Origin of the sequence: Chitinophaga sp. RCC_12, from assembly GCF_041360695.1 — a bacterium.
In the GTDB taxonomy this organism is placed as follows: Bacteria; Bacteroidota; Bacteroidia; order Chitinophagales; family Chitinophagaceae; genus Chitinophaga.
Map to the genome: position 1 here is coordinate 173,014 of NZ_JBFUPS010000005.1, position 57,671 is coordinate 230,684.

Consider the following 57,671-nt stretch of genomic DNA (forward strand, 5'->3'; position numbering starts at 1 on the left):
GCGCCGTTACGCCGAGGTCGAACGTGATAGACATAGGCATGCCGTCGAGTTTATCTGCCGAGTGCCATAATGTTCCGTTCCATAGGTTGGGGATAGGCAGGCCCCAGCCGTAGTCCACATCTCCCGGTAATTTCACTTCCCTGAAATTTGCTTTATCCAGTAGTTTTTCAAAGATGGGCGTCAGTTCCTGTATGAGGGTATCTGACTGGTTGCCCCATCTGTCTCTCACAAAAAATCCAAACTTTCTCTTTTCTGCAGCAAACCCCCTGATAGAATAGTTGCCGGTTTCCAGTTTGGTATAATGCACATCAGATGAGCTGAAGGCGCCTAAAGAATCGGTGGTGAGTACAACGATGGCAATATCTGCTTTGGCGTCGTTTTTAAAGCTGATGTTGATACCGCCGAAGTCTGCTTTTGCCTCCAGTGATTTGCGTACAATCAGCATGGGCGGCGACAACGGCTTGATGGTTGTTTTTACCGCATCGGAGGCCGTTTCGTTACGGCTTACCACGTACAGGGATATTTCGTGGGTGGCGGAGTCGCCAAAGCCATCTACCACGAGGAAGTTATTATAGTAAGATGATCTTATTTCGCGTTTCTCTCCCGGTCTGATATCATACACGGCCTTTACATACAGGATATCCTTGTTATCAGGCAGACTGTAAGTAATTTTTGCAGCGCCCGGCATATTGGTAACGCTGAGATTTGTAATGACGCCAGGTTTTTCCCCGGAGGTATTTACCGGCTCGTGTGTTTCTTTTTTACAGGCGGCTGCCAGCAGTAAGCAGGCAAGCGGCAGGATATATTTATTGATGTTCATGTTGTGCGTTTTTAGTAAATGAAAGATTACCATCCAAAGCCCTGCACCAGTTTTGGATTGTTGAGCAGGTCCCAGTTTTCCAGCGGCCACAGATAATTGCGGGTCTGGAATGTTTGCCGGTACAGGGTTCTTACGCGGTAGTAGAACACGGGATCCGATTGGTCCACGTCCCAGCCGGTAACCGGTTTGTTCAGTTCTTCCATACTTTTTTTCCAGCGGCGGAGATCCCAGAAGCGGGCGCCTTCCATGGCGAGTTCTATTAGTCTTTCCTGCTGCACGATCTGGCGGAAGCCTTCCCTGGTCTGGTATTTTCCGGGTTGCCTGGAGTAGGCCGTCCATGCGGCTTGTACGCCTGGTAATCCTGCGCGGGCCCGTACTTTATCGATGTAGGTAAAAGCGGCGGGTTGCGGGCCTTCTGCTTCATTCAATGCTTCTGCGTATAACAGGTACAGGTCGGCGAGCCGCATTTCCGGCCAGGGGTGGGTTTCTACAAAGAGGCCCTGTCCTTCGAGGATTTCATTTTTCCAGTTCACCAGTTTCTTTGCGAAGTAGCCGGTAGTGTTATTATCGTAAATATTTTTCCGTGTTTGCCACTGACCCGCTTTGGATTCTATATGGAACATTTTCTTTTGCATCATCCATATGGCTCCATCGAATGCGAGATCTGCGTAGAAGCGGGGCTCGCGGTTGAAGTGCATGGCCGCGGTAGTATATCCTTCCTGTATGAGTTCTCCTTCTGCTTTTACGGCTGTTCTGAGTTTCAGGCGACCGGCATAGTCGAAGGTTTTATCTTCGTTCATGGGCACGCCTTTGTCGGTATAAAATTGCTCTGCAATTTTCATGGTGGGCGCCAGGCTGCCGAGTACCGATTCGTTGCCTATGCGGGCAGGATCGAGGCGGGGCATGGCCTGTCGTTGTATTTCATAGGTGCTTACGCTGGGATTGGCCCAGATGATTTCCGGGTTCCATTGTTCGCAGGTGCTGTTGCGGATAGACATTTGCCGGGTGAGTGTATCCGACAACGTTACCCCCAGCTCGCTGAAGGTATAGAGCAGCATGCTGGTACGTTCACATGCGTCGATGGCTGCTTTACAAGCATCGGCGGCCACTTTCCATTTGTTGGCATCGAAGGCGGTATTGAACAGTGGTGCGCCGTCGGAATTTTTGAAAGCGGTGTAATCGATGTTGCCGTTGTACAGGGGACTGGCAGCGGTTACCAATATACGTGCTTTGATGGCGAGTGCAATCGGTTTGGTGATGCGTCCCAGTTCTGTAGACCTGTCGGCGATGATTTCCGGCAACCCGGCTGCGGCGGTGTCCAACAGGTGCGAGATGTAGCTGAATACAGTATCCACATGTTCGCGTGGCACTTTGGTTTCTTCAGCGGTGCTGGAGATGGGGAGGTTGTACCGGATCACGGGAACGGGGCCGTATTGGCGGACCAGCAGCCAGTGGTAATATGCTTTAAGGAACATCACTTCTGCGCTCCAGCGGTCTACTTCACTCTGGCGCATGTCTACCACTTTATGGATATTTTCCAGGAAGATGTTACAGTCGCGCAGCGCCTTGTAGTACCATCCCCATGTGGACATATACACGTTGTTGGCGCTCTGGAAGCCCTGTGCCACCTGCCAGGGAGTTTCACTGGTGCTGTAGGGGCGTACCATCCAGAATTCGTCGCCGGCCACGAGGGCAGGATTCGTGGAGAGGTCCGCACTGTTGGGAAGATAGGAGTAACAGGTGAAGAGGTATTTTTCTGCTTCTGCGCGCATGGTGAAAGCGTTGTCGATGGTAGCCACGTTGTCGGGTACTACATCGAGGAATTTTTTACAGGAAGCGGCAGAAAAAAGGAGTATGCATAATCCGCACCATTGCAGGTGCCGGCGTATATTGAGCGTATTGGTCTGTTTCATATTTGCACAGTTAAGCGGTGAATCAAAGTCCCAGGGTTATTCCCATATTAATAACCCTTTGTACCGGGTAGCCAAGCCCGTTGCCTCCCATTTCGGGATCCCAGGTTTTAAATTTGCTGATCGCAAAAAGATTGGAGGCGTTGGCGTAGATGCGTGCGTTGGTCATGTGTACGCGGTCCAGCAGGCGTTTGGAAAAAGTGTATCCCATTTCGAGCGACTTTAACCGGAGGAAGTCGCCGCTGCGCATCCACCAGGTAGACATTTGATTATTGTTGTTCACAAAGTAGTCGCTGAGGCGTGGCCACATGGCGTAGAGGTTGCGGTTACTTTCGCTCCAGTGATCATCCGCAATGGCTTGTAACAGGCCATGCTGGCCGCCTTCGTTCAGCACAAACGGTGAAATTTGGTAAGAGCTGATAAAGAAGGAAGAGCGGGCAGATCCCTGGAAGAAAAAGCTAAGGTCCAGTTGTTTGTAGCCAAAAGAAAACCCGAAGCCGTAAGTAATTTCCGGTGTGGTGGGTAACCCGATCGGCACCGCATCGGAGCTGTTGATTTGCCCGTCGCCGTTTACATCATGGTATTTGATATCTCCGCCCATTACTGCCTGTCCCCAGTTCTGGTAGGCCGAATTGGCTACTTCCTGTTCATCTACAAATAACCGTTCTGCGATATAGCCCCAGCTTTGGGAAAGGGGATGTCCTACCCGTGAGCGGTATTCTTCCGGGTAAATGGGTTCTTCATTTACGAGCAGCTTGCTGGTAGCGTAGGTGAAGTTACCGCGGAACTGTATAAAGGAGTTGTTGTTGAAACTTTTCGTATAGTCGACCGAGAGATCCACCCCTTTACCGGAGGCCTCGCCAACATTAGCCTGTGTGGCGGCATTGAGCCCCATGGTGCTTGGAATGGTGCTCCGTGTCATGAGGATATTTTTCCGGTTTTCCTGGTATACGTCCAGGGTGATGTTCATGGCGTTGAAGAGGCCGACCTCCATACCGAGGTTTGTTTTGTATGATTTTTCCCAGGTGATGTCGCGGTTTTCATAACGGTTCACGGATACGCCATTGCGGTAGTAGCTTCTTCTTTCTCCGAAGGAGGCGCCTTTGGAATTGTCGTTCATATTTACATCTGACAGGTAGAAGAAGCGGTCGTCTTCATTTCCGATCTGGTCGTTACCTACCAGTCCGTAGGTGGCGCGGAGTTTCAGTTTATCGATTGTTCTGGCGAATGGTTTAAAGAACGCTTCGTTTTGAAGGTTCCATGCGATACCGGCGGAGGGGAAGAATCCAAAGCGGTGGTTGCTGGCGAATCTTTCGGAGCCATTGTATCCAAAGTTAAATTCTGCAAGATAACGGCTGTCGTAGTCGTAGGTAAACCTGCCGGACACGCCCTGGTTGCGGTGTGGCAGGGATGTTTGCAGTGTACCGGCGTTGGCAGTGAGGTAGTTGCGTACCAGGCCGATGAGCATACCGGACACGTTATGTACTTTATTGAACTGCTGGTTGTAGTTAACCGCCGCTTCCATGTATGCGGTAGTGTTCAGCACTTTATTGCCGGGTTCATAGCCCAGGTATTCAGTACCATTGGTGTTGAGAGAAGTGAGCAGCGGTTCTTTTGTGAACTGATCATACCTCATGGTATAAAAGTAAGGGGTGTACCTGCGTGTTACATCGAAGTAGGAGTAACGCTCTGTATAACCCATCATGCGCGCGGTGAGGCCGGAGAGCAGGAATTTAAGGTCCTGTTTCAGTTCCAGTTGTACCAGCAGTGTAGAGGTGTTGTATTGCTGGTAGCCGGAAACGGAGTTGGCGTAAGGATTATTATAGAGGTTACTTCCGTTGCCGGGCAGGCTGGGGGAGCCTGGTTTGATGGCGTTACCAAACAATGGATGTTTTAATTCCGGTGCATAGCTGGCGGGATAAACGGCGGGGAACATAACGGGGTTGGCCCATATAGTTTGTGAAAAGAGCCCTGCGCCACCGCCTACTGGTCCGTTATAATCATCGAACTGGCCGTAGGTACGTACAATTGCCTGCGAAGTAGGGGTGAGGTTAATGTTTACATTGGAGCGGAGCGAATAGTTTTTTAGTTTGATGTTGCTGTTGAAGTTATTCCGCTGATCAACGTTTAGCACGCCATTGTCCACGTTATAAGTACCTGCAATGTAGAACTGGGCTACTTTTCCGCCGCCTTTCAGGTTGAAGTTGGTGCGCTGGTTGACGGTGTAGTCTTTGATCAGTTGTTCGATCCAGTTATTATTCGGATACAGCAGCGGATCATCGCCGGCGGCGGTATGGTCTATTTTAGATTGGGAGTATTGAACATCCTGCAGTGGAAACCTGGTGAGCACGGCTTCATTAGCCAGCTTCATGTAGGTGATGTTGTCTGCAAACTGGAAGTTGCGGGTATTGCTGGAAACCGAGTTTTCGAAGCGTACATTAAAAGATGTTTTTGCTTCCACGCCGGATTTGGTCGTTACCAATACCACGCCGTTAGCGCCCCTGGCGCCATAGAGGGAAGATGCGGTGGCATCTTTCAAAATAGAAAACCCGGCGATATCATCCGGCTGCAGGCGGGCGAGGTCATTGGTGCTGGATTCCATTCCATCGATGAGGATGAGCGGGTCCACTTTGCCGGTTCCAAAAGTAGTGATACCGCGGATAAAGAAGCTGGCATTGTCCCTGCCGGGCTCCCCGCTGCGCTGGTAGGATATTACACCCGACAGGCGGCCTGCGAGCATGGTAGTAAGATTGCTGGTAGGGCCTTTCAGTTCTTTTGGATTGATGCTGGTGACCGCGCTCACCATGCTGGTTTTTTTCTGGGTGCCATAGGCTACCACCACTACTTCACCAACATCCGATACTTTTTGCTGCATCGTTATTTTCAGGAGTTTATCGTTCTTCACCTGTACTGTTTGCGGCAGCATACCAATCATGGTAAAGAGGAGGCTGTCGCCCACATTGGCTTCTATGGTGAAGATGCCCAGTTCGTCGGTGAGTGCGTTGGTGTGGGATGTTTTATTAACAACGGATACGCCTACCATGGGGGTGCCGCTGTTTTCCGTTACCTGTCCTTTTATTTTTATGCGCACCGTGCCGGTGGGAACGGTGGAGGCGATGAGGGGTTTCTTTTTAAGGATAATTGTTTTTTTAACGATGGTCCAGGTGAGAGGCTGGTCCCGGAAGATGTCGTCCAGCAGGCGCTCCAGGGGTACGTTGTCCTGTGAGCAGTTAACCGGTTTGGCATTTTCCACCATTTGCAGGTCAAATACAAATACATACCCGGTTTGTTTCCTGATAGATTTAATCACTTCCGTGAGGGGAGCTGCTTTTACGTGCAGCGTAACGGGCTGCGCATAGCCGGTGGCGTGGGCCTGGAGAACGGCGGAGAGCAGCAGTAGAAAGGTTAGTTTCATAAAGCATAATAGTTTTTGGTTCGATGAAACATGCCACCAGTTATGGCGGACTTTCAGAGAAGTTTGCATCATTTTTTACTGCGATTTAGCATGTTATTAAGGTTGATAATGGAACAGGAACATAAGGGCATAGCTACGCCAGTGCGAGCAGGCCGCTGGTAATTATTCACTGCCGGTAAATAGCTTTAAATGTTAAGCTGTCGTTGATTTTGGCTGACTTATTTCTTTCTTCATAACTAAAAAAATGCGTGGCTTTAAGGACTTACTGTAATTGTTTTATCGTTGATGTTGAAATGAATACTGCCGGTTAATTCCAGTTGTTGCAAAATATCTTTCAGGCTGTCGTGACGGGAGAAGGTGCCGGCGAACGCTTTATTTGTCAGCTCGCCTTCATATATAAACTGCACATCGTACCAGCGGGCCAGTTCGCGCATAATACTTTTGATGTTGCCATTGAATTCGAAGCGGCCTTCTTTCCAGGCGATCGCTGCATCTACATCGGCGTTGCTGATACTGATACCATGATGATCGCGGTTTACGAGCGCCTGCTGCCCTGGTTTCATTTGCCGTACCGTGTTTCCGCTGATGATGTTTACGGCGCCTTCCAGCAGGGAGGTGCAGATGTTTTGTTCTTCTTCATATGCCATCACATTAAAGTGGGTACCGAGTACCGCTATCTTCATGTTGTTGGCTTTTACAATAAAAGGCTGACTGGCCAGTTGTGCTATTTCAAAATATACTTCTCCCTGGATGGTTACTTCGCGGGTGCTGTCGGTGAATGCGGTGGGGAAACGGATGGAAGAGGCGGCGTTGAGCCATGCTTTGGTGCCATCGGGTAATATTAACTGGTAGGTACCTCCTTTATTGGTATAGAGGGTATTGATGGTAGGCGTGATGGCGGTGCTGCTGTTGTAGGCAAGGGTGTTGCCTTTGCGGGCAACGGATACGCCGGTTTGTACATCTACTGCTTCCTCTTTATGTTGTTCCAGGTCGATTACCGCGCCATCGCCGCGTACCAGGCGGGCGTGTTCTTCTTTACGGGCAGGAGCGTGGTTGCTGGCAACAGCGGTATTAACGGCGGTGCTTTTTACATATAGTTTATAACCAGCCAGTGCCAGTACGCCAAGCACGCAGGCAGCTACCGCTGCGCGTTTCCATACCGGTATCCTGTGCACAGTGGCGGGTTGTGGCTCCGTGTTGCCGGTTTGCATGATCTGTTGCAGCATGTTGGCGGCGGTATCGTCCGGCATGGCGCTGCTGTCCTCATCTGCCTGCCGGAGTAGTTCATCGAGTAATTGTTTAAGTTCTTCGTCATGTGTTGACTGTTCCATCAGGAGCATAAACTCCTTTTTTTCTTCCGGGGTATATTGCCGGCTATAGTAACGATCAAACAGGTATCTGAATCGGGATACTGTCATGAATAGCGATTTGAATAAGGAGACTATAAAAAGAAGCACATGGGTTAGTGCTTTCAAAAAAAAATATTTAACTGTAAATCCAAACCAGGAGAAGGAAGGTGTTAAGGTCCATGCGGGTGAGGCAAAATGCACGGATAGACCGCATGGCATTGGCCAGGTGTACTTTAATGGTTTCGGGGCTTAGCTGGAGACGGTCGGCGATTTCATTTCTTTTCAGGCCTTCTTCCTTGCTGAGTTTATAGATTAATTCCTGCTGGGGCGGAAGCTGGGCAATGGCATGTTGCAGGATCTGTTCATATTCTTTATGGATGACATGAGCGTCTCTTACATCCGGTACCATGGCGGCCGACAGCTCGGATTCCATGAGCTGTTCACGGGCCAGCAGTTTCATGGACGTGAAAATATGATTGCGGGTAGTGGTAAAGAGATATGCTTTGAAGTGACTGATTTCATGGAGTTCATACCGCTTGAGCCACATCTTCAGAAAAACATCCTGTACAATATCCTCAGCTTGTGAGGTAGAATTGAGCAGGCGGAAGGCAATAGCGTATATGCGGTGACGGTAGTGATGGAATACACCCGCAAAGGCATGATCGTTGCCCTGAGCGAGGCTCAACAAAAGTTCCCTCTCATTGTAAGTATTTATTTCCATACGTGGTTACAAGTAACCTCAAATTACTTGATTTCCAGATAGCTTGTTAACCGTAAATTCGCCGCTATTAATATTATTTTAGCTTTTAATAAACGCAGCGGAGCTTTGTCCACCGCGTTTATTAAAAGATTTAAAAAGTTACATACCGCCGCCGGTACCTACCTTATAATTTTTGATCTTTTCTTTTATCATTTCCAGTCTTTCATAATCCGTGATCGTAATCGGGCCGGTATAAATATTACTTTGCAGTTTGCGGGGAGGATATTTTGCGTATGTTTTCATAAACTCCGTGATTTCGTCCTGTATGTTTGGAAGAAACCATGTTTTTTCGGTAAAGTTGTTCATGAAGAGGTCATACCTTTCCTGGGGGTCCTGCCACAGGTCAAAGATTTGTGAGGCGGTAGCCACATATTTTTCTTCGCCTTTCCATCCGAGGTTAGCGTCTACTGCGAGGCCGCCGGTAGCCTGACCGCCATCTCCCCTTAAATTAAATACTGCTTTAAACTGATCGATGCGTACCGCGCCGGGAGAAAGTTCATTTTCTGTGAAGTACATCCAGGTATGGCGTTTGGATTTGCCGGTACCTTTTAATACCATCGACATATCGTAGCTATCGAAGATGATGGGTTTTCCGCCACGGTCGTTTTGAGGAAGACTGATGCCTGCCAATGATGCGAAGGTGGCCATAAAGTCGAGTGAGCCGAGGATGTCGTGATTCTGGCTGCCGGCTTTGATGGTACCAGGCCACCACATGATAGTGGGAATGCGGTTACCGCCTTCCCTTACGGTGCCTTTGGTGCCACGGAACGGAGTGTAACCGCAATCAGGGTACACATCCTGCCAGGTGCCGTTATCAACGGTGTACACCACCAGTGTATTTTCTGCAATGCCGAGGCTACGGATCTTCTCCATGATCTGGCCCACGCGGGTATCCAGTTCCACCACGCAATCGGCATATTTATTTTTACCGGTGGATTTATTTACAAAGTCGGGGTGTGGCAGGTTGGGCTGGTGGTTTTTAGCGAAACAAATCTCCATAAAGAATGGTTTATCGCTTTTAGCAGCCTGTTCCAGCCATTTAATGGATTCATTTTCGGTGGTTTCGTCGAGATAAGGAATAACGGAGCCGTCGATTTTCTTCACTTCACGGAAACCTTTGCCGGCTTCGCCTTCCAGGGCGCCTTTGGTACCTTTGGCCCACCGGTCACGCAGGGAAGGTGGCATATCCGCGTTCCATTTCGGATCTGCATAAGTATATGCGTTGAGATGGTAGAGGGTTACATTTTTCATTACATCAAACCCATGGGCAATGGGCATGGCGTAATCTGCTTCGCCAAGGTGCCATTTGCCGGCGAAGAAGGTGGCGTATCCCGCTGTTTTCAGTACGGAGGCAAGGGTCCATTCTTCTTTTGGGAGCCCGCCGCCATCGCCGGGAAAGGCCACGGTGGTCATGCCGCTCCTGTTGGGAATGCGGCCTGTAATGGCTGCCGCCCTGCCGGGTGTGCAGCTGGGCTGACCGTAGAAGTCCCAGAACAGCATTCCTTCCCGGGCCATCTGGTCAAAATTGGGCGTGGGCGCTCCCCGGCCTTCACCGCCGCCATAGGGTCCAAGATCGCCCCAGCCGGTATCGTCGGACATGAGGATAATAATGTTTGGTTTTTTTTGTGCTGTGACGGATGACAGCCATCCGGTCAGGAGCATACATAACAGCATCAGCATTCTACTCTTCATACAAATGGAGTTTTGGGTGTGTTGAATTGGGAATGATGAAGATTGCTGATTGTGTTTACGCCAGGAAGGAAAATGGTCGTTAATAGGGAAACAACGTCAGGGACAGAAAAGTTCACATGCTTCCTGCTATTCCGAAATGATTTAAATTAGCGGTTTAATATTATATAAGGACGATTAAATGTGACCAGGATTTATGGAAATAGCAAACGACGCAACATACCAGGCCGCTGCAAAGGTGGCCGGAACGATAGAAGCACATTTTAAGAAACATCTTTGCGCTGCGAAGGAGAATGGAGAAGATGATCTCGCTACTGTGCCGGCAGCCTGGCAGGTGGAAAAGATTATCGACGTGGCCTTTTGGGCCAGCTTACGCAAGGAGGAAGGGAACGCCATCCGGATTTCCCTGGCGTTTTTGCCACCTTCACAGGCCGGCAAGCCCCTGCTTTTTGAGAAACCCCTGCTGCTCACGCCGCAGCTGCTCACCAAACTGGCGCCGGGCGTGGAACGCCCCGGCATTCATATCGGCGTATGGCCGGTGGGCGATGAGCTGCACGTATGGGGCACTACCATAAAACTACCCAACCTCTGTTTTGTATTGGACGTATCCGAGCCGGGATTGCTGGTGGTGAAACACCGCCGTGCCGCCGGATTGGGCAAGTTTACCAATGTGGCCATGCTCCGTGGCGACCAGGTGAAGGTGGTGAACGAAGACAGCGGGTTGCTGCCCGACAGTCCGCCGATCCTGAAATCCCTGCTGGGCTTAACGCCCTCCTGTTTATGGAACAACAGCGTGAATGTATTGATACAAATTGCCGTCTCCATGCGCGCGCACAAACGGGGTGGTATTTTGCTGGTAACGCCTTCCAACAGCGACGCCTGGCGTGAATCTATTATTCACCCGCTTCAATATCCTATCAGCCCTGCCTTTTCGGGAGTGGCCGATTTGCTGCGCTATGATGGAAAAAGCGTGACGGAGATTTTCTGGCAGAATGCGCTCCGCCGCGAAGTGGAGAATATCACCGGGCTTACCGCTGTAGACGGCGCCACTATTGTAAACGACCAGCAGGAGTTACTGGCTTTTGGGGCCAAGATCACCCGGGCCAAAGATGCGTGGCCGGTTGATAAAGTATTGCTGGCCGAGCCGATAGAAGGCGGCGTGCCTACGCTGATACATCCGTCAGCCATCGGGGGAACGAGGCATTTATCCGCTGCGCAGTTTGTACATGACCAGCACGATTCGCAGGCGCTGGTAGCTTCGCAGGATGGGTACTTTACGATCTTCTCGTGGTCGAACCAGCAGCAGCTGGTACAGGCGCACCGGATCGATATCCTGCTGATATAACTTACTTTGCAGCCTCTTATGCACAGATACTTCATTATTAACAAGCCTTTTGATATGGTGTCGCAGTTTGTCAGCTCTCATGATGTGAGGTTGCTGGGCGAGCTGCCGTTTGATTTCCCGGAGGGAACCCATGCCATTGGGCGGCTGGACAATCATTCCGAAGGGCTGCTGATATTGACCACCAATAAAAAGGTGACGCGGTTGTTGTTCCAGGGAAAAGTACCGCATGAAAGAACGTATCTCGTAAAGGTAAAAGGGGAGATGAGCGAGGACACGCTGCAGCGTTTGAAAGAAGGGGTGCCTATTTGCGTGGGAGAAGGCGAGGAGTACATTACCACGCCATGCCGCGTGGAAATAGTAGCGCGCCCGGAGGGATTGTTTGATCATCCACGGGAATTGCCCATTAAAGTACCGCATACCTGGCTGCTGATCACCTTAACCGAAGGGAAATTCCACCAGGTGCGTAAAATGGTGGCAGCCGTGCATCACCGCTGCCAGCGGCTGATCCGCGTGTCTATCGAAAACCTGTTGCTGGGAGACATGCAACCCGGCGAAGTAAGAGAATTGCGGGAAGAAGAGTTTTTTGAACTGCTGAAGATCACAGATTATAAGGATTAACATCTGTCAGAGATGAATATAGCTGCATGATAAGTGAAGATCCCATTAGTTTGTCGCCTTGTTTCTTATTAGGTTTGCCCTTTGGACATCATGCTTTAATGAGATTTTTTATGAAGAAGATTTTCTTGCTTGCAGGGGCTTTGTGTTTACTGATGCAGGCTACTTTCGCGCAATCTGAGCGCTATCCCTTAATTCCTTATCCGCAGCAGCTGGAGGCCAGGACCGGCTCATTTGTAATTACACCCGCCACCAAACTGGTGCTGCCGGCCAACCGGGCACAATTTGCTACCGAAGCGGCGCAGCTGCAATCGTTATTTACCCAGGCATTGGGCGCATCCCTGCGGACGACAATGAAACCCGTAAAGGGCGCCATTGTGATGCAGCAGAATGCTGCGCTTGCCGGCGAGGAAGATTATACGATGGACGTGAGTGAGCAACAGTTGCTGATCACCGCCCGCACACCGGCAGGATTTTTCCGTGCCATCCAAACCTTACGGCAGCTGATGCCGGCTTCCATTGAAGGAGCGCATGCGGCGGCGTTAAAAAGCATTGCTATCCCGGCCATGCTCGTGAAAGATCATCCGGCCTACGGCTGGCGTGGTATGCACCTGGATGTATCGCGTCATTTCTTCTCGGTTGATTATCTCAAAAAATACATCGACCTGCTGGCATTATATAAAATGAATAAGCTGCACCTGCACCTGACCGATGACCAGGGCTGGCGCATAGAAATAAAAAAATACCCGTTGCTCACCACACAGGGCGCCTGGAGAGAGTTTAATAACCAGGATTCTGTTTGTATGAAGATGGCCGCCACCAACCCGGACATGGCTATTGATACACAGCATATTATTCATAAAGATGGTAAAACGCTGTATGGCGGCTTTTATACGCAGGAGCAGATGCGCGGTATTATCCGCTATGCGGCCGACAGGCAGGTAGAAATTATTCCTGAAATTGATATGCCTGGTCATATGATGGCCGCTATCAGGGCGTATCCTTTTCTTACCTGTAGTGGTGAAATAGGCTGGGGTAAGAATTTTTCCACGCCTATTTGCCCGTGTAATGAATCTACTTTTGCTTTTGCAGAAGATGTGTTTACAGAAATCGCCGCGTTGTTTCCTTCAAAATATATTCACCTCGGCGCCGATGAAGTAGAGAAAACCAGCTGGGCTGCTTCTCCGCTATGTACCGAAGTGATGAAGGCCAACAACCTGAAAACGGTGGAAGAGCTGCAGAGCTATTTTGTGAAGCGCATGGAAAAGTTTTTCCACTCGAAAGGCAAGGTGCTGATTGGCTGGGATGAAATATTGGAAGGAGGTATCAGTCCTACGGCGGTGCTGATGTACTGGCGCTCCTGGGTGCCTGATGCCCCTGTAAAAGCCGCACGGCATGGCAACTCCGTGATCATGACACCGGGTAACCCGCTGTATTTCGACGCGGTGCCGGATCGTAATTCCATTTATAATGTATATCATTTTCAGCCGGTGCCAAAAGGCTTAACGGCCGAAGAGGCGACGCACATCATGGGTGCGCAGGCGAATATGTGGGCGGAATACATTCCTTCCGAGAAACGCGCCGACTATATGTTTATGCCGCGTATGACTGCGCTGGCGGAAGTATTGTGGACCAACCGGAATGAGTACGATCACTACCTGCAACGCCTCAACGAACAATACAAACGCCTGGATGTGCTGGGTGTGCATTACCGTTTACCTGACCTGGATGGTTTTACAGAAGATAATGTGTTTGTAGACCAGGTGACGCTGGAGGTGAAGAAACCACTAACGGACATGACTATCCGTTATACAACGGATGGTACTATTCCCGGTGAGCAGGCCGCCGTATTACCGGACAATTACGTGATCCGTGAGCCGCAAACGATCAGGCTGGCGGCTTTCAGTCCTGCGGGCAACCGGGGCGATATTTATACCCTTCGTTACCGCAAAGAAGCCTACCGCAAAGCTACCGTAGTGAAAGATGCGCGGCCGGGTTTGAAGCTGGATTATGTTGAAGGTTCCTATAAAAGCGCTGCAAAGATCAAGGAGCCGGCCGACAGCTCCATCCGTGTGAGCAATGCCATTATTCCCGAAGGAATGGGTAAGGGAGGCGGTCCGTTTGGTGCGCGGGTGTATGGTTATATTAATGTGCCGGCTACGGGGATCTATAGTTTTTATTTGACGGCAGATGATGGCGCCATCTTATATATCGATGAACAGGAAGTGGTGAACAACGACGGCTGGCATGCGCCGTTGCAGAAAAGCGGGCAGGTAGCGCTGGAGAAAGGATGGCACCTATTAAAGTAGCGTTTGTAGAAGGGGGAGGCGGATACACGCTGAAGCTGGAATACAGCGTGAATGGTAGTAAGCTGCAACCGGTACCAGACAGCTGGCTGGGAGCGGGGTTATAAAAAAGTGTTTTTAAGATAAAGGAAGCGGGTGGCTGTTCAGCTATCCGCTTCTTCTTTTTTGGAAAGTGAATTTTTTTATTATTTTTGATACTATCTATGCGTATCATAAAAATATTCCTGTTCCTGTTAACCTTCAGTCAGGCGGCATTTGCTACAGATGCTGCGTTGGCGAAGATCCTGGCCTCTCTTAGTTCTGAGCAAAGAACGTTATTGTATCAATATGGCACCTTGAATACCTGGGCGAGTCCTGCGGAGGCAGACAGTTTCTGGCGCGTGCATCAGCCGGCGTTGGGGGCTATTTCGCCTGAACAGGGTAAGTTGCTGGCAACGGAGTTGCTAACGAATACTGAATTGACCTATACCATTAAAAAGCCTTCCCGTTTGCAGGCGTTGAGGGGCGTGTTTACCGCTTCGAGGCTGTTGCTGGGGCTGGCGGCACTGGTAGGGGCTTTTGCAGCGGTGCAGCTGATTGGCCGGTACCTGCCGGGCGCCTGGCAATGGCTGGTGCGGCATCTGTATCCCTTTTACCGGCGGTTATTTTCGCCGCAGATGCTTAGCTGGGAGTTGCTGATAGTAGCGCTGGCGGGTATTTACTGGGGGCCGCTGATCCCGGAGCTGATTATCCGCACTATTGTGATTCACGTGGGGCTGGTGTTGTTTTGGACACAACTAACGGCCATCCTTACACGTCGTTATTTTGCAAAGCAGTATACGCATATCATCCTGCAGAGCTTTGATCATTATAATACGCCGTTGCAGGCTTTCTTATATGTATCGGTACCGGCGATCCTTACTTCGGGCGCGATATTGTGGGTAATGCAGGTATGCGCGGATGTGTGGTATCCGTATGAGGTGATTGTGCCGGCGATGATAGGGATATTTACGTTGCCGCCATTGCGAAGCATGGAAAAGGCGTTGAGCCGTTTGCTGTTTCCTTTTACCTACGAGCGGTTACGGCCAAAAGATCAGCGTGCGGCCACTTATGTGCTCATATCCCTGGTGGTATGGGGCGTGTTGTTAGTGATGCCGGTAGTGCTGAAAGAGGCATTGCTGATGCTGACCATTTTCCTCACGGGGGCGTTATTGTTTATTTCCATCGCAGACGTGATCCACAGCGGGGGCAAAAATTATATCTGGCTGCAGGTGGTTACGCTGGGCTTTCTTTTTGGGGTAGTGGTAACCGGATCGCAGCTAGGCATGCTGTTACTTACCTGGGTAGGCATGGGCGGATTGCTGGTGTATTTGCTGATCAAATACTGGGAGCTGCCGGTAGTGCTGGGTTGGAGCTGGAAGGATAAGAAGGCGTGGGGCGCGCTGGGTATGGCATTGCTGATATGGGGCATAGCCACATTGATCCGTTCGCGGCCGGAATGGTTTGCGTTATTCCCTAAGATTTAGCGAAGAATTTAATGTAAAAGTGTATTTTTGCGCTCCTTATACGCACGACATTTAATTAATTTAAGATACGCGCAGATCCGAAAACGTACTGACAAGGCTTCTCAGGGCCTCCAAGGCGGGAGTAGGGTTTGCGTTTTTTTTGTGTTTCCCCTTTTCTTTTTTTTTCTCCGGAGATATTTTTTTCGGCAGCTAGTACTAACCACGTTGATGGACGATATACCAGTAACGGGGACGTTTTTTTATGAACGGTTATGAATCCCCCGGAAAATGTAATACTTTTAATAATTGTACTTAATACGCTTAATCGATTTATCAAATCACGTTATGGTGAAAACACTCGCATTTTTGGCCCTGCTGGGCATCGGCGGCAGCGCTGTGGCACAACGAAAGGCTCCGTCTTATCCTTTGATTACGCATGATCCTTATTTCAGTATCTGGTCGGCTACTGACGAATTGAATGGCAGCACCACCAAACACTGGACTGGTGCGGCTCAATCGCTGACCGGGCTGGTAAAGGTAGACGGTGTTACCTACCGGGTGCTGGGACAAAACGAACAGAGCTACCAGCCAATAGCCGCTACCAGCGATGAAGCGCCTTACCAGGTGAAGTATACCGAAACCGCCCCTGCGGAAGGCTGGATGCAGCCCTCCTTTGACGACAAAGCCTGGAAATCAGGAAAAGCGCCATTCAGTGATAACGTTGCCTCCGGCGGTACCCGCTGGGAAAGCAAGGAGCTGTGGACCAGGAGAACCTTTGACGCGGGAGACTTGAGCGCCGCGGAGTTATTCCTGAAAATCTCTCACGATGATAATATTACCGTATACCTCAATGGCGAGGAAATTTACGGGCATAAAGGCTGGCTGAATCAGTACATCTACAAACCAATACCGGATGCCGTAAAAAGCAAGCTAAAGCCCAAAGGCAATGTACTGGCCATACATATCCTGAACACCGCCGGCGGCGCCTTCCTGGATGCCGGCATTGCGCGTTTGGTACCACCGCCGGGCAACAAAGGCATAGAGAAAGGAGTTCAAACGGCGGTGAACATCAACGCCACCCAAACCAGCTACCAGTTCACCTGCGGCAAAGCAGATGTAACCCTCACCTTTACCTCGCCCTTGCTCATGGACGACCTGATGCTGCTGTCGAGGCCCGTTTCTTACATCTCTTATAAAGTAACTTCCAACGACAACGCTGCCCACAAAGTACAGGTATACTTCGGCGCATCTACCAACATCAGCGTAAACGTGCCCGCACAGGCCGTAACTGCTACTAAATATACCAATGGCCAGCTCTCCATACTGAAAGCCGGCACCAAAGAACAACCAGTACTGAAAAAGAAAGGCGACGACCTGCGGATAGACTGGGGTTATATGTATGTAGCCACACCCACCGCTACCCGCCCGGTGCAATATATCAGCAATGCAGGGGATGCCATGGCCGCATTTGCCAACAGTACTACCGCCAGCACCAAAGAGGATAAGCAACTGGTGCTTAGCACCGCTGTGGACCTGGGCACGGTAAACGCCACGCCGAAAGAACAGGTGTTCCTGCTCGGCTACGATGATCTTTATGCTTTGCAGTATTTCAATACCAACCTGAAAGCATGGTGGAAAAATGATGCTACCCAAACCATCGATAAACAACTGAACGCCGCTTACACCGGTTACGCTTCCATCCTCGACAAATGCGCGAAATTCAATGCGCAGCTGTATAAAGATGCGGTAAGCGCCGGCGGGGAAACCTACGCCAAACTCTGCGAACTGGCCTACAGGCAAGCGATTTCCGCGCACAAACTGGCTAAGAGTCCGCAGGGTGATATCCTGTTCCTCTCCAAAGAGAACTTCAGCAACGGCTGTATCAACACGGTAGATGTTACCTATCCATCAGCCCCGCTGTTCCTGCTCTATAACCCGGACCTGCTGAAAGGCATGATGAACGGCATCTTCTATTTCTCTGAAAGCGGCAAGTACACACAACCTTACGCAGCGCACGACCTGGGCACCTATCCACTCGCCAACGGACAAGCCTACGGCGAAGGCATGCCGGTAGAAGAATCCGGTAACATGCTGGTGCTGGCAGGCGCCATTGCCCGCGCAGAAGGCAATGCGGACTACGCCAAGAAACACTGGAAAACGCTCACCACCTGGGCGGAATACCTGCTGAAAGAAGGCTTTGACCCCGCTAACCAGTTATGTACCGATGACTTTGCAGGCCACCTTGCCCGCAATACCAATCTTTCCCTGAAAGCGATTGCCGGTATCCGCTCCTACGCCATGCTGGCTAAACAGCAAGGGCTTACCGACGTAGCCGCCAAATACGAAAACGCTGCCAAAGAAATGGCCGCCAACTGGGTGAAGCTCGCTGATGATGGCGATCATTTCAGTCTTGCTTTCGAAAGCAAAAACACCTGGAGCCAGAAGTACAACATGGTATGGGACAAAGTGCTCAACTTTAACCTGTTCCCTGCGGCGGTATACAAAAAGGAAACAAGCTTTTACCTGACCAAACAACAGCAATTCGGTCTACCACTGGACAGCCGTAAAACCTACACCAAATCCGACTGGATTATGTGGACGGCTGTACTCACGGATAACGCTTCCGACTTTGACGCCCTGGTAGCGCCGTTATACACCTATGTAACGGGCACGACTACACGGGTACCACTGAGCGACTGGCATGAAACGACTGATGGGAAGATGGTGGGGTTTCAGGCGAGGAGTGTAGTAGGAGGGTATTTTATGAAGATGCTGGATGCGAAGTTTAATCCTTCGTCTGTTACTTCCAGGTAATTTGCTTTACGCCCTTTCTGCGTTGCGTAGAAAGGGCGTTTTATATATTCATTTCAATTGATGTGGATAAATTATTCAAAATGAGTTTGGAAGTAATTTAGAAATTCCTATCTTTGCACTCCGTTAAACAAAAAAGGAAGATTCCCTAGCTCAGTTGGTAGAGCAATACACTTTTAATGTATGGGTCTTGGGTTCGAGTCCCAAGGGGATCACTGGAATAAAGAAAGGCTTCAGAACGCATTCGTTTTGAAGCCTTTTTTGGTTCGATACCTTATCAGTGAGTATTGGATTATTTTCAACTTATTGATTTATAAAAGATCTCTGGTTCGAGTTCCATAAGGTTAATGTGATCTTAATTCTTAATTTAGATATCATTCTTCGGATTGATCGCTAGAGTTTAGTATTTGTTGAATGGTGATTTCTGCTAAGTAATTAATGTATTCAACAATTTAATCTGCTTCCTCCTCAGGTACAGATATCCCATTTTCTGCTAGTAGTGAAATCGCATCCGAGGCCATGAGTTTACTTTTTCTAAGTGATTTGAAATTCTCTTTATCATTTGATTGAGACTGGTGCATTGTAAGGTTAGTTTTAGGGTTAATTGTCCTTTTAAGGATTACATGAAAGTACGTTTCTTAATTTTGATGCAAATTGATTGTTGATGCTACTTAATGAAATTTTGCTGAATGTGTATAATTTTATTTTCTTTGCTAAGATTTTTAGTTTAAACTTGTCAGTATTTGACAATCAATGGCAACTGAATTCGGCATCAAAGTAAGACAACTCCGCGAAGAGGGAAATCTCCTGCAAAAGCAGGTCGCTGACCAGATACACGTAGACATCCCTATATTTAGGTTATGTAAAATAGAAAAAGGTCCCCGTAAGGCCCAAAAGGATCAAGTAGAATTATTCGCTAAAGCCTTGGAAGCTGACTCGGAAGAATTGTTAACCTTATGCTTGGTTGATCATTCATTTGATGTGGTGGCAGGCGAGCGTCTTGATTTTAAGGAAATCCCGTTGGTGAGTAAACATATCAAAAATCATATTGATAATAATTTAAAGTTTGCAAATGGCTTATAAAGTTACTCGCACAAAAGAAGATAGCCGCTTGCAATTGAAAAAACTAGTAGAAGCATTTGCTGCTCAGCATGCGGTTTATAGTAAAAATACCTATAATGAAGCCCAGTTACGTGTGGATTTTATAAGTCCATTGATAAAGACATTTGGATGGGATATTGATAATGAATCAGCCCAATCACAGTTTCTGAGAGATGTCATCCAAGAGGAAGCAATAGATGTGGCCGAAGAGGATAGTCTAAAGAAAAAGAATCCAGATTATACACTACGTATACAGGGTACACGAAAGGTTTTTGTGGAAGCCAAGAAAGTGGCAGTAGATATTGAACACTCAGCCAAGTCTGCTTTTCAGACGAGGCGTTATGGTTGGAGTGCAAACTTAGGAATCTCGATTCTGACCAACTTTGATAAATTGGTAGTTTACGACTGTCGTTATCAACCCAATAGCACAGATGAACCAACTGTGGCACGTTACCGGATATTACATTATACGGAGTTCTTGGAAAATTTTGACGAACTGTACGATTTACTGGCGTTTACTTCAGTTTCGGTAGGTTATCTGGATGAATATTTTTCATTAAATCGTCCTGATCTAACCACTTTTGACGATGTTTTCCTCAAGCAGATCGAAAAATGGCGCTTGCAACTAGCCACCAATATTATCACCAGCAATCCCAATATGGATGAGGATACGGTTAATATCTTAGTCCAGCGACTACTGAATCGGATTGTGTTCTTACGAATATGTGAAGATCGCGATATCGAAAGATACGAAACATTGAAGCAGGTCAAGGATTATGCGGGGCTTAAAGCTATCTTCATGAGCTCAGATAAGAAGTACAATTCTGGATTGTTTGATTTTGTCGAGGATACCCTTTCTCTGAAAATCAATCTGGATGCTAATGTATTGGTTGACATATTTAATGAACTTTATTACCCGGAAAGCCCATACGATTTTTCGATGGTTGATCCGGCGATTCTCGGTCAAATATATGAACGTTATCTGGGTAGTAGAATCTCGATTACCGGGGCAGGACAAATTGTACAGGTAGAGGAGCCAGAAGTGGCGGCCTCAAGTGGTGTTGTTACTACTCCTAAACTGATCGTTAGTCATATCGTAAAAGAGACGCTGGATCCACTGTTGGATGGCAAAACGTTGGAAGAGATCCAACAGCTAAGGATCGCCGATATCTGTTGCGGTTCAGGAACTTTTCTGATCGCAGTATACGATTATCTGGTGGAAATGATCACTCTAAAATTGATTGCAAGTGGCGTACCTGATCCCTCGATTTTGTGCTTAGACCATAGGGGGGCTTACAGCCTGACACTGAAAGGACGGCATGCAGTGCTACTCAACCAAATTTATGGGGTGGACATTAATCCTTATGCAGTAGAAGTGACAAAATTCAGTTTGTTTTTGAAATTATTGGAGAACGAGAATGCTGGCTCAGTTAACCAATTCTTGACTAACTCTGGCCAAAAGGTTTTGCCTTCAATAGATGATCATATCAAAACCGGGAATTCTCTGGTGGATGAAACTTATTTTACTTTTGATTCTACTGCTGTCGCCAATAATGAATTATTATACAAGGTTAAGCCTTTTAATTGGCATACTGAGTTCCCTTTCCTTAAGGATCAGGGAGGTTTTGACGCTATTGTCGGCAACCCACCCTACGTTCGCATCCAACATATGGCAAAGTACTTAGCTGAAGAGATTAAATTTTATAAGCATCCTACTGCTGGTTATACGGTGGCAAAGTCCAATACTTTTGACAAATATTATTTATTTATTGAGCGTGCAGTTAGGTTGCTAAAGCCTGAAGGACGTTTAGGGTATATTGTTCCAAATAAATTTTTCATAGTGAAGGGAGGAAGGGAATTACGCCATTTTATTACTGTAAATAGCGAACTTGCGAAGATTATCCACTTTGGTGTTACGCAGGTTTTCCCCAATCGTAGTACATATACAGCGATATTAATCTTAGGACCAACTGGAAATGATGAGTTTCAGTTTAAACGCATTCAAAACCTCACAAAGGAATTAATCTCTGGTAGTATCGGTTATAAGGATTACAAAAAAGCTGATTATAGTAAGGATCCATGGATCTTTTCATCTGATGGAGCACAGCAGGTTTTTAATAAACTATATACTGTAAACACAGTACAATTGAATACTGTGGCAGAAATCGCAGTCGGGCTACAAACCAGTGCGGATGAAATCTATATTTTCAAACCTTTAGCGATAACAGAAACTACATTTCGTTTTACAAAAAATGATGTGGAATATGAAGTTGAGAAGGCTATTTGTACACCTTGTCTCTATGACTTAAGTTTTGAGCTTTTCGATACAGTTGAAGCAAATGCGATGATGATATTTCCCTATATTATTACGGAAAAGGCAGAGGTGATGACTGAAGAATATTTGCAGAATAACTTTCCGCTGGCCTGGTCTTATTTATGTCTACATCGTACCAAATTGGAGAAAAGAAGTATCAATGGATCGAAAGATCCCAAATGGTATCAATACGGTCGATCACAAAGCTTGACCAAATTCCATGCAAAAGAAAAATTGATCTGGCCAGTATTATCTAAAGAAGCCAGTTATGTTTTTGATGAGGAGAACATAAAATTTACTGGTGGTGGAAATGGCCCCTATTATTCTTTGCTTAGCCACATGGAGTATTCTCCATTATATTTCCAGGCGATTCTAGCCCATCCTTTGTTCGAAGGCATAATTAAATCAGGTGCCAGCGAGTTTCGGGGGGCTTATTATTCGCATGGAAAACAATTTATGGAGAAATTACCGATCAGGGCAATAAACTTTACAGAACCTGCTGAGCGTAAACTCCACGATGATATTGTACAATTGGTTAAACAGATTATTGCTGCGAAAAGGACTTACCAATCTATGCAAAATCCAGATAGGAAAGCTGTTTTGAAGCGAAGCCTTGAGTACCTAAAAAATGGTCTATTGGAACAGGTTAATCAACTATACGGAATTACAACAGAGGATATAAGAATAGTATTAAGTGATCAATCTTTTATAACAAATTTTGAAGATTAGCGTGATGGAGTCCATTATAGAAATAGAAGCCCTAGATTCTAAGAAGTTGCGTGGGGGATACTATACCCCCCAACCGATAGCTGAATTTATTTGCAAATGGGCAATTACGGAGCAGAATGTCCGTGTCTTGGAACCCAGTTGTGGTGATGGTAACTTCATCGAAGCGGCTATCCAGAGGTTTTTAAGAATTGGGGTACCGAAAGATCAATTGTTGGGCCGAGTGAAAGGTGTTGAATTACTGGCCGTAGAAGCACAGAAGTCTAAGAAGCGTGCGGCGAATTATGGTCTCAATTCGAAGACAATTACAAATTCCGACTTTTTTAGTTTTTTGGCGTCAAATCCTAATGAACGATTTGATGTTGTAGTGGGTAATCCACCTTTTATTCGTTATCAAAACTTCCCTGAAGAACACCGTAAACTTGCTATCAGCATGATGCAGGAGATGGGCTTAAGTCCCAATAAGCTCACAAACATTTGGGTTCCATTTCTAGTCCTGTCTGCGGGGCGCTTAAATCCAGACGGTAAGTTGGGTATGGTTATCCCTGCTGAGCTTTTTCAGGTTAAATATGCCGCAGAGACCCGAGTTTTCTTATCTCAATTCTTTGCAAGGGTAACGATCGTAACTTTTAAGAAACTTGTGTTTGACAATATACAGCAAGAAGTTGTTTTATTGCTTTGTGAAAAACAAACTGTCGGTACAAGAGGAATACGTATGGTAGAGGTTGCCTCATTAGATGAGTTGGATACTCTTGATATAGGGGAAGTACAAAATGGGGAAATAAAAGTATTAGAGCATAATACGGAGAAATGGACGAAATACTTTTTGGATGCGAACGAAATCCGTTTGTTGCGAAAGGTCAAAACCGATCCACGTATTCAACTAGCAGGTAGCTTGATGACGACCAACGTTGGATTGGTTACAGGAATTAACGAATTTTTTATGGTCACACAGCAAACTGCTGAACAATGGGGTATTTTATCTTATACTAAAAAGGTGGTCAGTCGCTCGGCACATTTTCGTGGCATCAAATTTACGGATCAGGATTTATCTGAGAACGTGCAATCTGAAATGGAAAGTTTTTTATTTCTGCCACCAGATGAAGAATTTGATCTGTTGCCACCTGCTTGTCAGGCTTATATCCGTTATGGTGAATCCAAAGATTACCACAAAGGTTATAAATGCCGAATTAGGAAACGCTGGTATATTACGCCTTCGGTCTATGAACCTAGTGGCTTCGCGCTAAGGCAAGTAGGTGATTATCCAAAACTAATTGTTAACGAAACAAATGCATCTTCTACAGACACTATTCATCGTGTGCGTTTCCACCCAGAAGTTGATGCTAGAAAAGTCGCACTTTCTTTCTTAAACTCTTTAACATTTGCTTTCTCGGAAATTACCGGTCGAAGCTATGGTGGAGGAGTTCTCACTTTTGAGCCAACAGAAATTGGGGAAATTCCACTACCATTGTTAACGCAGGACAGCGTTAATTTTGATCAAATAGACAAACTGATCCGCGAACGAAATATCGAAGAGGCTATGGATTTAGTTGACCAGGAGTTATTGGTGAATCAACTAAAGTTTACAGCTAATGAGGTAAGACAATTCCGTAACATATGGAAAAAGCTTTCCGGCAGAAGATTGAATCGCAAATAGCCTAGCTTTTATTGTAAATTATTCTTTTAGCTTTTAATGAGTGGTTTATGTATATTAAATATTTGACAATAGCTTGATGTCATGAATAATAAGGTTCGAGTTTTGTACCATAAGGTTCACCATCAGGAGTAAAACTAGATACTCTAACGTAATTAAAACCTTGTAGAATCAGCTTCTACAAGGTTTTTTTGTTTTTAGTGGTAAAGTTGTGAAAAGATAAGTAATGGATCAAGTTGAAAACTTGGGGGATAGTCAAAAAAATAGTTGTTTTGCAGGCAAATAAGAATGATAGATTTTGGATAAGAATTTTAGCCTGCTGATCGAGGCCCTTCTACCAGAAGGGATTTTGTATTATTTCGAGATAACCGATGCTTCTCAAAATGCAACTGAGATAAGTATTTATTTAGAGGAAAAGAATATTGTTCCCGCTGAGCATCAACATAAAAAACTTCACGCCAAAGATTTTCTGCCTCCTGTTGCTGTTCAGGATTTTCCTATCCGCAGAAAGAAGGTTACTTTATATGTAAAGCGCCGCCGATGGGAGGTTGTAGCCACTGGTGAAACAGTAACAAGAGATTGGGAAATAGTAAAAAAAGGAACGCGAATGACATTGGAATTCGGTTATTTTTTAAAAGGATTACTTAGATAATCATCCAATCAGCCCCGTTCAGCTTGGTGATATTTACGGGGTTGATGGTAAACAACTCGGCCAGCAATACAACCATCATTTGAGCAATTTTCCTAGTTGGGATCAGAAAGAGCACGCTGCCCAGTGGATGCTGTTTGAGCAAAACATCGGCACCTGCTTAAGCATAGATGAAACGGCTTTTTCCAGCGGGGAACTTTATACCATCGTTACCAACAAGCTGGTTAAAGGGCGAAAAGGCTCTATAGTGGCTATGATCAAGGGCACCCAGTCTGAATTCCTGAAAGAAATACTATTTAAAATTCCTAAACGTCTGCGCGGGAAAGTACAGGAAGTCACCCTTGATATGTCGGGCAGCCTCAATAGCACAGTGAAAGCCTGCTTCCCCAATGCTCACCGGGTTATAGACCGCTTCCATGTTCAACACCTGGCCTTTGAAGCGGTACAGGAAATAAGGATAAAACATCGATGGGAAGCCCTGGAACAAGAGAATCTGGACTATGAACAGGCAAAACGGAATGCAATAAAGTGGGAGCCTGCCAGACTTCCCAACGGGGACACTGCCAAACAACTGTTGGCAAGAAGCAGATACCTGCTGTTTAAACATCCCAGACTATGGACCAGAGAGCAACAGCAAAGAGCTGAGCTGTTATTTACCCATTACCCCCTCATTCATAAGGCCTATCAGCTATCCCTGCGACTGGGCGAAGTTTACAGGCATTGTAAGTGTAAGGAAGAAGCATTTAAGAAACTGGCGCTGTGGTACAATGATGTGGAAGAGGCAGGAATACTATCCTTTAAAACCGTTGCCAGGACTATCAGGATACACTACCTGGGCATCCTCAACTTCTTCAATAACAGGGCTACCAACGCCGCTGCAGAGTCATTCAATGCGAAGATAAAGTCCTTTAGAAATGCACTCAGAGGAGTCAGGGACGTTGAATTTTTTCTTTATAGATTAACTAAACTATATGCTTAAAAAATTTGACTATCCCCCAAGTTTTCAACTTGATCCAGAAAAGTGAGCGTTGCGGTTAGCAATATAAATATTAAATTGTGCTAACCGTCACAGACCCCAAATGCTGCACCGTATTGCATTTGACCAATGTTAAGTGATGTCAGGATAAGTGAAGTTGAAACAATTTTGGTTAACTTAAAACAAGCGTTGTATGACCAGTTTTTCTGTTCTTTTCTGGCTTAATAAGAGCCGCTCTAAAAACAATAAGCCCGCTATTTATCTACGTCTCAGCGTAGACGGCAAACGTGCAGAACTTTCCACGTATCAGTATGTAACCCCTTCATTATGGAACGCTTCCACCCAATCAGTCAAAGGGAATTCAGAGGAAGCGCAAGCGATTAACCGGCAGTTGGTAACCCTGAAAGCCAATCTACACAAACATTACAGCCATTTAGTTACTTCCGGTGGGCTGGTGACCGCTGCTGCTATTAAAAATTCTTTTGCTGGAATCACGGAACACTCGCGGACTTTATGCGAAGTGATAGACTTCCATAACCGCCGTTTTGCAGAGAAGGTGAAAGCCGGGATGAGATCCGGACGGACACTGAAACGCTTTGAGATCACGAAAGAGAAGGTAATAGCCTTTCTCAAAGTGCATTTTCATGTTTCAGATAAGCCGCTTTCTGAAATTCGTTTTTCTTTTGCCCCGGACTTTGAACACTTCCTCACCACCACGCAGGGTATTGGGTCTAACACGGCCATGAAGTACGTGAAGATTCTAAAACAGATGCTCAAATTGGCTGTAGATCAGGGTTGGTTGGTCGTTAGCCCGTTAAGCGGATTTAAATGTAGTTACGAAGAACCGCAGCGGGAACGGCTTACGATGGATGAAATTATGTCCTTGTATAATAAAGAGCTGATACCACGATTGGCAGAGGTGAGAGATATTTATCTGTTCTGTTGCTTTACGGGCTATGCTTACACAGATGTACTGCACCTTGCTCCGGATAATCTTGTTATTGGTATTGATGGCGAAAGGTGGATTATGAAAGACAGGATGAAAACCAATACAGCGGAACGGGTGCCGCTTTTGCCTATCCCATTAGAGATAATAGACCGTTACAAAGAAAGCCTTTATTGCAAGGCATATGGCCGTTTATTGCCGGTTAATAGTAACCAGCGGTATAATGCCTACTTGCAAGAAATAGCCACCCTATGCGGCATTAAAAAGCATTTAACAACACATACCGCCCGGCATACTTTTGCTACTACGGTAACGCTTGAAAATGATGTGCCGATTGAAACGGTGAGCCAGATGTTAGGGCATAAATGTATCCGTACCACGCAGATTTATGCGAAGATCACGCAGCAGAAAGTTAGTAATAATATGAGGGCGTTGCGTGACCGGTTGGCTACTCCTGGAGTAGAATTGCAGCGGATTGTTTAACCTGGTATCGCTGCCGCGGGCTGGTGCCTTATGAACAGATGTTTTTTGCAACGGTGGAACACTACCGGGCTGCATATGGAAAAACATCTGCTCATAAGGCACTTGTGTTTTGTAGGAGGTTTGTTTTTCTTTTCACCAGCATATTCGGCAATTGATTATGTCGGGCTTTATTCTTCCTGATTGTCAATGGTCATTTCCTTATGTTCCTTATCAAGTTTTATAATTAAGCTGAAGAAATTTGGTGCAATCTCTTGTATTTCTAAAGGTCTATCATGATCCCATAAGACAATAGGATAGTCATTGTTTGCAGAATTCCTACTAGTATCAAAGCAAAGCGCTCCCCAGTCACTCCAGTCGGCAAAGTGGATATATCCTTTATTGAGCATATATTCAAGCGGCCATCCATTGAAAATCATTTTTTTTAGATGATCTCTCCACTTATTTACTGGGTGTCTACAAAAGCTGGCCTCTGAAATATACAAGTCATAGAAGTGTTTATACTTTAGAAATACTTTGTAATCCGTTGGTAATCTGTGTCCCAATTGCGTTTCAAAGCTTTCAATTTCAGCATCAGTGACTTTACTATCAATCGGAAGCCATAATAATGATTTTTCTTTTGAATCTTGATTTGGGGCAATCATTTCTATTTCTACCCCCGAGATGCTATTGATACCAGCGTCGATACATTCCTGCAAGTAGGTGTCTACAATTTCTTTAATGGCATGATCATGGGTCATAGTTATCTTTTAATTGTGTGCTCTTCGCAGAGCAAATTCAGATACGTGTTTTAATTGTGTAATAAATATAATGCATTATTTGGATGTAAGTAGAAGTATGCCATAAGGGCTTTATAATTCCCAGCTTCGCAGAAATTTGCAAGATAACAGGTTGTATCACAACCTGCCTTTTTGCGCTTCCCCTCCAAAGTCTGACGCCGGTTTTTAACCCCTTTAAAATTTTGAGGGGTCAAGGTTATTATTCAATATTTGGGTAGTTTCGGATAGATAATTCCACGCTTCGCTGGAACCCGCAAGATGTTCGGTTGTGTCACAATCGGTCTTGCAATTTCCTGCTTATCAATACTCTCCCCAAAAAGGCCAGGGAAATATCCTCGACGATATTGATATGGTGATTCGAGACACCAAAAATTAAACAACTTACGAGTCATAAGTGAAAAATCCGCAGGCATTGCCTGCGGATTTTTCACTTATGACTCGTAAGTTGTTGGTTTATCTCTCAAAACAAAACCCTTTTATATTATCCGCATAATCACTTCATAGTGAAAACTGCAATTAAAATGATTGGTAATAAGAATGAAACCAAAGAAATAACTCCCCACATTTTTTTTTGAGCAGTTGTCTTAAGTTCAAATACTTCAATAGTCCTTCTCCCTTTTTCTTCCGAATAATACTTAAAAAGAAGAAATAACCATACGAAAATTAAGGGTAAGAAGTAGTATTTATTGATACCTATTTCCCTTAGATTGATCATTCCAATTCTTTGAAAAATTGCAAATATCAGAATGAATAACATCATTTGGCATACAGCCACGACACAGATGGCACTTGACCTAGGTTCTTCTCGTTTAAATCGGGAATAGAATTTATAAGTTGCGGCGTATATATTATCGTAATATCCCATCTTTATTTTTTGTTTATTTTTTATCTATTGAGTCTTGAATCGTATCACTAATGCCCTTGCCATCATTAGCCGCCATCGTTGCTAAATTTGCAAAAAACCAAACAGGTCCGACAACTTCACCTATAACAGGAACAAAAGTAAGTACCCCCACAGCGGCCTCAATAGTATGTTTAGTTTGCCATCCCTTTCCATTCGTCGCGGCATCAACACCTGTAAGAGCCAAACCAACAACTCCTAAAATTTTGCTGGTTTTGCCGATTGCTTTTCCTGAACTTTCATATATTGGAGCAGGAGCAACAGCATTTGCCTCTTTAAAGCCTATTTCAGCAGCTTTTAAAACCGTATTATCCACCACCTCGTTCACTTTCTGAGCTGCACCTGCAACTTTATTTATATCTGCAGCAGTAATTGCATCAGGCTCTTTTCCTGTTTTATCTTCAGCTGTAACACTCTGCTTTGCAGCATCGCCATCGACAGTTGGTTTGCTTGATGCAGAACCATCAGCATTCAATTGATAGGTGTTCCCATCATTAGCAGCAATTGTAGCTGTTTTTCCAAGATAAACAGCACCTTTTGCTGCGGCCTGACTCGCATTAGTTACACTTGCATCATATTGAGGTGTATAACTTCCGTTCTCATTTTTTTTTGCAATCCAGTCAAATGGTCCTTTTCCATCAGGGTCAATAAAACGAATTGGATTATCAAACGCATAATTATATGGCGACCACCTCCGCATTTTCTCTGCAAGAGGGTCTAATACATGCCATCTCCCTATCTGCTGATCATACATCCTCGCTCCATAGTCATACCACTCCAACCCACTACCATCACCGAACTCTCCATTTTGCAATTCCTTCCCGTTATACTTCATCCTATTCTCCGGATAATTCGTTCCCTTCAGTGCATTTGAGCTAATCCCCACCATCGTTAATCCAAATGGGTAATAATGTGTCTCTTCAAGCAGAGGTCCCGAAGCTAATGCAACTGCTACATCATCAAAGAATACGTCCTGAGCACTTTCATTACTGGTATACACATACAAAAAACCGGATTTTGTGGCAACCATTTCATCCTGGCCCAATGTCTGAAGCGCATCAGGTTCAGCTTTAACTTGCCTTACACCACTATTTTCATCCACTAATTTAAGCTGATCATCAAATAAAACAAAATTTAAATAAGCTTTTGGCCTCTCTGAATTTGGTTCATCTGCATCCTCTTGCTTAAGGCGCTGGTAGTCATTATTGTAAAAGTCACTGTTAAAAGGCGTTGTGGAATTAGGGGCGGAGGTTCCATGTGCGCCCTCTGACAGTGAATTTCCGCTGAAGGCTTGTACCAGGTCTGCCAGCATGTTTTCAGCTAAAGGAATTTCTTCTTTTCTATCCACTGGCGCTATAGATTTGTAAAAGGCTTTCGTTCTTATCCTAAAAGTGTCCCCTGCCATAACGCGCAAGACGATTGATGGCCCTATTTTCTTACCTTCATTAAGCGCTGTCAGTTTAGCGACAGATTCATTTTGGACACTATCTTCATTTGAAGGATACCCCAGAGGTTTGGATGCACGGGTATTCTCAATATTGCTAAATAGCGCTGATTCTTTTGATGCACTTGCAGCCTCCATTGTGGCTGAATAAACACTTAAGTCTGTCTGATCTGTAAGTACTACTCTCACATTGCCCAGATGGTCTTTTATAAAATAATCAAACCAGTAACTAACTGGTTGTCCGGTTTTAAATACAGCACGTATGCGTCCTTCTTCGTGGCTTGCAAACTGTAAAGTATCATTGCGATATACAAAATTCCCTATATAATCTGTGGTGGTAACTCTGGGTGCCCCGCTGGTAACGTCTGTTACAATTTTCCGGACTTTGTTACCGGAGGCATCGTATTTATAGACGATGTTCCCTTTGCCAGTAAGGACAATACTATCAGGCAGATTTAAGTAATTATAGCGGATAAGCGAGATTTTTTTATTCTCATCTTTGACAAGATTACCATTTGCGTCGTAATCATAGTCATCACCGGTATTTACCCCATTGTTGAAATCCCCAAGCTTTGCGGCCGCAGTATTAATGGGATCGGCCACTTTTGCCAATTTATTGCTGTTGCTGCGATAAGTATAGGAAAGTTGGTCAATAAGTGCGGGTGCCGCAGCGCCATTCTTACCCATCTGGTTCATGGTTAAGATATTGCCGTTTGCATCATAGTTCAGGTTATTTACGGTGAAATCCATCGCGGTTTTACCCCATGTCGTACCGTTTCTTTCCAGAAAATTTGCAGAAGTTAGCCGGGAAATCTTATCGTATCCAAAACTATACAGCCTTGCGATGCCGTTTGACTTGCTTTTCCAACGTGCGCCGGCTATGTCACCATTGAACTGGGCGGCGAGTGTGAACCCGTAATCATAGATCAGATCTTCGCCGAACCAGTTTGCAGTGCTACCATCAGTATTGGCGTAATCTTTATTGATTCCCTTAAGCCATCCGCGAATGTTATAATCATATTTGAGTGTTTCCAGCTGTCCCGTCGCTGTGACACCCAGCCTTTTTGTTTGCAGTTGGCCCAATTCATCGTAAGTAGAGGCTGAAATGGTCTTTTCACTTGCAACAACATCATTGAGCCGTTTCTTAATGTTGATCACCCGACCAGCAGCATCATAAGTGATCATTGTGAGAATCGTCGTTTGGGGACTACTTGTACTTTTCGGATTCTTGTGCTTAAGATAACTGCTCAGTAGCTTTCCATCGAAGTCATATAGGTTAGTTACTACATCCACGCCGCCAGAAATATTGTCAGACACTGTCTGAATCAGTCTGCCTTTATCATTATAATAATTAATTGTTGTCAACCACTGATTAGTTCCTAAAACCTTGGCCTTTCTACCGGTAACCATGCCTCTCGTTTTATTGCTCGGTGTAGCCGGCAAGGGTTCGGAATAGGGATTAGTCCCCGCCTGTGGTTTTCCTATATCTTCGGCAGCGTAAGTCAACGTACCTGCATATGTATAATCATTGTAAAAGGTAAGCGACAATGGAGTTAAAGCAGCCGCAGGTAAGTTAGGTAAAGGATTTCCTGTAACAATTGAATTCATAGAATTCTGTAACGTAGCCCGGTCAGTTGTAACAGCATAAAACTGAACCTGAGTAGGCCGGTTTAAAGCATCATGATAATTTACAAGCCAACCTGTCGGTTTCATATTGCCGTCTCGAGAAAAAACCAATCTGTCTCGTACGTCATATACCATCTCTGTTGAATCTGTTCCTGGCAATTTCTTGACAATCATCCGCCCGCGTCCGTCATACCGATATAAAAAGCACAGCTCTTTTACAACTTCTGCGCTCAGTATCCAGTTCACACTAATGGCCTGAACAGCTTTCGGGGGGATTACCATGCGAAGTTTATCTTTGTCATCATAAACATAATATGTGCATAGCCATCCAACATGTGCTGTACCAGCAACAGGAGCTTGTACTTTTCTCAGGATAGTTTGTCCTTCCTTATTTTCATACTCAATCACCTGGTTACCTGCTTCGTCTGTAGTAGAATTTTTGTATAACTGGCCTGCCTGATAAATTGCGGAACTTGTCGGAGTGATGGCTCCCGAGACAAGAGTCCAAATTCTTACAGAATCCGTCAGGCTATTCGTCTCGTAGCTTTTCTTTAAAAACCGGTTCCCTCCATTTTCACCAGTAGCGATGTCCTTCTTAGCCCAGCTGTTACCCGGAGCATAGGATCTTAAAGGTCTGCCTAATGGAGATGCTTCAAAATCAGTTTTGTTATAATACACGCTTTCCCCAGCTGTTCCCGGCATCAAGGTTGAGTTGGAAAAAAAGAGCCTTTGTTCAGTAAAAGGATCGGTTTTGAATTTCCCTGTACCTGAATTCTGTAAGGTAAAAGGAAGGTATTTATACTGCTCCCTACCGTACTGGTCATAAACAGCGGAAGTCACCATATCCTTTCCGGCGGGGCTTAGCCCTTTGGCAACAGTCTGAATAGGTCTGCCCAGACCATCAAAGTACTCCGTTGATTGCTTTACTTCCGATACCGAACGGATTGCCGCAGCAATTGTAGCCGAATCAGCGCTGGGCATACTGGGGTCCCAGGATCTGACGTAGTTTACAGAAGCATTGTTATACGCGGGAGGAGGGGCAACAGGAGTTGCTGCACCACGCGGAATGTCAACAGGGGTTTGGGCGTCCAAAGTACCTGTCAAGATTAATAAAAAAAGAAAATATATAACTTTTGACATGGCTTATCTATTTTTAAGATCCAATTATTGTGCGAAAGGTGCACGGTACTGGTATTCGATTAACTTCACAATCTTACCATCCTGGTCTTTAATGGTCTTCAAACGTCCCTGAGCATCATACTCATAATAGCTGGTTAAACCTCGGTTATCGGTCTCTGAGGTTACACCCAAAAGTGGAATATATGTATATGTGGTTACCAGGGCGTTCGGTAATGCCGCCCTTAATTTGTTCAACTCATCTCTAAGCTGCTGATCGGTCAATGGCGAATTGAGAATTGTTGCATTAACAATCGGGGCAACTGTAGCATAGTCAGAACCTACTATCTTGGCAACGGGGTACTGGTTGTCATATCCCCATAGGTATACCTCTGAAGCATCATTAAATTTCCCCTGTTGACGAATATTACCAAAATTGTCATAGCTGTTAAAGGTAATCCAGGGCTTAATTCTGCTGTCCTTTACCATTGAAGCCGCAGTAACACTAACCGGAGAATAATTTGTGACAGGGTCGGAATATTCAAGGCCCCATATTGCATCCGGATAAGGTTTATCGGGTTTATAAGTTGTAATAGAGGCTGAAGTTGTAGCAGCGCCTATTGTCGTATATTTCTCCACCAAAGAACTGATGTAATGATTGTTCTGTAGATACTTAATACCCAACACCTCAGATGTAGCTGGTGTTCCGGTAATCGAGTAGTCAAGTGGGTACTTAAAAAAAGTGGTTTGTACCTGATTCAGTGAATTAATCTCAGATTGTCGGCTCAGCTGAGCGTGAGCGGCATTATCATAATAGCTATTTACTACTTTTACGATACTACGGTTATTATCCAGGTCGAATAGTGAATCCGTTCGCTGAACCTCATAAATCCAGGGACAAACAATTTGCGAAGGAACAAGCCTGTATCCCTGATTCATAGGTTCACTAACGCAGCAACTGGCACAAGCCTGGGAATTACAATACGGCAAGTTGTAACCGTACAATATTTTGGCTACAAAGTAGTTGCCATTCTGAAGATTGCCAGTATTATATGAGAAATCCGTGCGGGCTAATTTTCTTCCGGAAGAATCATAACTCGTTTCGCGGAGCAAACTACCCCGTAAATAATCCATATCAGAAGTGTATTTCTCTGACGCCCCGATATTATAATAATTCATAGTAATCCCCGCATGATATTCGGGTAAATGCATGTTAGTCGCAGAAAAAGAAAACTCAGAGATCTTTTTGCCGGTCTTCCCATCACCGACAATTTCCGTTACGGCGGAGTAGCCGACGTTACTACCGCGGGTGGTGGTAAGACTGGCGACCGGAAAACTTGATCTTATGAAAAATACACATGCGCCTCCAAGTGATATGTTATCTCTATTGGTCAGTTTACTCTCCGTAAAATCAAAATCGCTGATTAGGTTTCCAGAAGAGCGGTTTGGATCGTATGTAGTTTTATAGGTAAACTTACGCCTGACAGGAATATTTGTCAGACCATCTGAATTAACGATTTCTTTGATTCTAAGTCCACCCGTGGCCATTGCTTTAATGATGATTACCGAATCAGAATAGGTGTAGTATTCCGCTCCAATGGAGGCCCGCTGACCGCTGCGGCTATCTACTGTCGCCCGCAAATAATAAAGACCTGAATCCAGATATAAGGACTGCGAGTAATGGACATTTCGCATATTATGGAACTCCAATAAAGTGGTCCGAACATTATTCGGTCCGACTTTGTAGAGGTACATCGAAGGATTATCTTCTCTTGAGGCAGGGCCATCAAACTCTGCTCCATATGAAACTATGACTTCCTGACCAGTTTTTAAAGCCATGTCAGTTTCCACATCAACATTGCTAGTTCCGCTTGTCGGGCTAAACGCTACAACACCTCTATTGTTTTTTATTTTTTCTCGATAACTCACCTGGCTGCCGTTCTTCAATCCATAATCATTGCCCTCATACACAAATTCCGTATTGCCGCCGGTGGGATAAACTATTTTTTTAAGCATTCCAATTTGTGTAAAAGTGGGATCGGGGCGCCTGTTTGCACCCGACAAAGAAATGTGGATATTGTTAACAAACGTATCCACCTGGGGAAGCAGGGTGAAATTATTCGCCCCATTATAGAATCCCCAGGTATCCTGAGATTTGGAGTCTGTTGGTGGAACCGATTGAGGCGAATTGTATTCAAAAGAATGCCATTTCCTGCCTATTGAATTGACGCCTTCTTCAGATATGCTATCGAGCTTGAGTCGCCTGTATTTTAGATCCGTTTGCGTATCTGATCCGAAATAACTGTATTTAAAAACAAAATTCTTAATTCTTTTGCTCTTTTTATCCAGAACCGTTATTGAATCCAGTTTACTTCTGGATTGCGCGTCTCTTCGGTTCGCGGTGGAGTAGAAGTTGATGATACAGGAAGGGGTAGTAATGCTCTTCAGAACTTTTGACGCTGCTCTCACCTGAGTGTAAGAGTTACTTGCTGTCATAACATCGCAGGTACCTACTATACGTTTATAATCAATTTCGGTTCTTTGCTCACCGATCACATCATCAACATCGTCAGCGTAAGTAAAAGTTGCATTTCCGTAAGGGGTAATGATCCGGGAGAGATACCAGGCCGATTTAAAGGGATTAAAGAGTACAGCGCCTTCTGTATAAGAAGTCTCTGATGCAGAAAACTGATATATGATCCCGTTTTCATCCACAATCTGGATACTGTCCAGCCGTTTAGGGTAGGTGATCTGAAGCGGTTGGAAAGGTATGATATGGGCCTTGTTGTCTGGCGTGGCATCGATTATGAATTTGCCGCTTCTGCCGTTGAAATTAAAAGAAAAATTATCTGGCTGGAGATCCAGTATTCCCATGGCAGCCTCTCTGATCCGGTCGCCTGTCAGTACGATTGAATCCAGAACAGCCAGTTTCCCCTGGGTCATGTAACCCAGCTCGTCTGGCCTCACGTTCACGCTTCTGGTAACCGCACCTCCAGCATTCAACGTCCATCCAAGTCCGACCTGGGAGGCAAGTTCACTGACTTTAAGCCCGGAAGCATAATAGCTTAGTGAAATGGGCAGCGGCACTTTACCAATATAAGCGGTGTACAATGGCACGCTTATCCCGGGAATACCTGTATACAAACCAACAGGTACATCTCCATATTTGCCCAAAGAGGCCGCATTCGGAGATGGTTGGATGACTTTAGGGATGTCCATCATACCTGGCCCATTCTGCGCGAACAGGGCAACTCTAAAAAAGAGTGAAAATAAGAGTAAACAAATTCCTTTCATGGAAATAGTATTGAACTTTGATTATTATTTATAATTTATTGGGATCGTTAGAAATTATATCCCAGCCGCACCTTCACGGGGTCCGTCCTTGGTACATGCTGGTTATACAAAAAGTCAAACAGCACCATCATATTGCCTTTGAGCTTACTATTGATCTTGTACTTCTTACTAATCCCAATCAGCCCGCTCTGGGTCCATTTCTGCCCTATACCTTCCGGCACGCCGGCGTAATCAGGCTGATAATTCTGCTCATAGCCGCCATTCAGGAAAAAGGTGCCTTTGAGTTTCCAGTCGATGAAGGAACGGATGCCCATACCCTGGCCGGAGAAATGAATGTTATCAAAGCCGGTACCCATACCCAGTTTGTAAGAAAGACCAAGACCGGCGCTTCCATTTTTATGGAATTTATAGGCGGCTTGTCCGGCAAGGTCGCCGGTAGTAGGAAAGAATTTATTGCTGCGCTGAAACTGGATGTTGCTGCCAAACTCCAATCGTTGCAGGAAGCTTTTTGTTTTCATTTCCTTGGGCTTGAAATCCGGCATCTCTGCGGCGTTATCAAGATCGGGGAACTTGCTTTTCAGCTCGTCGAATTTGCTGCGGGCTTCGGCCATTTGCTGGCTTACGGCGGCACTGGCATTGGGGCCGCTGCCTAAGCGCTGTTGGATCAGCTGCTCCACCTGGTTGCGGGTTTGCAGTCCTTCAAGGTTAGGGGCTGATGCACTTCCGCCTTGTATATTAAATAGGCTGGCGAGCTGGGAATGTTTTTGCATGAAGTCGTTGAAAGCGGGGATCTTCTTAATCACTTCCATTGCTTTTTGCTCTGCTTTCTTTTTATCTTTAAAAACCTCTTTATACTCTTTCAGTTGCTGCGCATAATAGTAGGCTTCTTTGTTCATCTTCTGCAGATCTTTGGTGAAGCCGGTATACTGACTTAACTGTTCTTTCAGCAGTTGTTTACGCTCACGGATGTACGCTTTGATCTGCTCTGCCTGGGCCAGTTTATCTTTCAGGTTATCGACAGATTTTAATGAACCATTTAGTTTATCTGTAATCCCTTTAGATTGGTCCAGTAAGCCTTTGGAATCTTTCAGAAAGGAAAGTGAATTACTGAGACTATCGAGATAAGAACCGCCAGACTGGGTTAAAGCACCGGAATATTTGCCTAATTTGCCACTTAGACGGGATTTCAGTTTGCCGAGAGAATCTATGGAATGCGTAAAGAGATTGTCTGCTTTCAGGGAGTCAATACCTGCGAGTTTTCTTTTCATCCGGTTTTCCTCCTTTACAAGCCGTGCTAAAGTCTTTTCCGACTTCCGGCTGATAAGACGCTCTAACCGGTTCGACTTCTGCGTGATACCGACAAGGAATGCCCCATGTATCTGAGTAGAATCCTTGGTCCTGCCATCCTGGGAAAATCCTAAGACAGGGCATGCAAGCAATACAATCGAGATGAAAACTGCTTTCATATGATATGTTGAATGGTACAGAGGTAATTTGAATACAGCCGTTAGTTTATTGTGCTCCTAGAGCACTGATACATAGTTAAGCTGATCCATTTTGATATATTTACTTAAGGATGGAGCATGCTTCTCCCATTCAGGCAGCTAATATTTTACGCAGTTAAGCGCAGCAAAAAGCCTGTCTACCAAAGAATTCTACAATCATGAAAAATAGCAGAATTATCTCTAATGCCTGAATCTACAATACTTCACATTAAAGATTTATGGGTATCCGTTTTTGGTCGGAGCATAAAAAAATTATACAATCATAGTGGGTAAACATAAATTAGTTAAACAAAAATGATTCTTTTGAACCTTATTTCTAATAGCAGGACAATTCATGGATTTTGCAATATAGGCAACAAAAATATCACAGACATAGAGAGCTGATCACTTCCGGTATAGGATAACATACTGAATAACCTAAAATTGCAACAAACAATCGCATAACAGGATGTAAATTAAAATACAAAACCACAAGTTTTATTGTCCTTACAAAAATACGTATTTATACGGTTACTGGTGCGTAGAATTACGTATTGTTTATCCAAACCATCAAATTAGAAATTCCCTACAATAATAGGAAATGGTTACGCACTGGATTTGCGTAAAGTTGGTAAGGAGATTTCTACTTTATTAGTTACTAGTTGTGAGACTCCAATCGGGAAGTTATCTAGCCACCTCGATAAGGTGATCTAAGTTATTGGTTAATTCCTTGTCTAAATTTGAGCAAAATACCTTTGTCTTTCTACGAACCAATCAAAACACTTCCGACTTTATATAGAAACATAGTGTATTTTTATTATAATATAATTACTTAGAAAATGCGATTTACAAAAGAGGATATAAAATTTGAAGAAATTTCTCCACTGGCCTTTGAAAATCTCTGTTACGATCTCTTAATAAATTATAACTTTAGAAACCTGATATGGAGGCAAGGAGCGGGAGATAACGGTCGCGATATCGAAGGTACATTCACCTTCCTGAATACTATAAAGGCTAAGGAAACGAAATGGTTTTTTGAATGTAAACACTATACATCTGGCGGGGTTCCGCCTGAGCATCTGAATTCAAAAATAGCATGGGCTGATGCGGAAAGGCCAGATTTTTTAGTGTTATTCATGACCTCATATCCGACCACTGGTGGTCGAGTTTGGTTGGATAAGTTAATAGAGCAAAAGAAAATGTATGATATTATTATTATTGAGGGAGAAGATCTGAAGGAGCGATTGCTTCAATTTCCAGAACTTATCGAGCGTTATTTCTCTACGGGACGTTATGTCCAGATGCTTGCAACCCTAAAGGATTACAAGAATAAATATCAGATCAATCCAAGTTACGAAGTATTAAAGGAAATTGTTCTTAATATCGACTTGGCAAAACTCGATACAAAAGACCTTGGATTTATTTTGCTGAATTTTTACAATTGGTTTGATCTTTTCAAAGGGAGGAAATTGTATAACGATGATTTTGATGAAGATATGATGAATCGAATTTTAGACTATATGGAACAAACCCTCACGCACTCAACTCTTGACACGTTTAGTAAGTATAAAGGGAAATATGAGGTTCTTGGTGGCATCGGGTTTATAGATGAATATGAACGTCAGGAATATGTTGTGAATAAAGATAGCCTTGAGAAATATGATTTTCAATATTGGACCCTCCACCTCAATCATAAACTAGATCATGAGCATTGGCAGGTGGGTGAATATCTTATTATTTTATATGAGGGTGTTGCGTTCGAAATATTCCATGCCGAAAGTACTGAGATTCGGATTATTAAGGATTTTGCGCCGGAATGTATGAATGAGATTTCATTGGACAATCCAGAGGAAATAAGAGAAAATTATTTGGCTTACTTGGCTTTGGTAGGCAATTTAAACCAATGAAATACTCGCTTTAAATTTCTCATTTTTTAAATCAGGATTGAATAGCTATTCCTGCTTCGCCGGAAGACGTTAATAAACGTGAATTTTGAAAACTTAAAGGGCAACCTTTATCTTCAACCACTATGGGTTGCCTCAATTAAATTTAAAGGATTAATAAATAAGGATATTAATGTAATGTTAGAAAATATCCACATGAAGGAGCAGATTTCAACACTGTCACTTAATAGAATTACTAATATTGGATTTTTTTGTCAACGCATGGTATTCTGTTAATCCTGTTTTGACAAATACATTATTAGTGTATAGGCTTGATTATTCTCAAACGTTGAGCTTGTAATAAATACAAAAATGCAGATTCGCTTGTCTTAATCAATAATAATAACAATAATAATGACTTATATCAAACTAATAGGGTTAATAACAAAAGGGGATTACTCCCCTTTTGAATTAGGCTAACTGTATTAGTTGCCATGTGACAGCTTTGCCAGCATACGGGGGCATTGTATTGCCTTTCGCGATTGGTGCAGTTGTACTAGGTGTACCAACCACTTTCCAAACACCACTTTCTGGGCATGTCTGTCCCGTTGTGGCAGTTTTTCCTACAGCCATAGAATTGTTTTTATTTGGTCTTAGCTTTTAGAGAGTAAGACTTGTCTCTCGAATCATTATGATGATTAATAGTGCCAATTGATAAAGGTACTTGATAGAACCACTGAGGTTATATGCAATATTATATCGTTTATATCAAGCTTACACCTGGGTTTTATACCTATAGGCTTGAAATAATGATTAGACAAATTATTCAAATTCTAGAGTATAAGCAGCCAGATATAATATCACTAAGAATATTCGGTCTGCCTGCACGCTCGTGAATGTATTGTCATTGGTCATACCATGACAAACCGCATTACGCAAATTCCACCCCTGGTTTGAGGTAAGTATTGTCCTGAGATACAGTGAGTCATTTTCTCCTGTTTCTGCGATAAATGCAGGATCCTTTAGGATACTATCCAGGATCTTATAGTTCATGCCATCATTCTTTGCTTCAGTCAAATCGATTCCCCGGTTAAATGTAAAATACGTAGACAGGCAGCTTCTATTTGAGGTATTAAAAGATGCAAAGCGATTAAATAATCTTTTTCAAGATAGGCCTTTATACCTTTTTCAATGATCATATATCTCGTGGAATCAAAAGTATAAGATCCTTTAATATAAGTCATCACATTTTCAATGGTAATTATTTCCCTTTCTATTCCAGTTTTGATTTGATGACGGATTAATACAGAAGTTAAGTACGTATCAGCTCTGTACAGCTGTATTCTTTCGTTTAAGTAATATTCTACTTCACTTGTTAAACGATATAATCTAACGATATAAGCAAGGCTTATACGCCTTGTACTTTATTTATTGTGTTTTGCATGAAAAGTGATTATGCTATCTTATATAATACACTTTCATCTCGAGGAGGGTACTATATAAAACTAAAAGAATCATACTCTGCATGAAAAATTGAAAGTGTGATGAACTTTTATTATATTTATAGTCTTGAATAAGCAAGTTGGAATACCCAAACCTATATTTATGAACAATATTCTTACCAATGTCTGTGCGGTTTTAGATGATTTCGCGCAATCAATCTTAAATACAAATAATGAGAATAGAACTTTTACAGAATTTGTGAATTGGACTTGCCCTCCCTTGACCAGGATTGATTTAGCCAATATAGTTTTTGATATATCCAATAAGATAAAATTTTCGAACATTGAACAAGTTGAAGCAGATTTATCTGAAAGATTGAATGAAATTGAAAATAGAGTAAATCTATTCAAAGTACATACCCAACCTCAATTATTTAACTCGAATGCTCCCGCCGCCATTACGGCTTTTATGGGGATGATTATTTGGATAAATGCGTTGATTCAACCTCTATTTGATTGGGAAATTTTGCAGGAAAAGGGAGCTTTGCCAAAAGAGTTAACAAGGAAATTACGTTCAATTCGTGATGATTTGAATAGCATCTCGCCTGAAAAAGAGAAATTGGAGGATCAAATTAAAACGATTAAAGACGCATATGAGACAGCAGAATCGTTGCCTACTGATTTACAAAGTTTAAGGGAGGCAAGAGCCAAGATTAGCACAATTTCCTCAGATTCTTCTGCACTTTATGGCAAGATTGATAAGTTTCATGCTGATGTTGAAGTATCTGTAAAATCAATTATTGAAAAGGAGAATATAGCTTCTAAATTGGTTTCTCAATGTGAAGAAGCTTATAAGATTACTACGACAAAGGGGCTCGCTGCAGCTTTTGAACTTAGGGCAAGAAACTTAACAAACACGGTTTGGGGCTGGGTGGGGGGACTGCTAGTTGCATTAGTTGCAGGAGCATGGATTGGATCCAGTCGGTTTAATATTTTGTCTCATTCTTTAGCAGCGCCAAATCCCCATTGGGGAATAATATGGATGCAGTTCTCACTATCCGTAATAAGTTTTGCGGCACCTTTGTGGCTTGCATGGCTAGCTACGAAGCAAATTGGTCAACGATTTCGATTGGCGGAGGACTACGCCTTCAAAGCATCTGTTGCAAAGGCATATGAGGGGTATAGAAAAGAAGCCGCGCGAATTGATCCTAAATTTGAAGCAAGGTTATTTAGTTCAGCCTTATCTCGTTTGGAAGAGGCACCTTTGAGATTGGTGGAAAGTGAACATCACAGCAGTCCTTACCAAGAATTTTTCAATTCCCCGCGATTTCAGAAGGCAATGAGTGCATTCCCTGAACTAAAAGATGATTTTTTGAAATTAATAAGTGGATTCATTGGGAAAGGAAAAGGTAAGGTAAATGGGGTAGCTCAAAATATAGATGATAAGGAAGAATAATATAATATTGTATCACTTGCTTATGAGTAGGATTTTATAGGATTTGACCTATTCCTCCACCTCACTCACCGGATTCAACAACGCCGTTGCCTCCACGTTCAAAAACCGCGCAATCTCATATAGCTTCTCAATTGAAGGCTGCTTAAAATTTCTGCACCAGGTAGATACAGCACCCGGACTCACCCCAAGAGCTTCTGCCAACTGGTCGTTCTTAATCCTCTTTAATGCAAGTACAGCTTTAATCCTGTTATATGTAGGCATATTCGAAATGATATTGGGCAAATATATCATTTCATAAGAAATTGTATTGTGTCTAAATTGACGCTTTTTGAATCTTTTTAAAATGTAAAAGCAATAAAAAAGAATCTAAAGGGTTGTTTATTTGCAATATTAGATTTATATTTGTGACTCAAAGAATCGTTTATAGGTCCATCGGCGTTAAAATGAATCCTATTAGATTCTTTGAGAAAATAAGGAAAAGGTAATGCTTGTTGTGAAGCGGAAGCTGAGTGTCTACAGCGTTTTCTTCATCTTTTCCTTTCTTAAGCTCGGTTAACCCAGGTGTATAGTACCACCAATCGCTTACACAAGTGCTATTTAATTACCTTAAAATATATCTGTTATGGAAAATCTGTTAACCATCTTAACCCGCATCACCGCCTGTGGCACCTCCGCAGGCTTCATCGAGCTATGCGAACACGAACTATGCAATGTTATCGGCAGTACCTCCGCCAATAACTGGTCCCCGAGCCAGCGGTCCGATTTCATGACGTTCTATACCTTGTTCAACACCACCACTAAAGCCGCTTTTAACCTCAGGGATGCGCTGAAAAGAGCCAATGCAGAAGACCTTACCAGGGAGCTGGTATCGGAGCTGGAAAGCGATCTGTATGAGTTATCAAGTTTCCAGGCGGGTATAGAGCTGGATGAGTTGAGAGCTGCGCTTGATCAGTACATTGAAATACTGGTCGACGGCGACAAGGGGATAGATGGAACCATTGCCGCTATTACCGGCAATTACTTCCGCACCTTTTTCTTGACGCTTCATTCCCTGGAGATAGAAGAGCGGATCAGTATTGCAAAAATAAACCATCACTATTCAACTGTACTTTATGAGTATTGAAACCCAAAAGAAGAATATATTGCTCGAGTTGCATACGGAGTTCTCCAAACTGCCTGTCCTTTTCAGGGAGCGCGTTTGCGAGGAATGTAACTATAGCGCGCCAACGTTTTACAGGAAGATGCGGGGCAATGAAGGCAAGGGGGTACCGGCGTTAAGCAAAGCTGAAATGAAAAGGATCCGCAGCATAGGAGAGGAGCTTGTTAATGGTTTGTTCAGCGCTGTTGCCGGAAGCAACCAAAAGTGAAAAGGGGCTGCCGCGGCAGCCCTTCGTGTTTTTATTCCTCTGTAACGCTTGCTCCAGGAGCATTGCTTTTAACGGATTCAATACCGTTATCCCTGCCGGAGGAAGTAGTGTACATTTCGCTGGTGCCGATAACCTGAAAATTGGCCGCTTTGAGCGTGAAATAAAACTCACCGTTCTTGGCGGTTTGCTTTTCATAACGACTATCATTCGGCGCGTTGGTTTTAACAGACTCGATGCCGTTGTTGCAGGCGGCTTTGGTGGTGTACATTTCGCTGGATAGAATAGTTTCGCCATTACCGGCTTTCAAAGCAAAGTAGTTTTGGCCGTCTTTAGCTGTTTTGATAATGAATTTTCCCATAACATTGTGGTGTTTTAAATGAATGAAAGGATACTGGTACAATAACCAGGCTGAAGCATAATTGTTTAAAATATCAGGATTATTTTTAAAATACCGTTCATTAGAATACTTCTCCCATACATGTAGCATACATGTCGCATACTTCCCGGTTACTTAGGAGTCGTCTATGTGTCGTATTCCCCATACAGTCCTTATACTGTCCCCTTATAGTCTCCATACTCTCGTAATACACTCACAATACTCTCCGCATACACTCTCAATACACTTAGGACCCCAAATTATCCATCCAGGAACTCCCTGACCTCCTCCTCATCCAACCCGGAGTATTCACAAAATTCAGCCACTGAAATGTACTGCCAGTCCTGCTTTCCAAACATCTGCCGGAGCTTTTGCATTAGCTCCCTGGCGGAGCGGTCGCTCTTGCCCATGATGTTTTGAATGTCTTTGGTGTAAATCACCATCCTGTTGCGAACGTTTTTCGGCATAATCCGGCAAAAAGCGGCAAAAGCGGCGGGTTTGTTTTTCCACTCTTCTGCCAGTGAATAATTTCGTATCGTATTTCGAAGTACAACCCTGTCTGATCAGACGGAAAAGCTTAACAGGCATAGCTATAGAAACTGCCTATTCTTTAAGAAAAAACATTTTAATTATGAGTAAACAAGACGGATTGCTACAATTTGACGGCGCAATCGAAAACCTATCGTTTTATAAAACAAAGCGTGGATACGCAGTCAGGAAAAGATCTGGCGTATCAGGAGCCCGGATCTCCACTGACCCGGCCTTCAAACGCACCCGCGAAAACGGCCTCGAGTTTGGCCGCGCAGGCAAAGCCAGTAAACTGCTACGTACAGCTTTTCGTGATATGATAAAGAATGCGGCGGACAAAGGGGCTACCCCCCGCCTCACGAAAGAATTCGTAAAAGTGGTAAAGGCCGATGCTACCAGCGATCGCGGCTTACGGAATGTAATTGACGGAGAAGTTGGGTTCATTGAAAGCTTTGAGTTTAATATGAATAGTTTGATGGATACCTCACTCTTTGCTCCCTTAACGGCTAACATTGATCGCGTGGCCGGTACCGGAACAATAGAGCTGCCGCCCTTCAACCCGGCGGAAGGCATTCAATCACCCCCAGGGGCATCGCACTTCATTATCACCTGTGGCGTTTGTGCTATCGACTTTGCAGGCGGTAAGTATGAAAGTGCCATAGCTGCCAGCGAAGTATTGGTACTGGATAGCAATAATACCGCTCCGCTGAAGCTCACTGCCACCGTTTCTCCCAACAGCACGTTCCCGATGTTCCTGGCACTCAGCATTGAGTTTGTACAGGTAGTGAACGGAAAGCCTTACAAGCTGTCCAATGGTACATACAATTCCATGAAGGTGATGGCGGTATCCGCCAGCGTTTAAGGATGCGTAATTTTTCACTCTTTAAAACAAATGCTGTATGGAATTAGTACAACGATTAATTGCCCCCACACCACCTTTCTTTGTGAAGGTGCGCAACATAGGGCTCATTCTCACTGCGCTCGCAGCTGCAGTGATAGGGTTACCGGTACAACTCCCGTCTATAGTAGGGGAAGTAGCCCAGGTAGTAGCAGTAGCAGGCAGCATCATGACAGGTGTAAGTCAGGCCGCTGTTAAAAATGAGTAGCAGGAACACCCTCTGCTACCTGTTCTGAGGAAAGTTGCAACAATTCAGAACAGTTTTAAGCGTCCCCCGCAGGCATGCGGGGGGCTTTTTAACAGCTTACTACGGCTAATAATTGTAATCGGTGGGGCGCTTGTTTTGTTTGAGTAATCATGGATATCTTATTTTGAAGTGAAAAACGCTGAATACTCATAAGGAGATGCTGAAGGCAGCAGGGTTATTTTATCATTTTCAAAATTAAGAGGCCAATTTGAGAAGATTGTTAAGATATATGACAATTTTTTATCCGGGTATCCGCTGCCTGGGAGTACGTATACAGCGCTTTTTGATAGCACTTAAATACTGCCGCGAGATGCCGAGATAAGAGGCCAGATCTGTATCCGTTATCCGGTTCTCCAGTTTGGGATATTCTTTAAAAAGCAGGTGGTAACGCTCTTCCGCAGTATAATTGATCCACATGGCCCTTTCCTCTGCAAGCTCATAGTAGTGCTCCGTTAGTTTCCTGCCTATCTTATTGAACTCGGGGTATTCGGCATAAATAGTTTCCAGTTTTTCCCAAGATATAGCCAGGCATATAGTAGACTCCTTGGCAATCAGCTTATCTAAACTGGCTACCTGGTTAAAGAAACTCTTTACCGAAATAATCATATCATGTTCCGCAAAGAACCACTTCGCCTTTTCAGTACCATCTTTTATATATCTTCCCGTAACCAGTCCTTTAATGCAAAAATAACAGTACCGGCAGGTTTCGCCATAGTCCAGCAGGATAGCATTCCTCTTAAAAGAGCATACTTCACAGCTATCGATAATAGCGTTTTTTAATGAGTCAGAGAAAAAGGGGAGATGTACTTTTAGATCTTTGAACATTATTTCAAAATAATGCTGAACTTCCGGGGACGTGGCGTTAACCATATGCAGCACCTTTGTGCCATGATGCTTTCTTTTCATAGCAATGCGTATGTTTTGGGATGATTCAATTGACGCGTTATATAAATATAGGCATTTTGAACCGTCTGCACCGGAATGCAAACGGTTCAAAATGCCTATATTTCGACGATGTTATTTCCGGATCAGTTTAGCTACTTAGTTTTTAGTATGAACTGTTGATCCTTCAGCGTCCGCGTTCCAGTTGAAGCTTGCCCTGAATGCTAAAGGCGACAAATTAGTCCTTAACTTGAACAGCCTGCTGAATGATTGCGGGTGTTCAAAACCCAATCCATAGGCAATTTCACTCACCGACAGATTCGTGGTGGACAGTTGCGCCTTTGCGTTTTCAATGAGCCTGTCCTGGAGGTAGTGTTGTGTGCTTTTGCCCGTCAGCACTTTCAGTAAGTTGCTGAGGTATCCGGCGGAGACATTCAATGAGGAGGCCACATATTTAACGGTGGGTATTCCTTCTGTAGATAGCCGGTCGCTGTTGAAGTATTCATTCAGTAAGGATTCCAAGCGGTCGAGGATCGTATGGCTGTATTTTTTGCGGGTAATGAACTGCCGCTGGTAAAATCGCTCCGCATATGTCAGAAGCAGTTCCAGCTGCGCAATGATCACAGGGTCGCTGAATTTGTCGATGTTATTCCGGTACTCCTGCGCCATGCCTTCCATGATGGCAAGGATCGACTTTTCTTCTTTATCCGACAGGAACAGGGCCTCATTCACAGCATAGTTAAAAAAGTCGTATTGCCTGATTTTCTTTGCCAACGTAGTTTTCCATAAGAAATCGGAATGGATGAGTAATACCCAGCCTGAGCGGTTGGTGTTTTCCGCTTCTTCAACACTCACTTCAAATACCTGGCCTGGCGCCATAAAAAAAAGTACGCCTTCCTCGAAATCACCCGACTGCTGCCCGTATTTCATGTTGCCTTTAAAATCCCTGTCGATAAGGATGGTATAAAAGTCGAACATGAAACCCATACTCGCTTTACAGGGTAGCTGTATAGACCCGTAATCGACAATGCTGATCAGCGGATGTTCCGGCTTGGGAAGCCCCATTACCTTATGGTATTCACTGATCGTTTTTATCCGGTGTATCACCCTGTTTTCCATATCCTAAGTTACTGATGTTTTATGATTGCCGCAGGCATATCCGGGGCCTTTCCCTGGGAGCTATTACTGTACGATCTCTTCCAGCTTTTTTACCAGGTTGTCCGGTTGCTCACGCATGGAGTAGTGTCCGCCTTCAAGGGTATAGATTTTCCATTTTCTTGCCCTGGCTTTCAATATTCCCATTTTATCGTGTGCCGGACTTCCCTTACCGTCTTTCGTCATCTGGAGAAAGGCCGTTGGAATCTTTTTGACCATGGGGTTGCTGATCTGCAGCGGTTCAGTAAAGGTATTCAATGGTTGTGGTACATCCATCGGTGGAGTAAGCTTTGTGGGACCGAAAGGATAAAGCACCATGCTGTCTTTGATATTACCCCTGGTCATTGGCTCCCAGAGGTCGCCACACACGTCTTTTGCACTTTCCCCGTTGTCAGGTACCATCGCATCCAGGTAAATCAGCTGTTGGATGCGGTCAGGCGCCTGCTCCGCCACGCCTGAAATGACCATGCCGCCATAGCTATGACCTACCAGGATGACATTGTGCAGGTTCTCGAACCTGATCACATTCAGTATATCATGGATGTAGGTGGTCAGGTTGATATCAGGGTTGGAGAGATGCACCTTTTCTCCAAGGCCTGTAAGTGTGGGCCGGTAAACGATGTCGCCATGTGCGCTTAAAATGGAATCCACCTTTGCGTAGTCCCAGCCACCGTCCCATGCACCGGGAACGAAGAGAAAAGTACGGGGATGGTGTTGCTGTCCATACGCGAAGGAAGAGAGGATCATGCTTAAAATAAAGATTAATTTTTTCATACAATGTTTGATTGAAATCTCTTGTTTGAGATGACAAAATTCCGGAATAGGCGGGTGCCGGACCTAACCGGATCTGCTTTAGTTGTAACAAAATATGAGGTTGGAGCGTATTACCCGGCAGCAGAGGGCTCATATTTCATCCGCAAGGGAAGCGCTCCAAGTATGATGGATACGGATATCGTTATGATGGAACCCTCCAGTTCAGGTTTTAAAGTCATTAAAAAAATAACCCCCAGGAAAATTGCTGTTCGCATTTTGATAGAAAACCACAGGGAATTATCGTTTATAAGTTTTTCTAACTCCTGCGAATGCGCATTATTCTCTTTCATTATTTTCCTGATTTTTTTCATTTTTCTCCCTGTTATGATGCCGCCAATCAAGCCTATGAGTATCAACCCCAAAAAACCAAATATAGCCCACCTGGCATCACCCCAAACGGAGAGCATCATATATATACCAGGAATCAGGAGCAGGAGCGCTCCTATATCGCCCATGATACCTATCCTGGAATAATAGAAAAGCGATTCCTTAATGCGGTCCATACTAGCTGTTTTCCTGAAATGGATGATGCAAAGCCACTCAATAGCAATGGCGGCACATACCATTAAAGCCCCTGTAATGTGTAAGAATAGCGCAATTTTATATAGCATGATATCTTGTGTTTTTAGTGTTGTTTTACGTTGGCTGATGAAGTGTCTTTTGCTTTTTCAAGTAGCCGGTGCAGATTTGTGACCACCCAGCGTTCTGCCAATTTATTGTTCTCCAGGCGGTAGATGGCAATACCCTCGAGTGTGATAAGCCTGCCTGTGGGAGCGATGTCAAGGAAGTTGCCTTGATGGGTCCCCAATAGCCTCCATCGCACTACTACCCGGTTCCCTTCTGCAATGAGGTCGTCTACTTCATAGCGGGCGTCCGGTAATACGGAGCGTATGACGGTTGAATAGTAAGTCCGGAATGCTTCCGGACCTGATGGGCTGCCTTCCGGCCAGTCGTGAGATATAAAATGAGGTGCAACAAACTCCTCCACCAGTGACATATTCCAGTTCACCAGGACCTCCTTGTACAGTCGTTGAACTATTGCCTTGTTAATGGCTGTTATTGTGTCAGTCATCTTTGTGCTGTTTAGACGCAAAGTTGGGACGACGCCGACAAGATAAATTGTATAATCCTGCTATTTTTTGGTGGCAAAAGATGGATAAATGCCAAACATTTTCTGAAATGTTTTAATAAAATGAGAGGAGTCGGCAAAACCGGAAGAGTAGGCGCACCTGGTGAGGGAGGAGCCTTCCAGTGCATGTTTTATAGCCATTTCAATCTTTTTCCATAAAATATACTGATTAATAGAGGTGCCTACTTCTTTCTTAAATAAGTGTGATAACCTGCTTTCAGATAAAAAAACTACTTCAGCAAGCCTGGCAATATTTATCCGGTCGGTTGCATAATTTGCTTTTATCCAGTCCAGGATTAGCTGCACCCGGCTGTCCATGTCATTTAAAGCCGGATGTTGATTTTCAGAAGCGAGTATATAGTTTTCCTTGAAAGGTTCAATTTCAACAGGATCAATTAGAATGTCTTCGTTATGGCTAAGGTAAGATTTCAGGATATTCTTCCCGGCATAAGACACAGGGTTTATAAAGTACAGCTGGCATTCACTGTTCAGGCAACTGAAAGTATGCGGCACATTTGAATTAATAATGGCAGATTGAATATTAGCATATCTGTGGGTATTGGTTGCAATAGTTAACTGCCCGGATAAGCTGAAAGCTACTTCGATAGGGAAATGGGCATGACGCTTTAATTGGTAATCCTTTTGTGAAAAACCGGCCACTCCGCTATTTAAATCCATATAGTTTATATGCATATTTCCTCTGTAAGTACCCGGGTAAGATATGATTATTTGTTAATTGATGGGTGGAAATGCCTGATTTTTTCTCCATACAACCTTTGCCACCGTAGCGCCTCCGCTCGTAGGGGTAGTCACGGTATATGTAAGAAGACTATCTTTCAATGAATAAGTACGTACTTGCGAAATTCCCTCCCAATTTGGATAAAAAGCATGTTGGATATTGAATACAATTACCTGTTTATTTTCATCAATAGTATAGGTTCCGAAATGAGAATTATTTCCCCGTACTAACGCCGCATTTTCTTCTGTGGTAGCTTTATCTTTATCATTGGCTAAAACTTTACTCCGGTTAGCTTTTAATATCTGGATGGCGTACTTTCCTTCTTTTGTAAAAACGAGCATTCCCACGGGATGTTCGCCATAAGGAGCAATTTTACTGCCGTCAGCGTTTATATTTTCAACGGAGATAAGTGACCAGGTGCCCCAAAATTGCTGCTGGTCCTTATAAATTGACATTTCTTGTCCCTGTACAAAAGAGAGAGACATCGTAAAAACGAGATATAGAATATGCTTCATTTCAAATTATTGTTTATGGTAACCTACTCTTATAATTTCCCCATTCACTTCAGTTTCAAGACATCTTACATAAGCCGCTATTAATTCATCCCCGCCAGTATCCGAAACTTTAGACGGGCTGATAACATTCAGTCTTATTCCCCTGGGCATTTCCTGCGCTGCCGCCATTACAAAGCTATTGATGGCTCCATTAACAAATGCCTTCCCCGATGAACCTTTAAGAGGAAAATCACCCATTTTCCCGGATATAAGCGTGATCGAACCATTATCCTTCAGATATTTCATACCGGAAAGTACTAAGTTAATCTGCGGCCATAACTTCTGCTCAATACCAACCATGAACTGCGCTTTATTCATCTCCGGCAGGGGACCTGTAACACTGTCGCCAGCCGTACAAATGACGGCATCAGTATCTGGCACTTGTTTAAACAAATTCTCCACGGCAGTTGGGGAAGAGATGTCAGCCATAATATCCCCGGTGTTTCTTCCCACAGTGATGACTTCATGCGCTTTCAGTGCCGCAGTAACCTTCTTGCCAATAGTGCCGCCCGCACCAATTATTAGAATTTTCATTTTATTATAATTTATATTAGCAAATGTATACAAGGGGATTGTTATTCTGGTTGTACATTATTACGCTAATTTTGTATTTTTACAACATGCCGGGAGAAACCTTACATCAACAATATGAAATCGAATGGAAGGAGTTACAGCGCTTCGAAAAACCTGTAAAGCGCAATAATTTCTTTGAACTCATCTATATTATGGAAGGTACCGGCGTACAGTTTGTCAATAACCACCAGTTTAATTACCGCAAAGGAAATTTATTTTTATTAACCCCAAAGGATAGTTACTCTTTTGATATTGACCAGAAGACCAGTTTCTTTTTTCTAAGATTTAATGAATCATATATCAGGGAAAAATCGGGTAAGGATCAGGATACGGTGACGCATGTAACATACATTTTACAAAATGCCAGTCACAGGCCCGGGTGTATCTTAAAAAATAAAACGGATAAACCTTTTATTTTTTCACTGGTAAATGCGATCCTTGATGAACATACCAGGCAACAGATCTACTATACCCGTATTTCAGAACAGGTTATCAGCACCATCATTACGGTTGTAGCAAGAAATATTGCCTTAAAATTGCCCAAGAATATAAAGGAGAATACAGGTGAGCCTATTTTGGAAATATTGAATTATATACAGGTAAACATTTTTGAACCGGAGAAACTTAGAACGGAGAATTTAAGCCGTCATTTTAATATTTCAACAAATTACCTGGGCAGGTATTTCAAAAAGCAAACCGGAGAAACACTTCAGAGCTATATTACGCATTACAAAATCAGGTTAGTGGAAACCAGGCTATTACATAGTGATATGCGCATGAGTGAAATTGCCTATGAACTTAGCTTTACGGACGAAAGTCATTTAAACCGTATTTTTAAAAGATACAATGGAGTAAGTCCTACGGCGTTTAAGAAAACAGGAAAGAAAGTATAACAAAATAGCCATGAAAAAAACCGGGATCATCATCACTTTTTTTTTGGTATACCTCAACAGTTCAGCACAAGTGTTGAACGACAATCCCTTAAAAACCCAACTGGATTCTGCCGTGGATCGTTCGGCAAAATTATATTTAAGTAAAACAGGGAGGGTAGGTATATCCATCGGGGTAATATATCATCAGCGTGATTATCGTTATAACTATGGGCAAACGGCTCCAAAATCAGGAGCGCTGACACGGTCCAACTCAATTTATGAGATAGGATCTATCACTAAAACATTTACGGGCCTGCTGGTAGCACATGCAATCGGCGAAGGAAAAATGAAACTGGATGAAGACATCCGGAAGTACCTGCCTGGAAATTTCCCCACACTTCAATATCCATCGGGCGAACCGGTGCGCGTGGGATATTTGCTTAGTCATACCGCCATGTTTCCCAATAGTTTTACAGACGGTGATATATCAGTTCCAATGACGGAAGCTTATTTCCTGGATCACCTGCAGCGAATCAAACTGGATAGTTTGAAGACGTTAAAATATGCATATTCCAACGTAGGCTACCAGTTATTGGGCTATGCACTGGAACATATTTACCAGGCCGACTTTGAAACGTTGATCAAACGCTACATAACCGGCCCGCTACACATGACAAATACATTTGTAAATCGTGCTGCTGCAAAACTTGATGGTTATACTGCCAGTGGCGAAAAAGCACAGCTGGTACAGGCTTCTTTTCCAGGCGCAGGAGGGCTACATTCCTGTATAGATGATATGCTGAAATATGCTGACTACCAACTTGCTGAAAAAGATGCTGCGGTAAAACTCACCCACCGGGTTATTTATGGTAACGTAGAGGAAGATGCTGTCGGCTTCCAATGGGCAATTGGCAGGACAAGGAATTGGGATTATTATATCAGGATAGATGGAGGTACTAACGGATTCCGGAGCTTTTGTTCACTATATCCAAATGAGCAGGCAGCTATTATCCTGCTTACTAATGAAAAAGACGACCAGGCAGGCGGTGACCTTTACCGGTTAACAACTGCGATACTAAAAACGCTGAAATCTGGCCATTTCCCCCCCAATTAATTACTTTATAGTATAATCCTTTACATCCACTTCCGATAATCTGAAATAGCCATAAGCGAAGTTTCCGGAATGGGTTTGATTGATGATATTTCCTCTCACCGAACCTGGTGTTGTTTGAAACGGGCCACTATTCGCCCCGGATGCGGTTAACAATTTCCTGAAATAATCATAATATCTCCTGGAGATTCCATACAGCCTGATGTTTATGCTGTCTCCGGTCTTTAGGTCTTCGTCAGAGAAATATTCCTGCATTAGTTTGCCCTGACTGTTCTCGTCATCTTCGGCCTTATAATCCGGGAATGTTGATACAGGGGAGAGAATGCGGTGCAGATAGTGATTTTCCTCATTGCCATTATCCTGGTAGTAGTAGGAGATTTCTATTTCATCGCCTCCAAATCCGCCGTCATTATTCTGTACAATATCATTTTCAATATCCGGCACACCTATACAAGTTTCGGTTGCGGTGTAAGTTTCTCCGTTTAAAACTACTTTTAAGGTATAAGCTTCCCCGATAACCGGATGGAAATTGGAGCAGATATATTCTCCCGTGCCTGGATTTTCCGTAAAGATAAAAACAGTATTTGCTGCATTTGTTATAATGATGTCCGCTCCCGAAACTGTAGGGAATGTCGCGCTGTAATAGCCGGTTGTGGTAGAGAGTTTTATTTTCTGCTCATTGCCCGTTGTACCCTTTACCCAATCGATGGAGGCGTCTATTACCAGTTTCGGTGCTGCTGTTGCTAAATCCACGTCCACTACTTTTGTGCAGGAAAGAAAGAAAAAAGAGACAATCAGGTAGCTAAGTATATTTTTCATTTTTATAGTATTAGCATTAAAATTTGAAATTGTAGGTTACCCCCGGAATGATGCTGAAGATTGATATCCTCTTTGCTTCGCTCAATCCTGTTTCCCTGTTTTGCTCGAACATAAGAGATGCGGCATTGCCTCTATTGTACACATTGTAAATACTGAATACCCACTCACCTTTCCACTTTTTTTTACTGTCAGGTTTTGGGGTGTAGGTGGCAGATAAATCCAAATGATGATAAGCCGGCAGCGAATTAGCATTTCGCTCTCCGTAATTCGCAATAGTAATATCCTGGTACTGATATTTGCCGATGGGGTAGGTGGCCGCTTTCCCCGTTTGGTAGGTAAAAATGCCGCCAAAGCTCCATTTTTTTGTGAATTGATAAGCGGCTGTAAGTGAAAGGTTATGCGTTTTATCATAATTGGCACGATACCACTCGCCGTTGTTAATGCCGGGTTCTTCATCGTTTCTTCCCGGTGTGCGCTGCTCTGCTTTAGAAAGTGTGTAAGAAAGCCAGCCTGTGAGTTTCCCGGTATTTTTCTTCAGCATCACCTCAAGTCCGTAAGCCCTTGCCTCCCCGTTTAGCAATACCTGCTCTATGGCTCTGTGGGCAATCAATTCGGCGCCGTCAATGTAATCTGCCTTGTTTTTTGTTTTCTTGTAAAAAGCTTCTGTTTCCAAAGAGTATCTTCCATTGCTAAGATTTCTGAAATAGCCTAATGCCACCTGGTCAAGAATCTCGGGTTTCAGATATTGGTCGCTGGGCGCCCAGATATCAAGTGGAGAAACGGACGCTGTATTGGAGATTAAATGGATATACTGGCTCATCCGGTTGTAACTCGCCTTGATGGATTGATCGTTATTGATGGCATAAGAAACAGCTAAACGGGGTTCTAAATTTCCAAAATCAATAATCTTTTTGTTTTTGTTGTAATGTGTTATACCGGTAGGCGTTCCTTCCTCATATATTTGTAACTGGGGATTAAAAATCACCGCCTGGTCATTGGCATAATTATTTACATTTTGTTCCCCCAACCGTTGGAAATAGCTATATCGCAGTCCATAATTCAATGATATTTTATCCGTTAGTTTTTGCTCGGCACTGATATACAGCGCATTTTCCCAGGCATACTTTTTTTCTATCTGGTCGGCATTGATAGGCGATTTCTCATCCATTGGTTTTATAGTACCGGGATTGAACTGGTAGTAGATGGAATTGAGGCCATAGTTCAAAATCAGCTTATCCGACAGGTGGTGGCTAAAATCGTACTTCAGGTTATAATTACGGATGTCCGATGTCCAATCAATGCCAACATATTTTATCTTCAGCCCATAGTCGTACTTACTGTAAATGACCGATGCATTGGAAAAGAATTTATTGGAGAAGATATGATTCCAACGGAGATTAATGAATGAGTTCGAATAATTGTTGCTGAAGAAATTGCTGAAATCCATTTTATCCTTGCCAAAATATCCTGAAAGGAAGATCCTGTTATTGTCATTGATCTTATAATTCAGTTTGGCATTCAGATCATAAAAAGAAACGGAATTGTCGTTGTTAGCCAGTTTCAGAAACAAATGAGCATAAGAAGTACGGCCGGCAACCACGAACGAGCCTTTATCTTTTACAAGGGGGCCTTCCACCAATAACCTGCTCGAAACTGCCCCGATTCCGCCCGTTACATGATATGCCTGATTATTCCCTTCTTTCTGATAAATATCCAGAACCGAGGAAGTGCGCCCACCGAAATTAGCAGGTATCCCGCCTTTATACAATTTCAGATCTTTAATTACATCGGCATTAAAAACGGAGAAGAACCCAAACAGGTGTGAAGTGTTGTAAATAACGGCTTCGTCCAGCAATACCAGGTTACCGTCGACCGATCCGCCCCTGACGTTGAAGCCTGTTGCCCCTTCCTGTGCATTGGATACCCCCGGAAGTTGCAGGATAGCTTTCAAAATATCTACCTCGCCCATAACTGCCGGCATCTTTTTGATGGTGGAGATGGAGAGTTTGTTCACGCTCATTTCCGGTTTCCGGATGTTGCTGGCGGAATTATTGTATTTTATCACTACTTCATCTAGTGTTTTGGTTTTTTCAAGCATTGAGAAATTTTTCTTGACATTTCCTGTAAGCACGATATGTTCCTCAATATTCTCAAATCCCAGGCAGCTGATAACGATGGTATATTCTCCTTTGGGCAGGGTGATGGAATAAAAGCCATACGCATTGGTAATTGCTGAAACTTTTGCTTCAGGAATGAAGATGCTTGCGCCGATTATTGTTTCGGTGTTTGTTTTTATGGTGATGGTTCCACTCAATGTGACCTTCCCCTGTGAATAGGCCCCGAATGAAATGGTTATAAGCAGCAGCGTATAAATGGTTTTGTATCTCATCTTTTAAAAATCGATTTTAAGAATTGTAACATGGATACAAAACTATTCCTTTGGATAACGGCCTTTTTTTAATTATACCAAACGCGATATCTTTTATAGCAAACCTATGCCCGGGTACTACAAAATATATTTCTTGTTTTACGCGTTTTTATAATATGCTTTCGTATAAAAAGCGCTCACTTTCGTATAAAAGCGGGTCGGACCACCGCTTAAAATGTTAAGTTTGTTCTATACAATTTTATAAATGAATGATTTTACCCATCAACAGCTTATTAAAGAAAACGTACTTTTTCGTTTCCTGATTTCACCTGATCGCAGGATATTCCGGCATGTGTTGTTCATTGTTTCTATAGGTACGGTGTTGTATAACAGCAACTCCGTAATTGCCAGCCCGGTAACGATATTTCTGTATTTTATAATATTATTCTATGTAAATATGTACTT

General features: G+C 44.0%; 45 protein-coding genes and 1 tRNA gene (2 of these 46 only partly in view). 22 read left to right on the top strand and 24 right to left on the bottom strand.

Annotated elements, in window-relative coordinates; translation table 11 throughout:
• From AB6805_RS16540 to AB6805_RS16565, 6 genes are all read right to left on the bottom strand, one after another.
• On the bottom strand, positions 1 to 820 hold the 5' portion of the coding sequence (locus AB6805_RS16540; RefSeq protein WP_370910544.1) for a DUF5000 domain-containing lipoprotein. Its footprint begins 341 nt before the window's first position; the window shows 820 of its 1,161 coding nt (coding positions 1-820); it begins with the start codon at positions 818 to 820; the stop codon falls past the left edge of the window.
• Between the two features lie 26 nt (positions 821 to 846).
• Positions 847 to 2,733: a RagB/SusD family nutrient uptake outer membrane protein gene (locus AB6805_RS16545; RefSeq protein WP_370910545.1), complete on the bottom strand. Its 1,887-nt coding sequence runs from the start codon at positions 2,731 to 2,733 to the stop codon at positions 847 to 849.
• A 22-nt stretch (positions 2,734 to 2,755) separates the two neighbouring features.
• Positions 2,756 to 6,145 carry a TonB-dependent receptor gene (locus AB6805_RS16550; protein ID WP_370910546.1) on the bottom strand — a complete coding sequence of 1,130 codons (3,390 nt, stop codon included), beginning with the start codon at positions 6,143 to 6,145 and terminating at the stop codon, positions 2,756 to 2,758.
• 254 nt (positions 6,146 to 6,399) lie between these two features.
• Positions 6,400 to 7,563, bottom strand: coding sequence for a FecR domain-containing protein (locus AB6805_RS16555; protein WP_370910547.1), 1,164 nt, complete (start codon positions 7,561 to 7,563; stop codon positions 6,400 to 6,402).
• Positions 7,564 to 7,630: 67 nt separating this feature from the next.
• The gene (locus AB6805_RS16560) at positions 7,631 to 8,215 is read right to left on the bottom strand and encodes an RNA polymerase sigma factor (protein WP_370910548.1); all 585 of its coding nucleotides are present in this window, start codon (positions 8,213 to 8,215) and stop codon (positions 7,631 to 7,633) included.
• 138 nt (positions 8,216 to 8,353) lie between these two features.
• Entirely contained in the window at positions 8,354 to 9,946 is a 1,593-nt protein-coding gene (locus AB6805_RS16565; RefSeq protein ID WP_370910549.1) for an arylsulfatase, read from the bottom strand.
• 193 nt (positions 9,947 to 10,139) lie between these two features.
• Here AB6805_RS16565 and AB6805_RS16570 point away from each other — a divergent pair, with 193 nt between their 5' ends.
• The 13 genes from AB6805_RS16570 (at position 10,140) to AB6805_RS16630 (ending at position 27,353) form a co-directional block, all read left to right on the top strand.
• The gene (locus AB6805_RS16570) at positions 10,140 to 11,288 is read left to right on the top strand and encodes a putative sensor domain DACNV-containing protein (RefSeq protein WP_370910550.1); all 1,149 of its coding nucleotides are present in this window, start codon (positions 10,140 to 10,142) and stop codon (positions 11,286 to 11,288) included.
• An 18-nt stretch (positions 11,289 to 11,306) separates the two neighbouring features.
• On the top strand, positions 11,307 to 11,906 hold the full coding sequence (locus AB6805_RS16575) for a pseudouridine synthase (protein WP_370910551.1): 600 nt from the start codon (positions 11,307 to 11,309) through the stop codon (positions 11,904 to 11,906).
• A 110-nt stretch (positions 11,907 to 12,016) separates the two neighbouring features.
• Positions 12,017 to 14,212 carry a family 20 glycosylhydrolase gene (locus AB6805_RS16580; protein WP_370910552.1) on the top strand — a complete coding sequence of 732 codons (2,196 nt, stop codon included), beginning with the start codon at positions 12,017 to 12,019 and terminating at the stop codon, positions 14,210 to 14,212.
• Complete coding sequence (locus tag AB6805_RS16585; RefSeq protein WP_370910553.1) at positions 14,194 to 14,316, top strand: hypothetical protein; 123 nt, start codon at positions 14,194 to 14,196, stop codon at positions 14,314 to 14,316. Before AB6805_RS16580 ends, AB6805_RS16585 begins: the two co-directional genes overlap by 19 nt.
• Positions 14,317 to 14,412: 96 nt before the next feature.
• Positions 14,413 to 15,714 (top strand): hypothetical protein, encoded by a 1,302-nt coding sequence (locus AB6805_RS16590; RefSeq protein WP_370910554.1) that lies wholly within the window; start codon positions 14,413 to 14,415, stop codon positions 15,712 to 15,714.
• A gap of 324 nt (positions 15,715 to 16,038) precedes the next feature.
• The gene (locus AB6805_RS16595; RefSeq protein WP_370910555.1) at positions 16,039 to 18,507 is read left to right on the top strand and encodes a glutaminase domain-containing protein; all 2,469 of its coding nucleotides are present in this window, start codon (positions 16,039 to 16,041) and stop codon (positions 18,505 to 18,507) included.
• Positions 18,508 to 18,646: 139 nt separating this feature from the next.
• A tRNA-Lys gene (locus AB6805_RS16600) sits at positions 18,647 to 18,719 on the top strand.
• Positions 18,720 to 19,257: 538 nt separating this feature from the next.
• Positions 19,258 to 19,587, top strand: coding sequence for a helix-turn-helix domain-containing protein (locus AB6805_RS16605; protein ID WP_370910556.1), 330 nt, complete (start codon positions 19,258 to 19,260; stop codon positions 19,585 to 19,587).
• Positions 19,577 to 22,648, top strand: a complete 3,072-nt coding sequence (locus tag AB6805_RS16610) for an Eco57I restriction-modification methylase domain-containing protein (protein ID WP_370910557.1) — start codon at positions 19,577 to 19,579, stop codon at positions 22,646 to 22,648. The genes AB6805_RS16605 and AB6805_RS16610 overlap by 11 nt, the downstream gene beginning before the upstream one ends.
• 4 nt (positions 22,649 to 22,652) lie before the next feature.
• Positions 22,653 to 24,302, top strand: coding sequence for an Eco57I restriction-modification methylase domain-containing protein (locus AB6805_RS16615; RefSeq protein ID WP_370910558.1), 1,650 nt, complete (start codon positions 22,653 to 22,655; stop codon positions 24,300 to 24,302).
• 295 nt (positions 24,303 to 24,597) lie between these two features.
• Positions 24,598 to 24,951 carry a transposase gene (locus AB6805_RS16620; protein WP_370910559.1) on the top strand — a complete coding sequence of 118 codons (354 nt, stop codon included), beginning with the start codon at positions 24,598 to 24,600 and terminating at the stop codon, positions 24,949 to 24,951.
• A gap of 79 nt (positions 24,952 to 25,030) precedes the next feature.
• Entirely contained in the window at positions 25,031 to 25,927 is an 897-nt protein-coding gene (locus AB6805_RS16625; protein ID WP_370910560.1) for a transposase, read from the top strand.
• 190 nt (positions 25,928 to 26,117) lie between these two features.
• Positions 26,118 to 27,353 (top strand): tyrosine-type recombinase/integrase, encoded by a 1,236-nt coding sequence (locus tag AB6805_RS16630; RefSeq protein ID WP_370910561.1) that lies wholly within the window; start codon positions 26,118 to 26,120, stop codon positions 27,351 to 27,353.
• A gap of 167 nt (positions 27,354 to 27,520) precedes the next feature.
• Here the strand turns inward: AB6805_RS16630 and AB6805_RS16635 are convergent, their stop codons facing one another.
• The 4 genes from AB6805_RS16635 to AB6805_RS16650 all read right to left on the bottom strand — a co-directional run bounded on the left by AB6805_RS16635 (position 27,521) and on the right by AB6805_RS16650 (position 37,778).
• On the bottom strand, positions 27,521 to 28,090 hold the full coding sequence (locus AB6805_RS16635) for an SMI1/KNR4 family protein (protein ID WP_370910562.1): 570 nt from the start codon (positions 28,088 to 28,090) through the stop codon (positions 27,521 to 27,523).
• A gap of 917 nt (positions 28,091 to 29,007) precedes the next feature.
• Positions 29,008 to 33,240, bottom strand: coding sequence for a DUF6443 domain-containing protein (locus AB6805_RS16640; RefSeq protein ID WP_370910563.1), 4,233 nt, complete (start codon positions 33,238 to 33,240; stop codon positions 29,008 to 29,010).
• Between the two features lie 24 nt (positions 33,241 to 33,264).
• A complete protein-coding gene (locus AB6805_RS16645) occupies positions 33,265 to 36,510 on the bottom strand; it encodes an RHS repeat domain-containing protein (RefSeq protein ID WP_370910564.1) in 3,246 nt (1,081 codons plus the stop codon).
• A 47-nt stretch (positions 36,511 to 36,557) separates the two neighbouring features.
• On the bottom strand, positions 36,558 to 37,778 hold the full coding sequence (locus tag AB6805_RS16650; RefSeq protein ID WP_370910565.1) for a hypothetical protein: 1,221 nt from the start codon (positions 37,776 to 37,778) through the stop codon (positions 36,558 to 36,560).
• Positions 37,779 to 38,833: 1,055 nt separating this feature from the next.
• Here AB6805_RS16650 and AB6805_RS16655 point away from each other — a divergent pair.
• Entirely contained in the window at positions 38,834 to 39,901 is a 1,068-nt protein-coding gene (locus tag AB6805_RS16655; RefSeq protein WP_370910566.1) for a restriction endonuclease, read from the top strand.
• A gap of 798 nt (positions 39,902 to 40,699) precedes the next feature.
• Here the strand turns inward: AB6805_RS16655 and AB6805_RS16660 are convergent.
• Entirely contained in the window at positions 40,700 to 40,954 is a 255-nt protein-coding gene (locus AB6805_RS16660; protein ID WP_370910567.1) for a DUF4209 domain-containing protein, read from the bottom strand.
• Positions 40,955 to 41,482: 528 nt separating this feature from the next.
• Here AB6805_RS16660 and AB6805_RS16665 point away from each other — a divergent pair.
• Complete coding sequence (locus tag AB6805_RS16665; protein ID WP_370910568.1) at positions 41,483 to 42,775, top strand: hypothetical protein; 1,293 nt, start codon at positions 41,483 to 41,485, stop codon at positions 42,773 to 42,775.
• A 48-nt stretch (positions 42,776 to 42,823) separates the two neighbouring features.
• Here the strand turns inward: AB6805_RS16665 and AB6805_RS16670 are convergent, their stop codons facing one another.
• A complete protein-coding gene (locus tag AB6805_RS16670) occupies positions 42,824 to 43,066 on the bottom strand; it encodes a helix-turn-helix transcriptional regulator (protein ID WP_370910569.1) in 243 nt (80 codons plus the stop codon).
• A 331-nt stretch (positions 43,067 to 43,397) separates the two neighbouring features.
• Here AB6805_RS16670 and AB6805_RS16675 point away from each other — a divergent pair, with 331 nt between their 5' ends.
• On the top strand, positions 43,398 to 43,898 hold the full coding sequence (locus tag AB6805_RS16675; protein ID WP_370910570.1) for a hypothetical protein: 501 nt from the start codon (positions 43,398 to 43,400) through the stop codon (positions 43,896 to 43,898).
• Complete coding sequence (locus tag AB6805_RS16680; protein WP_370910571.1) at positions 43,888 to 44,142, top strand: hypothetical protein; 255 nt, start codon at positions 43,888 to 43,890, stop codon at positions 44,140 to 44,142. Before AB6805_RS16675 ends, AB6805_RS16680 begins: the two co-directional genes overlap by 11 nt.
• Before the next feature lie 31 nt (positions 44,143 to 44,173).
• Here the strand turns inward: AB6805_RS16680 and AB6805_RS16685 are convergent, their stop codons facing one another.
• Both AB6805_RS16685 and AB6805_RS16690 read right to left on the bottom strand, forming a co-directional pair.
• Positions 44,174 to 44,500, bottom strand: a complete 327-nt coding sequence (locus tag AB6805_RS16685) for a YegP family protein (protein WP_370910572.1) — start codon at positions 44,498 to 44,500, stop codon at positions 44,174 to 44,176.
• Between the two features lie 278 nt (positions 44,501 to 44,778).
• Complete coding sequence (locus AB6805_RS16690) at positions 44,779 to 44,985, bottom strand: hypothetical protein (RefSeq protein WP_370910573.1); 207 nt, start codon at positions 44,983 to 44,985, stop codon at positions 44,779 to 44,781.
• A 164-nt stretch (positions 44,986 to 45,149) separates the two neighbouring features.
• On the opposite strand from AB6805_RS16690, the gene AB6805_RS16695 reads away from it, so the two are divergent.
• Together AB6805_RS16695 and AB6805_RS16700 are read left to right on the top strand one after the other, a co-directional pair.
• Positions 45,150 to 45,908, top strand: coding sequence for a hypothetical protein (locus tag AB6805_RS16695; RefSeq protein WP_370910574.1), 759 nt, complete (start codon positions 45,150 to 45,152; stop codon positions 45,906 to 45,908).
• A 37-nt stretch (positions 45,909 to 45,945) separates the two neighbouring features.
• Complete coding sequence (locus AB6805_RS16700) at positions 45,946 to 46,152, top strand: hypothetical protein (protein ID WP_370910575.1); 207 nt, start codon at positions 45,946 to 45,948, stop codon at positions 46,150 to 46,152.
• A 279-nt stretch (positions 46,153 to 46,431) separates the two neighbouring features.
• Here AB6805_RS16700 and AB6805_RS16705 read toward each other — a convergent pair whose 3' ends face one another.
• The 8 genes from AB6805_RS16705 to AB6805_RS16740 form a co-directional block, all read right to left on the bottom strand.
• Complete coding sequence (locus AB6805_RS16705) at positions 46,432 to 47,097, bottom strand: Crp/Fnr family transcriptional regulator (protein ID WP_370910576.1); 666 nt, start codon at positions 47,095 to 47,097, stop codon at positions 46,432 to 46,434.
• Positions 47,098 to 47,232: 135 nt separating this feature from the next.
• Positions 47,233 to 48,192 carry a helix-turn-helix domain-containing protein gene (locus AB6805_RS16710; RefSeq protein ID WP_370910577.1) on the bottom strand — a complete coding sequence of 320 codons (960 nt, stop codon included), beginning with the start codon at positions 48,190 to 48,192 and terminating at the stop codon, positions 47,233 to 47,235.
• Positions 48,193 to 48,255: 63 nt separating this feature from the next.
• Positions 48,256 to 49,002, bottom strand: a complete 747-nt coding sequence (locus AB6805_RS16715; RefSeq protein ID WP_370910578.1) for an alpha/beta fold hydrolase — start codon at positions 49,000 to 49,002, stop codon at positions 48,256 to 48,258.
• Between the two features lie 110 nt (positions 49,003 to 49,112).
• Positions 49,113 to 49,652: a hypothetical protein gene (locus AB6805_RS16720; protein WP_370910579.1), complete on the bottom strand. Its 540-nt coding sequence runs from the start codon at positions 49,650 to 49,652 to the stop codon at positions 49,113 to 49,115.
• Between the two features lie 14 nt (positions 49,653 to 49,666).
• On the bottom strand, positions 49,667 to 50,113 hold the full coding sequence (locus AB6805_RS16725) for an ester cyclase (RefSeq protein ID WP_370910580.1): 447 nt from the start codon (positions 50,111 to 50,113) through the stop codon (positions 49,667 to 49,669).
• Between the two features lie 60 nt (positions 50,114 to 50,173).
• A complete protein-coding gene (locus AB6805_RS16730) occupies positions 50,174 to 50,848 on the bottom strand; it encodes a helix-turn-helix domain-containing protein (RefSeq protein ID WP_370910581.1) in 675 nt (224 codons plus the stop codon).
• A gap of 54 nt (positions 50,849 to 50,902) precedes the next feature.
• Positions 50,903 to 51,424: a lipocalin-like domain-containing protein gene (locus tag AB6805_RS16735; RefSeq protein WP_370910582.1), complete on the bottom strand. Its 522-nt coding sequence runs from the start codon at positions 51,422 to 51,424 to the stop codon at positions 50,903 to 50,905.
• Between the two features lie 6 nt (positions 51,425 to 51,430).
• Positions 51,431 to 51,997, bottom strand: coding sequence for a short chain dehydrogenase (locus AB6805_RS16740; protein ID WP_370910583.1), 567 nt, complete (start codon positions 51,995 to 51,997; stop codon positions 51,431 to 51,433).
• An 86-nt stretch (positions 51,998 to 52,083) separates the two neighbouring features.
• Here AB6805_RS16740 and AB6805_RS16745 point away from each other — a divergent pair, with 86 nt between their 5' ends.
• Positions 52,084 to 52,929, top strand: a complete 846-nt coding sequence (locus tag AB6805_RS16745) for an AraC family transcriptional regulator (protein WP_370910584.1) — start codon at positions 52,084 to 52,086, stop codon at positions 52,927 to 52,929.
• A gap of 10 nt (positions 52,930 to 52,939) precedes the next feature.
• A complete protein-coding gene (locus AB6805_RS16750) occupies positions 52,940 to 54,022 on the top strand; it encodes a serine hydrolase domain-containing protein (protein WP_370910585.1) in 1,083 nt (360 codons plus the stop codon).
• On the opposite strand, the gene AB6805_RS16755 is transcribed toward AB6805_RS16750, so the two are convergent.
• Together AB6805_RS16755 and AB6805_RS16760 are read right to left on the bottom strand one after the other, a co-directional pair.
• The gene (locus tag AB6805_RS16755) at positions 54,023 to 54,838 is read right to left on the bottom strand and encodes a DUF4249 family protein (RefSeq protein ID WP_370910586.1); all 816 of its coding nucleotides are present in this window, start codon (positions 54,836 to 54,838) and stop codon (positions 54,023 to 54,025) included.
• Between the two features lie 16 nt (positions 54,839 to 54,854).
• On the bottom strand, positions 54,855 to 57,227 hold the full coding sequence (locus tag AB6805_RS16760; protein WP_370910587.1) for a TonB-dependent receptor domain-containing protein: 2,373 nt from the start codon (positions 57,225 to 57,227) through the stop codon (positions 54,855 to 54,857).
• A 244-nt stretch (positions 57,228 to 57,471) separates the two neighbouring features.
• Between AB6805_RS16760 and AB6805_RS16765 the strand changes: the two genes are divergently transcribed.
• Positions 57,472 to 57,671: the 5' end (the start) of a sensor histidine kinase gene (locus tag AB6805_RS16765; protein WP_370910588.1), read on the top strand. 808 nt of this gene lie beyond the right edge of the window; the window shows 200 of its 1,008 coding nt (coding positions 1-200); its start codon is at positions 57,472 to 57,474; its stop codon lies beyond the right edge, outside the window.

Coding starts and splice junctions, on each gene's coding strand:
- AB6805_RS16545 (WP_370910545.1), bottom strand. CDS start 2,733: ATGAAACAGACCAATACGCTCAATATACGCCGGCACCTGCAATGGTGC.
- AB6805_RS16550 (WP_370910546.1), bottom strand. CDS start 6,145: ATGAAACTAACCTTTCTACTGCTGCTCTCCGCCGTTCTCCAGGCCCAC.
- AB6805_RS16555 (WP_370910547.1), bottom strand. CDS start 7,563: ATGACAGTATCCCGATTCAGATACCTGTTTGATCGTTACTATAGCCGG.
- AB6805_RS16560 (WP_370910548.1), bottom strand. CDS start 8,215: ATGGAAATAAATACTTACAATGAGAGGGAACTTTTGTTGAGCCTCGCT.
- AB6805_RS16565 (WP_370910549.1), bottom strand. CDS start 9,946: ATGAAGAGTAGAATGCTGATGCTGTTATGTATGCTCCTGACCGGATGG.
- AB6805_RS16570 (WP_370910550.1), top strand. CDS start 10,140: ATGGAAATAGCAAACGACGCAACATACCAGGCCGCTGCAAAGGTGGCC.
- AB6805_RS16575 (WP_370910551.1), top strand. CDS start 11,307: ATGCACAGATACTTCATTATTAACAAGCCTTTTGATATGGTGTCGCAG.
- AB6805_RS16580 (WP_370910552.1), top strand. CDS start 12,017: ATGAAGAAGATTTTCTTGCTTGCAGGGGCTTTGTGTTTACTGATGCAG.
- AB6805_RS16585 (WP_370910553.1), top strand. CDS start 14,194: ATGGCACCTATTAAAGTAGCGTTTGTAGAAGGGGGAGGCGGATACACG.
- AB6805_RS16590 (WP_370910554.1), top strand. CDS start 14,413: ATGCGTATCATAAAAATATTCCTGTTCCTGTTAACCTTCAGTCAGGCG.
- AB6805_RS16595 (WP_370910555.1), top strand. CDS start 16,039: ATGGTGAAAACACTCGCATTTTTGGCCCTGCTGGGCATCGGCGGCAGC.
- AB6805_RS16605 (WP_370910556.1), top strand. CDS start 19,258: ATGGCAACTGAATTCGGCATCAAAGTAAGACAACTCCGCGAAGAGGGA.
- AB6805_RS16610 (WP_370910557.1), top strand. CDS start 19,577: ATGGCTTATAAAGTTACTCGCACAAAAGAAGATAGCCGCTTGCAATTG.
- AB6805_RS16615 (WP_370910558.1), top strand. CDS start 22,653: ATGGAGTCCATTATAGAAATAGAAGCCCTAGATTCTAAGAAGTTGCGT.
- AB6805_RS16630 (WP_370910561.1), top strand. CDS start 26,118: ATGACCAGTTTTTCTGTTCTTTTCTGGCTTAATAAGAGCCGCTCTAAA.
- AB6805_RS16635 (WP_370910562.1), bottom strand. CDS start 28,090: ATGACCCATGATCATGCCATTAAAGAAATTGTAGACACCTACTTGCAG.
- AB6805_RS16640 (WP_370910563.1), bottom strand. CDS start 33,240: ATGTCAAAAGTTATATATTTTCTTTTTTTATTAATCTTGACAGGTACT.
- AB6805_RS16645 (WP_370910564.1), bottom strand. CDS start 36,510: ATGAAAGGAATTTGTTTACTCTTATTTTCACTCTTTTTTAGAGTTGCC.
- AB6805_RS16650 (WP_370910565.1), bottom strand. CDS start 37,778: ATGAAAAGAAAACTCGCAGGTATTGACTCCCTGAAAGCAGACAATCTC.
- AB6805_RS16655 (WP_370910566.1), top strand. CDS start 38,834: ATGCGATTTACAAAAGAGGATATAAAATTTGAAGAAATTTCTCCACTG.
- AB6805_RS16665 (WP_370910568.1), top strand. CDS start 41,483: ATGAACAATATTCTTACCAATGTCTGTGCGGTTTTAGATGATTTCGCG.
- AB6805_RS16670 (WP_370910569.1), bottom strand. CDS start 43,066: ATGATATATTTGCCCAATATCATTTCGAATATGCCTACATATAACAGG.
- AB6805_RS16675 (WP_370910570.1), top strand. CDS start 43,398: ATGGAAAATCTGTTAACCATCTTAACCCGCATCACCGCCTGTGGCACC.
- AB6805_RS16680 (WP_370910571.1), top strand. CDS start 43,888: ATGAGTATTGAAACCCAAAAGAAGAATATATTGCTCGAGTTGCATACG.
- AB6805_RS16685 (WP_370910572.1), bottom strand. CDS start 44,500: ATGGGAAAATTCATTATCAAAACAGCTAAAGACGGCCAAAACTACTTT.
- AB6805_RS16690 (WP_370910573.1), bottom strand. CDS start 44,985: ATGCCGAAAAACGTTCGCAACAGGATGGTGATTTACACCAAAGACATT.
- AB6805_RS16695 (WP_370910574.1), top strand. CDS start 45,150: ATGAGTAAACAAGACGGATTGCTACAATTTGACGGCGCAATCGAAAAC.
- AB6805_RS16700 (WP_370910575.1), top strand. CDS start 45,946: ATGGAATTAGTACAACGATTAATTGCCCCCACACCACCTTTCTTTGTG.
- AB6805_RS16705 (WP_370910576.1), bottom strand. CDS start 47,097: ATGAAAAGAAAGCATCATGGCACAAAGGTGCTGCATATGGTTAACGCC.
- AB6805_RS16710 (WP_370910577.1), bottom strand. CDS start 48,192: ATGGAAAACAGGGTGATACACCGGATAAAAACGATCAGTGAATACCAT.
- AB6805_RS16715 (WP_370910578.1), bottom strand. CDS start 49,002: ATGAAAAAATTAATCTTTATTTTAAGCATGATCCTCTCTTCCTTCGCG.
- AB6805_RS16720 (WP_370910579.1), bottom strand. CDS start 49,652: ATGCTATATAAAATTGCGCTATTCTTACACATTACAGGGGCTTTAATG.
- AB6805_RS16725 (WP_370910580.1), bottom strand. CDS start 50,113: ATGACTGACACAATAACAGCCATTAACAAGGCAATAGTTCAACGACTG.
- AB6805_RS16730 (WP_370910581.1), bottom strand. CDS start 50,848: ATGGATTTAAATAGCGGAGTGGCCGGTTTTTCACAAAAGGATTACCAA.
- AB6805_RS16735 (WP_370910582.1), bottom strand. CDS start 51,424: ATGAAGCATATTCTATATCTCGTTTTTACGATGTCTCTCTCTTTTGTA.
- AB6805_RS16740 (WP_370910583.1), bottom strand. CDS start 51,997: ATGAAAATTCTAATAATTGGTGCGGGCGGCACTATTGGCAAGAAGGTT.
- AB6805_RS16745 (WP_370910584.1), top strand. CDS start 52,084: ATGCCGGGAGAAACCTTACATCAACAATATGAAATCGAATGGAAGGAG.
- AB6805_RS16750 (WP_370910585.1), top strand. CDS start 52,940: ATGAAAAAAACCGGGATCATCATCACTTTTTTTTTGGTATACCTCAAC.
- AB6805_RS16755 (WP_370910586.1), bottom strand. CDS start 54,838: ATGAAAAATATACTTAGCTACCTGATTGTCTCTTTTTTCTTTCTTTCC.
- AB6805_RS16760 (WP_370910587.1), bottom strand. CDS start 57,227: ATGAGATACAAAACCATTTATACGCTGCTGCTTATAACCATTTCATTC.